The 46,506-nt window shown below is 61.7% G+C and carries 37 protein-coding genes and 1 tRNA gene; 19 read left to right on the plus strand and 19 right to left on the minus strand.

Annotated features, from left to right (window positions below):
• Positions 1-278 precede the first annotated feature (278 nt).
• Positions 279-1,091: a hypothetical protein gene (locus Q0106_RS05865; RefSeq protein ID WP_152158166.1), complete on the plus strand. Its 813-nt coding sequence runs from the start codon at positions 279-281 to the stop codon at positions 1,089-1,091.
• A 5-nt stretch (positions 1,092-1,096) separates the two neighbouring features.
• Here Q0106_RS05865 and thpR read toward each other — a convergent pair whose 3' ends face one another.
• Positions 1,097-1,618, minus strand: coding sequence for an RNA 2',3'-cyclic phosphodiesterase (gene thpR / locus Q0106_RS05870; RefSeq protein WP_297610189.1), 522 nt, complete (start codon positions 1,616-1,618; stop codon positions 1,097-1,099).
• A 101-nt stretch (positions 1,619-1,719) separates the two neighbouring features.
• Positions 1,720-2,772, minus strand: a complete 1,053-nt coding sequence (locus Q0106_RS05875; RefSeq protein ID WP_297610191.1) for a quinone-dependent dihydroorotate dehydrogenase — start codon at positions 2,770-2,772, stop codon at positions 1,720-1,722.
• 267 nt (positions 2,773-3,039) lie between these two features.
• On the opposite strand from Q0106_RS05875, the gene Q0106_RS05880 reads away from it, so the two are divergent.
• Both Q0106_RS05880 and Q0106_RS05885 read left to right on the plus strand, forming a co-directional pair.
• Positions 3,040-3,116: transfer RNA gene (locus Q0106_RS05880), tRNA-Met, on the plus strand.
• Positions 3,117-3,322: 206 nt separating this feature from the next.
• On the plus strand, positions 3,323-5,344 hold the full coding sequence (locus tag Q0106_RS05885; RefSeq protein WP_297610194.1) for a (Fe-S)-binding protein: 2,022 nt from the start codon (positions 3,323-3,325) through the stop codon (positions 5,342-5,344).
• A gap of 166 nt (positions 5,345-5,510) precedes the next feature.
• On the opposite strand, the gene Q0106_RS05890 is transcribed toward Q0106_RS05885, so the two are convergent.
• Both Q0106_RS05890 and hrpA read right to left on the minus strand, forming a co-directional pair.
• The gene (locus Q0106_RS05890; protein ID WP_297610198.1) at positions 5,511-6,596 is read right to left on the minus strand and encodes a D-alanyl-D-alanine carboxypeptidase family protein; all 1,086 of its coding nucleotides are present in this window, start codon (positions 6,594-6,596) and stop codon (positions 5,511-5,513) included.
• Positions 6,597-6,831: 235 nt separating this feature from the next.
• On the minus strand, positions 6,832-11,274 hold the full coding sequence (gene hrpA / locus Q0106_RS05895; RefSeq protein WP_297610201.1) for an ATP-dependent RNA helicase HrpA: 4,443 nt from the start codon (positions 11,272-11,274) through the stop codon (positions 6,832-6,834).
• 267 nt (positions 11,275-11,541) lie between these two features.
• Here hrpA and Q0106_RS05900 point away from each other — a divergent pair, with 267 nt between their 5' ends.
• Positions 11,542-11,814 (plus strand): oxidative damage protection protein, encoded by a 273-nt coding sequence (locus Q0106_RS05900; protein WP_139688641.1) that lies wholly within the window; start codon positions 11,542-11,544, stop codon positions 11,812-11,814.
• A 95-nt stretch (positions 11,815-11,909) separates the two neighbouring features.
• On the opposite strand, the gene rpiA is transcribed toward Q0106_RS05900, so the two are convergent.
• The gene (rpiA, locus tag Q0106_RS05905) at positions 11,910-12,587 is read right to left on the minus strand and encodes a ribose-5-phosphate isomerase RpiA (RefSeq protein WP_297610204.1); all 678 of its coding nucleotides are present in this window, start codon (positions 12,585-12,587) and stop codon (positions 11,910-11,912) included.
• Between the two features lie 209 nt (positions 12,588-12,796).
• Here rpiA and Q0106_RS05910 point away from each other — a divergent pair, with 209 nt between their 5' ends.
• The 4 genes from Q0106_RS05910 to Q0106_RS05925 all read left to right on the plus strand — a co-directional run bounded on the left by Q0106_RS05910 (position 12,797) and on the right by Q0106_RS05925 (position 19,406).
• Positions 12,797-15,199, plus strand: coding sequence for a PAS domain S-box protein (locus Q0106_RS05910; RefSeq protein WP_297610207.1), 2,403 nt, complete (start codon positions 12,797-12,799; stop codon positions 15,197-15,199).
• A gap of 82 nt (positions 15,200-15,281) precedes the next feature.
• Positions 15,282-16,145, plus strand: a complete 864-nt coding sequence (locus Q0106_RS05915) for a response regulator (protein WP_297610209.1) — start codon at positions 15,282-15,284, stop codon at positions 16,143-16,145.
• A 236-nt stretch (positions 16,146-16,381) separates the two neighbouring features.
• Positions 16,382-17,260, plus strand: a complete 879-nt coding sequence (gene folD / locus Q0106_RS05920) for a bifunctional methylenetetrahydrofolate dehydrogenase/methenyltetrahydrofolate cyclohydrolase FolD (RefSeq protein WP_152158158.1) — start codon at positions 16,382-16,384, stop codon at positions 17,258-17,260.
• Between the two features lie 73 nt (positions 17,261-17,333).
• Positions 17,334-19,406 carry a M3 family metallopeptidase gene (locus Q0106_RS05925; protein WP_297610212.1) on the plus strand — a complete coding sequence of 691 codons (2,073 nt, stop codon included), beginning with the start codon at positions 17,334-17,336 and terminating at the stop codon, positions 19,404-19,406.
• Positions 19,407-19,521: 115 nt separating this feature from the next.
• Here the strand turns inward: Q0106_RS05925 and Q0106_RS05930 are convergent, their stop codons facing one another.
• The gene (locus Q0106_RS05930; RefSeq protein WP_297610216.1) at positions 19,522-20,526 is read right to left on the minus strand and encodes an ornithine carbamoyltransferase; all 1,005 of its coding nucleotides are present in this window, start codon (positions 20,524-20,526) and stop codon (positions 19,522-19,524) included.
• 294 nt (positions 20,527-20,820) lie between these two features.
• Complete coding sequence (locus Q0106_RS05935) at positions 20,821-21,150, minus strand: hypothetical protein (protein WP_297610219.1); 330 nt, start codon at positions 21,148-21,150, stop codon at positions 20,821-20,823.
• Between the two features lie 253 nt (positions 21,151-21,403).
• Between Q0106_RS05935 and xth the strand changes: the two genes are divergently transcribed.
• The 5 genes from xth to Q0106_RS05960 all read left to right on the plus strand — a co-directional run bounded on the left by xth (position 21,404) and on the right by Q0106_RS05960 (position 26,605).
• Complete coding sequence (gene xth, locus Q0106_RS05940; protein ID WP_297610222.1) at positions 21,404-22,210, plus strand: exodeoxyribonuclease III; 807 nt, start codon at positions 21,404-21,406, stop codon at positions 22,208-22,210.
• Positions 22,211-22,212: 2 nt separating this feature from the next.
• Positions 22,213-22,953, plus strand: a complete 741-nt coding sequence (locus Q0106_RS05945) for a transporter substrate-binding domain-containing protein (RefSeq protein ID WP_226963170.1) — start codon at positions 22,213-22,215, stop codon at positions 22,951-22,953.
• 351 nt (positions 22,954-23,304) lie between these two features.
• Positions 23,305-24,306: a tripartite tricarboxylate transporter substrate binding protein gene (locus Q0106_RS05950; RefSeq protein WP_297610226.1), complete on the plus strand. Its 1,002-nt coding sequence runs from the start codon at positions 23,305-23,307 to the stop codon at positions 24,304-24,306.
• A gap of 316 nt (positions 24,307-24,622) precedes the next feature.
• Complete coding sequence (locus tag Q0106_RS05955; RefSeq protein ID WP_297610229.1) at positions 24,623-25,084, plus strand: tripartite tricarboxylate transporter TctB family protein; 462 nt, start codon at positions 24,623-24,625, stop codon at positions 25,082-25,084.
• Between the two features lie 12 nt (positions 25,085-25,096).
• The gene (locus Q0106_RS05960; RefSeq protein WP_297610232.1) at positions 25,097-26,605 is read left to right on the plus strand and encodes a tripartite tricarboxylate transporter permease; all 1,509 of its coding nucleotides are present in this window, start codon (positions 25,097-25,099) and stop codon (positions 26,603-26,605) included.
• Positions 26,606-26,685: 80 nt separating this feature from the next.
• On the opposite strand, the gene Q0106_RS05965 is transcribed toward Q0106_RS05960, so the two are convergent.
• The 9 genes from Q0106_RS05965 to rph all read right to left on the minus strand — a co-directional run bounded on the left by Q0106_RS05965 (position 26,686) and on the right by rph (position 36,443).
• Positions 26,686-27,279: a hypothetical protein gene (locus tag Q0106_RS05965; RefSeq protein WP_297610235.1), complete on the minus strand. Its 594-nt coding sequence runs from the start codon at positions 27,277-27,279 to the stop codon at positions 26,686-26,688.
• Positions 27,272-28,345: an RNA methyltransferase gene (locus tag Q0106_RS05970; RefSeq protein ID WP_297610238.1), complete on the minus strand. Its 1,074-nt coding sequence runs from the start codon at positions 28,343-28,345 to the stop codon at positions 27,272-27,274. Before Q0106_RS05970 ends, Q0106_RS05965 begins: the two co-directional genes overlap by 8 nt.
• A 69-nt stretch (positions 28,346-28,414) precedes the next feature.
• On the minus strand, positions 28,415-29,056 hold the full coding sequence (locus tag Q0106_RS05975) for a hypothetical protein (protein WP_297610240.1): 642 nt from the start codon (positions 29,054-29,056) through the stop codon (positions 28,415-28,417).
• Positions 29,053-30,642: a nitrogen regulation protein NR(I) gene (ntrC, locus tag Q0106_RS05980; RefSeq protein WP_297610245.1), complete on the minus strand. Its 1,590-nt coding sequence runs from the start codon at positions 30,640-30,642 to the stop codon at positions 29,053-29,055. The genes Q0106_RS05975 and ntrC overlap by 4 nt, the downstream gene beginning before the upstream one ends.
• A gap of 90 nt (positions 30,643-30,732) precedes the next feature.
• On the minus strand, positions 30,733-31,896 hold the full coding sequence (gene glnL, locus Q0106_RS05985; RefSeq protein ID WP_297610248.1) for a nitrogen regulation protein NR(II): 1,164 nt from the start codon (positions 31,894-31,896) through the stop codon (positions 30,733-30,735).
• A gap of 192 nt (positions 31,897-32,088) precedes the next feature.
• Positions 32,089-33,501, minus strand: a complete 1,413-nt coding sequence (gene glnA, locus Q0106_RS05990) for a type I glutamate--ammonia ligase (RefSeq protein ID WP_297610251.1) — start codon at positions 33,499-33,501, stop codon at positions 32,089-32,091.
• A 298-nt stretch (positions 33,502-33,799) separates the two neighbouring features.
• The gene (gene hemW / locus Q0106_RS05995; RefSeq protein ID WP_297610255.1) at positions 33,800-34,984 is read right to left on the minus strand and encodes a radical SAM family heme chaperone HemW; all 1,185 of its coding nucleotides are present in this window, start codon (positions 34,982-34,984) and stop codon (positions 33,800-33,802) included.
• A gap of 37 nt (positions 34,985-35,021) precedes the next feature.
• Positions 35,022-35,657 (minus strand): RdgB/HAM1 family non-canonical purine NTP pyrophosphatase, encoded by a 636-nt coding sequence (rdgB, locus tag Q0106_RS06000; protein WP_297610258.1) that lies wholly within the window; start codon positions 35,655-35,657, stop codon positions 35,022-35,024.
• A gap of 36 nt (positions 35,658-35,693) precedes the next feature.
• Positions 35,694-36,443 carry a ribonuclease PH gene (rph, locus tag Q0106_RS06005; protein ID WP_297610261.1) on the minus strand — a complete coding sequence of 250 codons (750 nt, stop codon included), beginning with the start codon at positions 36,441-36,443 and terminating at the stop codon, positions 35,694-35,696.
• A gap of 254 nt (positions 36,444-36,697) precedes the next feature.
• On the opposite strand from rph, the gene Q0106_RS06010 reads away from it, so the two are divergent.
• The 4 genes from Q0106_RS06010 to Q0106_RS06025 all read left to right on the plus strand — a co-directional run bounded on the left by Q0106_RS06010 (position 36,698) and on the right by Q0106_RS06025 (position 41,190).
• A complete protein-coding gene (locus tag Q0106_RS06010) occupies positions 36,698-37,600 on the plus strand; it encodes a YicC/YloC family endoribonuclease (protein ID WP_297610264.1) in 903 nt (300 codons plus the stop codon).
• A gap of 24 nt (positions 37,601-37,624) precedes the next feature.
• A complete protein-coding gene (gene gmk, locus Q0106_RS06015) occupies positions 37,625-38,281 on the plus strand; it encodes a guanylate kinase (protein WP_297610267.1) in 657 nt (218 codons plus the stop codon).
• Positions 38,282-38,351: 70 nt separating this feature from the next.
• Positions 38,352-38,552, plus strand: a complete 201-nt coding sequence (gene rpoZ, locus Q0106_RS06020; protein WP_139688618.1) for a DNA-directed RNA polymerase subunit omega — start codon at positions 38,352-38,354, stop codon at positions 38,550-38,552.
• A 277-nt stretch (positions 38,553-38,829) separates the two neighbouring features.
• On the plus strand, positions 38,830-41,190 hold the full coding sequence (locus tag Q0106_RS06025) for a bifunctional (p)ppGpp synthetase/guanosine-3',5'-bis(diphosphate) 3'-pyrophosphohydrolase (RefSeq protein ID WP_297610270.1): 2,361 nt from the start codon (positions 38,830-38,832) through the stop codon (positions 41,188-41,190).
• Positions 41,191-41,309: 119 nt separating this feature from the next.
• Here the strand turns inward: Q0106_RS06025 and Q0106_RS06030 are convergent, their stop codons facing one another.
• Entirely contained in the window at positions 41,310-42,821 is a 1,512-nt protein-coding gene (locus Q0106_RS06030) for an FAD-dependent oxidoreductase (protein WP_297610274.1), read from the minus strand.
• A 122-nt stretch (positions 42,822-42,943) separates the two neighbouring features.
• Here Q0106_RS06030 and Q0106_RS06035 point away from each other — a divergent pair, with 122 nt between their 5' ends.
• A complete protein-coding gene (locus Q0106_RS06035; RefSeq protein WP_297610284.1) occupies positions 42,944-43,963 on the plus strand; it encodes an AraC family transcriptional regulator in 1,020 nt (339 codons plus the stop codon).
• A gap of 179 nt (positions 43,964-44,142) precedes the next feature.
• Here the strand turns inward: Q0106_RS06035 and greB are convergent, their stop codons facing one another.
• Positions 44,143-44,700: a transcription elongation factor GreB gene (gene greB, locus Q0106_RS06040; RefSeq protein ID WP_152159227.1), complete on the minus strand. Its 558-nt coding sequence runs from the start codon at positions 44,698-44,700 to the stop codon at positions 44,143-44,145.
• A 249-nt stretch (positions 44,701-44,949) separates the two neighbouring features.
• On the opposite strand from greB, the gene Q0106_RS06045 reads away from it, so the two are divergent.
• Positions 44,950-45,858 carry an NAD(P)H-dependent oxidoreductase gene (locus Q0106_RS06045; protein ID WP_297610279.1) on the plus strand — a complete coding sequence of 303 codons (909 nt, stop codon included), beginning with the start codon at positions 44,950-44,952 and terminating at the stop codon, positions 45,856-45,858.
• 422 nt (positions 45,859-46,280) lie between these two features.
• On the opposite strand, the gene Q0106_RS06050 is transcribed toward Q0106_RS06045, so the two are convergent.
• The coding region (locus tag Q0106_RS06050; RefSeq protein WP_297610281.1) for a hypothetical protein at positions 46,281-46,506 on the minus strand (226 nt) is incomplete at its 5' end.

Genomic DNA, 46,506 nt, shown 5'->3' on the forward strand with positions numbered 1-46,506 from the left:
CTGAAAATCAAAAGATTCCAGCTGAAATTAGAAATTAATGTGCGTCAGCCCTGAAAAATATTTTCGTTGCGGCGCATCACCTCCAATCAGGCGGACTACTCAGTAAATTTTTCTCTCCTCTGCCTGCAGCCCCATAGAATGAGAGCGGCTTAGGCGGAGTAGAACCGCTGCCGCCAGCGATCCGCAGAATAGGGCTGCATGCCATTTGTTTTGCGAACCGAAGGAAAGGGCCGTCCGATGCATTAGCATTCGGGCGGTTTCTAATAAGGGAGAGGTCAATGTACAAAGGACGCGGACACAATCTTCCGCGCTCAATAGCAGCACTGCGTACTGTCAAGCGCGCATTTGCCGCCTGCGCCGTCATGGCGATTGTGCTCGGCATCGTTGCCTCTCTTGATTCGCTGATCGCCGGCCTTCGGGCGCCCGAAGGCGAAATTGCTCTGGTTCCGGGCACCTCTGAAATGATTTCCGGCACGCTGCCGGATCAGAAAGCCTCGAACCTTCTTATCCGCATAACGCCGATCACGCCCTCCATCTCAGTCGAGTCCCTTCGCTTCTCGAGTTCCGCCATCCGTTCCGACATGCGGTGGCACGCTTCCATCAGCGCCAGCAAGGACGCCCGTCCCGGCGACTACAGCATCATCGCCGAAGACCCGGGAGAAGCTGACCGGCATTCGATGCGCCGCTGGACGCTGAAGCTTTACCCGTCATTGGACGAATATCGCGAACACTCCTATTCGCTCTTCATGCGCTTTTTCGGAACGGACTCCCTGCAGCTCGCTCTCCGTTCGTTCGCGGTATTCCTCGTGAGCAGCATTTCTCTTCTGCTTCTCGTTTATTTCGGCGGAAGAAGCCTTGCAAAACAGGGCTACTGCCGCGTCTACTACGCACGCACGGAAGGCAACGACACCATGCTCTACTGCATTGATTCGGAAAGCCTTCTCTCCGACCAGCATTCCTACCCCGTCTTCAGCGCTGCCGGGCAGCTCCTCGGTCTTGCGGATGTAACCGCCCGGGGAACGCGCCACTGCGTTCTGAAGCTCTATGCAGCCCAGGCCCGCGCCGGCTGCCTCGTGGCGGTGACGCCCTGATTCCTTTATTGGGAAGCAATCGGCCGATAGCAGACGGCTCCCCGCTCGTTCCGGTAAGACTCAAAAAGTCGTGCCTGGAGAACACCGGGCTGAAGGCCCGTCATTCTCGGCAATTGGGGAAGCGACTGAGGTTCTGGTCCTCTCCAGTCTCTCGCGAGCGTAATGTGCGCACGGAAGGGCTTCGCGTCAAAAGGAATATCGAGCCGCTTCAGGACTTCGCGCACCTCGAGGCTCATTTTTTCGAGTTCATTCTTTTCCCTGAGTCCTGCCCAGAGAATGCCGCTTCGGAAAACGCCGGTGCCGGCAAGATCCATCGAGAGCGCATGAGGCGGCAAAGTGAGGAGTTCTGATGCGATGCGCCCGGCAGCTGCTTCATCGGCTTCGCCGATGAAGGCAAGCGTCAGGTGCAGATTTTCGCGGCGGCTGAAGCGCCCGGCCTTCAGATAGCTTCTTCTCAACTTTTCCATGTAAGCCCAGAGCTCGCGTTCGACTCTTCCGGGCAGATTGAGCGCAACAAAAAGCCGCATTGTGCAGTTCTCCCTGGTTTCATAACAAAAAAAGGCGCTCCAGGACACTCTTCAATGCCTGGAACGCCTCCTTCCGACGACAAGCGCTGAAAGCGCTTCAATCACCCGTTCTGCTTCCTGCGCCAGGCGGCAATCGCCTCAACGCTGTCCGCAGCCAGCTTCGGGCCGTTGTAGATGAAGCCCGTAAAGAGCTGAACCAGCTTGGCGCCGGCTTCCATCTTTTCGACGGCATCCGAACCCGTCATGACGCCGCCCGAGGCGATGATCGGAATTTCGCCCTTGACGTGTTCGGCGACGAGGCGGACGACGGCAGTGGAGCGCTCGCGGAGCGGAGCGCCCGAAAGGCCGCCTGTTTCCTCGGCGTGAAGGAGACCCTCAACGCCCTTGCGGTTGATGGTCGTGTTCGTGCAGATCACGCCGTCGATGCCTTTTTCAATCAGCGTGTCGACGCAGCGCAGAATGTCGTCGTTCTCAAGATCGGGAGCAAGCTTGACTGCGATCGGAACGTGCTTGCCGTTGCGCGCTGCCTTCAGTTCCTCGCGCTTGGCGACAATGCCCGAAACAAGGTGTTCGAGTTCGCCGGCGCCCTGGAGCTGACGAAGGTTCTTCGTATTGGGTGAGGAAATGTTGATGGCGATGTAGTCCGCAGCATCGTAGACCTTGTCGAGGCACTTCTCGTAGTCGGAGAGCGCATTCTCGATCGGCGTCACGGCGTTCTTGCCGATATTGATGCCGAGGATGCCGCCGCGCAGACGGAAGGCATCCGCAGAACGAAGGTTCTGCAGAACCTTGTCCACGCCTTCATTATTGAAGCCCATGCGGTTGATGACGCCGCCCGCAGGAATCAGGCGGAAAAGACGGGGCTTGGGATTGCCCGGCTGAGCAAGCGGCGTGATCGTGCCGATCTCAACGTGGCCGAAGCCGAGGCCGCCGAAGGCAGAAACGCGTTCGCCGTCCTTATCCATGCCGGCCGCGAGGCCAATCGTATTCGGGAAACGCAGTCCCATCACTTCAATGGGATCATCATCGGGCATGTGCGTCACGAGATTCGTGAGACCGAGCTGGACCGCCCAGTCTAGGTTCGCCATGATGACGTGATGAGCCGTCTCGGGGTTCATCGAAAAGAGAATGCGCCGGGCAATGTTGTAGAGCATGACTTCAGGCTTAAAGTAAGCGTACGAAAGCTTCAGCTCCCTCCTGAGGGGCAGAAGCAGGGAAAATCGACTAATTATAACGATCTAGTTTTTCTTCTTTCTGAAGGCCTCCTGATCGTGATGATGATGCGGACAATCCCGGAGGTTCAAATCCGCCCCCCGCAACCAGGAACTGCGGATGCACAATTTATTTTTCTGCAGCTCTTGACAAACTGGAATTTATTCTGCATAATTTCAATCTCTGCTTCTGAAGCAGACCGGATTTACCGCGGGGTGGAGCAGTCCGGTAGCTCGTCGGGCTCATAACCCGAAGGTCGGAGGTTCAAATCCTTCCCCCGCAACCAAAATTGAAACCCGTACCACTGATATGGTGGTGCGGGTTTTCTTTTGTCTGCTCGTTGAGTGCCTGAAATCTCTCCCTGGAAAAAATATCAGGGTTTTCCCTTTTAGTTCTTCACGCGCATCTCAACAAAGCCCGTTAAAGTGACGTTTTTATCCGGCCTCGACTCTGATTAGTGAGACCGGCCCGCATTTTCGACCAAGAAGAAGAATGACCGCTCCTATGCCCGCGGACTTTCCCATCCGCCCTGCTTTCTGGAACGTCCCGCTCTGGGGCGAAATCGGCGTCTACCTCCTCGCCGCCGTCACCATCGCACTCTGCGCCTGGGGCATCTGCCTCAATGTCAAACGCTGGCAGAAGTCCCGCAGCGACAAGCTCGCCGCCGACCCTGCGCGCAGGGATCGACTCCTCAGCGAAGTCGCCCTCCAGTCGCGCATACGCGAAACCAAGGCGGGCCGCATGCATGCCATTCTGGTTCTCGGCTTCTTCGTGCTCTTCCTCGGCACGGCCACTGCCACGCTTGACTGGGACGTCGGCCACTATGTCTTCGGAACGCAGTTTCTGAAGGGAAACATCTACCTCTTCTATAAGCTCGCGCTCGACATCGCCGGTCTAGCGGTTCTTCTTGCCATCGGCTTCGGCGTCTACCGCCGCTGGTATACGCCCTCGGACCTTCCCCGCGACGCGCGCTTTGTCTGCGCCTACTCAAGCCTCGCCTTCATCATTCTCTCGGGATACGTGATCGAAGGGCTTCGCCTTGCCGTGCAGCAGCCTCAGTGGATGAATTTTTCTCCTGTCGGCGCGCTTCTCGCGAAGCTCTTCCTTTCAACAGGCGCCGGCACTCCGGCGCTTGAATCCGCGCACATCATTCTGTGGGTGGTGCACGGGCTCGCCGCGCTCGCCTTCATTGCGACGATCCCCTTTACTTTCTATGCGCATCTCTACAGAACCCCCATGGGGATCGCAGTCAGGAAGCCCGGCCCCAACGGCGCCCTCAAAAAGATCGACAACATTGAAGAGCAGGAAACCTTCGGGCTTTCCTCCGTCGCGCAGCTTCGCTGGACGGACCGCGCGGCGCTCGACGCCTGCGTGGAATGCGGCCGATGCAATGATGTCTGCCCGGCCGTTCGCGCCGGGACGCCCCTCAAGCCCCGCACGATCGTGATGAAGCTCCGCGACCGCGTGAAGGAGGGCGAATCCGACGGTAAGAAGCTCGTGGGCGACATCGTCACGCACGAGGAGCTCTTCTCCTGCACGACCTGCGGCGCCTGCGCCCGCGCCTGTCCGGCTGAAATTCAGACGCCGGATCTCATCGTCGAGATGCGCCGTCATCTCGCGCTTGAGGCCGGCGAATTCCCGGAGGGCGCCGCCGCTGCGCTTGAAAATACCGCGAGCGTCGGGAATCCCTGGGGGCTCGACCCCTATGAGCGGATGGACTGGGCGAAGGACCTTGACGTGCCGGTGGCTCAGGAAGGCGAACGCTACGACGTGCTCTATTGGGTCGGATGCGCCGCGAGCTACGACCGCAGGGCGCGCCGCATTGCAAGGAGCATGGTGAAGATCCTGCGTGCAGCGGGCGTCAACTTCGCCGTCCTCGCTGAAGAGCGCTGCCACGCAGAGTTCGCTCGCCGACTGGGCGAGGAATATCTCTATCAGACGGCCGCGCAGGAAAACATTGAAAACCTTTCGCACTACACGTTTGAAAGGATTCTTACCGCCTGCCCGCACTGCTTCAATACGCTCGGGAACGAATACCCGGAATTCGAGGGCGGAAAGTTCACCGTCATTGATCATCCGACCTTCATTCGGGAACTCATGACGTCCGGGCGGCTCAGGCTCGAAGGGGGCGTAACGGATGAACTCACCGTCTGGCACGATCCCTGCTACCTGGCGCGCCAGAACCATATTGTCGAAGCGCCCCGCGCGGTGCTCGGAGCCCTGCGGCCCAACAAGACCTTCCCGCAGGAAGCCGGAGAAAAAACCTTCTGCTGCGGCGCGGGCGGCGGCCAGATGTGGACTGATCAGCAGAACGGCAAGAAGCGCATCAACGTGATCCGCCTTGAAGCGCTCCGGGAGACCGGCGCCAAATCCGTCGCCACGGCCTGCCCGCACTGCCTCACGATGCTCGAGAGCGCCCGCGCCGTGAGCGGAAAGGACGCCGAGGACGTGCGCATTGCCGATATTGCCGAAATTGTGGCGGGCGCCATTCCGGACGAAGCGAAAAGCGCCTGAGTCCGGGGGACGTCCCTGACAATTTGACAGCCTTCAGGCCCGCTTAGGCCTCCTCTACGGAGCCGGCGGGCCTTGCTTTTGCCGCTTTCATGGAGCGGTCCTCAAAAAGAAAGCCCCCGCACTTTTTCCATGCAGAGGCTTTGCATCGTGAATTGCTGATCTGAGGTCAGAAGATCACCCAGGGGGCAACGGCGGCGAATTCCTGACTGAACTGATTTTCCGCCGCGACATAGTCGCGCATCGTGCGCATGTCATTGGCGCGCCTTGCGTTGCTCGGCGAATCGAGCACCACCATCACGAGGCGCCGTTCGCCCACGTCGCTCTGAACCACCATGCAGCGGCCGGCAGCGGTCGTGAAGCCCGTCTTCTGAATGCCGATCTTCCAGGAGGGGTCGCCGATGAGGCGGTTCGTTGTCGCGAGACGGACGCTCCTCTTCCCGGCTGTGATCCGCGCCACGGGCTGCGTCGAGGCATCCCGGATTTCCTGATACTGATAGACGGCGGCGACGAGCTTGCCGAGATCGCGCGCAGTCGAATGGTTGCGGTTGTCGAGCCCTGTCGGATCCGCAAAGACGGAGTCCGACATGCCGAGCTCCGCCGCGCGCTCATTCATCCTGGCTACGAAAGCGCGCTTCCCGCCGGGGTAAGTGCGGGCGAGCGCATGCGCGGCGCGGTTGTCGCTCGACATGAGCGCGGCCTTGAGGAGCGCTTCGCGGGTAATCCGCATGCCGTTCGCCATCTTGGAGCGGGCGGTCGAGCGGACGTAGTCCTCGCGTGTGATGCGCACCTTTTCATCGAGATTGAGGTCGCTCTCGGCAATCACGAGCGCAGTCATGAGCTTCGTGACGGAGGCGATGGGAAGCGGTACGTCGGCGTTCTTCACGACGAGCTCTTCGCCCGTATCCTGATCCATCACATAAGCAACGGAACTGCCGAGCATCAGGGGATCCTCGGTTTTTCTCAGGCCCGCGAGCGTGGCCTGCGAAGGCGACATGCCGGCGCGGCGAACCTTCGCACGCCTCACGGGACGCTTTTTCTGAATGGCAACCTTCTTCGCTGAGGCTTTCTGGCGATTGACGGAGGTCTTCTTCGCCGTTGCCTTTTTAGGCGCCGCCTTGGCGGGCTTTGCCGACTTTGCGGCAGTCTTCACCGCCTGAGTGTTCGACGCGGCCGCCTGAGCCGGAAGCGCCGTGCCGGCAGCGTAGGCTGCGGCAGCTGCCGCAAAAATCAGATGCTTGAAGGAAAAACGCATGTCCCGATGCCCATCGATCCGCGCGACGGGAAGCTCGAACCGAAAAGAGGAAAAAAGAGCACGTTCTTTGCGCACTCTTTTCTGCAAATGAGTCTAATTGACGAATCCCATCATTTTCCCGCGCATCAGCGGCTTCCGACAAGACCGGAGAAACGAGAGAAACAGTCTGCTTACATTTTGCCGGGAGCGGCAGGCGGCGTCCTCCATACCGGAAGACGCCGTTTTCAGCCATCGGTCAAAGTCTTGCAATCGACTGCCAGATGCGCTCAAGGCGCTTGACGCTTACCGGCATCGGCGTCCTCAGCTGCTGCGCGAAGAGCGAAACGCGAAGCTCCTCGAGCATCCAGCGGAATTCCTCGAGATGCTCGTCGGGCTGGCCGCGCCGTGCGGCAACCGCCCGCTGCCACGGCAGAGCGAGCCGCTCGATCTGAGCCTGCCGCGAGGCGTCTCTCTCCGGATCGTCGCTGAAGTGCTCGAGCCTGTAGACGATGGCCTTCAGGTACCGCGGATAGTGCATGAGCTGACTGAGAGGCGCGGACAGGAGGAAATGCGGCGGGAAGAGCCCCTCGAGCTCGCGGGTCACGTCTTCGCAGAGGGACTTTTCCTGCGACATGCGCTTCAATTTAAGCGGAATCGTCCCGGCGATGGTTGCGACCTCCGTGAGAAGTCTTGAAACCTCGCCCGCAACGAGGGAAAGACGCCCGCGGGCATCCTCGCGCCTTGCCTGGAAGGATTGTTCGTCCGTGGGAAGCGGATCCGCCATTGCGGTCGCCTCAAGCACGCAGTCGACAACATCGTTTTCGAGGTCGTCGAAATTCTCAAAGTTCTTCGCGAGCCCCGGAACCACCGACGCCTGCATCTGCACGCGCCCGAGGTCTCTGAGGCTCCTTTCAACGAACTTCACCTGTTCGCGGAGCGTGAGGCGAAAGAGCTTTCTCAAGCCCTTTCTGTGCGCCTTCTGAGCTTCGAGCGGATCGTCGAAGACTTCGATCGCGCAGGCGTCGCCCTCGTCGACGAGCGCCGGATGTCCGATAAGGGTTTCGCCCCGGCGCTGAATTTCCATGAGTTCCGGGAGTTCCCCGAAGGTCCAGTTCGTGATCTGGTCCGCAAGGTCCTTCGCGACCGCGGCATCCTGCTGCGCCACGTTCCTGAAGGTTTCCTGCGCTTCAGCGCCGAGTTCGGCGCGAAGCTGCGAGAGGTTTCTCCCCATCGCGAGCTGCCGGCCGTGCTCGTCGATCACCTTGAAGTTGAGAATCAGATGAGCGGGAAGCTGCTCGACCTTGAAGTCGGAAGGCTGACAGGGAACGCCCGTTTCGGAGCGCACGTCGTCGGCGAGCACCTCAAGGAACCCGCGCGGCTGAGGCGCGCCGCCGCCCGAGCGCGTGAGGAACCCCGCGGCATAGTCCGCAAGCGGCACGCAGTTGCGGCGGATCTTCTGCGGGAGGCTTTTCAAGAGCACCTGCGCCTTTTCCTTCACCATGCCGGGGACGAGCCATTCCGCGCGCACGGGATCGAGCTGATTGAGCGCGAAGAGCGGCACCGTCATCGTGATGCCGTCGCGGGGGCTTCCGGGTTCAAACTGGTAGGAAAGCGTCATGTCGATCCCTGCCATGCGGATCGACTTCGGGAACCATTCGTTCGTGACGCCCTCGGCGCCGTGGCGCATGAGTTCGTCCTTCGTGAGTTCGAGCGCCTTAGGGTTCTTCTTCCTCTCCTCAGCGAGCCACTTTTCGAGCGTTTTGAGCGAACACACGCCCTCCGGGAGCTCCCTGTCGTAGAAGCTGAAGATGAGCTCGTCGTCGACGAGCACGTCCGGACGCCGGGTCTTGTGTTCGAGCTCCTCAATCTCGCGAACGAGCCGCTGATTGTGCTGGAAGAAGGGGAGCTTCGCATCGAGCTCGCCCGCAACGAGCGCCTCGCGGATGAAGAGTTCGCGCGCGAGCTTCGGATCGTGGGGCGCGAAGGATACGCGCCTTTGCTGGTAAATCGTGAGGCCGTAAAGGGTTCCCCGCTCCATTGCCACCACTTCGCCGCGGCGCTTTTCCCAGTGCGGTTCGCTCCAGGCGCGGCGAATGAGGCCGCCCGCGGCGGCTTCAATCCATTCGGCGTCGATGTCGGCAACGCAGCGCGCATAGAGCTTCGTGGTTTCGATGATCTGGCCCGCAAGCACCCAGCGGCCCGCCTTCTTAGCGCGCACCGAGCCCGGCCAGATCCAGAACTTGATCCCGCGGGCGCCCGCATAGGGAGGCGCGCGGAAGTCGCTTTCGACGGTTTTGGAGCCGATGTTGCCGAGAAGTCCGGTAAGAAGAGACCGGTGCACTTCCTCGTACGTGGCGGGAGCCGTATTCATGCGCCAGCCGAGGTCGGAGACGAGCATCCTCAACTGCCCCTCGACCTCGCGCCATTCGCGAAGGCGTCTCGGCGACAGAAACCGCCGCTTCATTTCCTGATCGAACTTCCGGTTGCTTTCCTTTTCGGAACGGGCTTTTTCGACAAAGTCCCAGACCTTCACGAAGGAAAGGAAGTCGGAGCGTTCATCGGCGAGCTTCTTATGCGCCTCGTCGGCCGCCTGCTGCTGGTCGACCGGGCGTTCGCGGGGATCCTGCACGGAAAGTCCCGACGTAATGATGAGAAGCTCCCGGAGGGCATTCTTTTCCGAGCCGGCCAAGAGCATGCGCCCGAGCTTCGGGTCGACCGGAAGGCGCGCAAGCGACTGCCCCACCCCGGTGAGTTCCCCCGCGTCCGTGATGGCGCCGAGTTCCTGAAGAATCGCGTAGCCGTCGGCAATCGCCTTCGGGGGCGGCGCCTGCACGAAGGGAAATTCGCGGATGTCGCCGAGATGCAGCGAAATCGCGCGCAGGATCACGGCAGCGAGGTTCGAGCGCATGATTTCCGGATCCGTAAAGGCCGGACGCCGGTTGAAGTCGTTTTCGTCGTAGAGCCGGATGCAGATGCCCTCAGCCACGCGGCCGCAGCGGCCAGCGCGCTGATTGGCGGAAGCCTGGCTCACGGGTTCGACGAGAAGCTGCTCGACCTTCGAGCGGTAGGAATAGCGCTTCACGCGCGCAAGCCCCGTATCGACGACGTAGCGGATGCCGGGCACCGTCACGGAGGTTTCGGCGACATTCGTTGCCAGGATGATTCGCCTCAGGCCGCCCGAGGGCTTGAAGACCCGGTCCTGCTCGGAAGCGGACAGGCGCGCGTAGAGCGGCAGGATGTCCGCCTTCCCGACGCGCGTTTTTCTCAGCCAGTCGGCGGCGTCACGGATTTCGCGCTCGCCCGGGAGGAACACCAGAATGTCGCCCCGGCCCGCGATCTCGAGTTCAGTCACGGCGTCGTCGATCGCCGAGAGGATCTGATCGTCGTCCTCGTCCGGATCCTCGATCGGCCGGTAGCGGATTTCCACCGGATAGGTGCGCCCGGAAATCGTGAGCACAGGCGCGTCCTTCCCGTCCTTGGCGAAGTGCCTGGCAAAGCGCTCGGCATCGATCGTCGCCGACGTTACGATCACCTTGAGGTCGGGGCGCTTCGGCAGAAGGCGCTTCAGGTATCCGAGAAGGAAGTCGATATTGATCGAGCGCTCGTGCGCTTCGTCGATGATGATGGTGTCGTAGGCGCGCAAGAGCGGATCCCCCTGCGTTTCCGCGAGGAGTATGCCGTCCGTCATGAGCTTGATCGTGGCGCCCGGAGCCGTATGGTCCGTAAAGCGCACCTTGAAGCCCACGACGTCGCCGGGTTCGGTTTTGAGTTCCTCGGCAATGCGCCGGGCAATCGAGCTCGCGGCAATGCGGCGCGGCTGCGTGTGCCCGATCCGCCCCGTCTGGCCGCGGCCGGCCATGAGGCAGATTTTCGGAAGCTGGGTTGTTTTGCCCGAACCCGTTTCGCCGCAGACGATGATCACCTGGTTTTCTTCAATTGCCCTGATGATCTCTGGCGCCCGCTCGGATACCGGGAGACCCGGCATGAGTTCGAAGGGCGGAATGGGGTTCCTGCGTTCGGCAAAGGTGAGCTTCTCCCGTCCGCGGGAGCGCCCCTCCGTCTTTCGGACCGCGCCCTGAGCGCTTCTCTGTTGGGGACGCGCGTCGTTCCGGGGCCGGGAACCCTTGCCGGGACGCGCCTCAGGGCGCCCCGCGCCGGGGCGCTTCGATTCTGAAGAAGCCCTGCGTTCGGGCGCACGGGCACCGCTTCGATCCGGATTCGGACGCGCTTCCCTCGCAGACTTCGCGCCTGCGGGAGCAGTCTGATTCTTCGGAGCCTCCCGGACTTCAGCCTTTTCCTGAGTCGTCTTCCGATCCTTTGCCGAAGCGCGGCTTCCCGCCTCGCGGAAGACCGCCCCCGAAGCCGCGGCCGCATCGGCGAGCATGGAGCCGAAGGCGCCCTTAGGCGCCGCAAACTTCTGCGGCTCCTTCGGGGGCAGAGGCTTCGCGACGGGCCTGGGGAGAGGCTTCGCCGCGGGGGCTGCCGGCTTTGCCGGCGCCTTCGGGAGAGAACCAGGGGCGGACTTCGCAGGAGACTTTGCCGCAGGAATGCCGGCGCGCTTCAGGCGCCGCTCCTCAAGGCGCGCGGCTTCCTCGGCCGCACGCTTTTCGGCTTCCTTGCGGCGCGTTTCCTCGAGCGCCTGATCCACATCTGCGCGCACCTTCTGGAAGGCCGCGAAAAGAGCACGGTTGTCCGCCATGAGAATCCTGAAAATTCGAAGTGTCTCCGAAGGATTGCCTTCGGCAAAGAGACTGCATTATAGGAATGCAGGAGAGAGAGGATCAGCCGCCGCGCGCCGGTGAAGCAATCGTGTAGACTCATTTGTTCGGGGCTGCGCCTTCCCGGGAATGCTTTTCCCCCGGGGAAAAATCCGGCGCAGACGCCCAGTGCCTTTTATCTGAGTACGCGCCGGCCATTCATGAGCGCCGGCGCAGCATCCTCTCGAAAACTTTAGGGAGATCTTTCAATGGCCCGTATGGTCCACTGCGTGAAGCTCGGCAAGGAAGCCGAAGGTCTTGACTATCCGCCGTTCCCCGGCGAACTCGGCAAGCGCATCTGGCTCAATGTGAGCAAGGAAGCCTGGGGCGAGTGGACGCGCCTGCAGACGATGATGGTGAATGAGTATCAGCTCAATCTCGCCGACCTCTCGGCAAGAAAGCACCTGATGAGCCAGTGCGAGCGCTACTTCTTCGGCGACGGCAAGACGGGCGATCTTCCCAACTACACGCCGAAGGCCTGATCCCGAGGACTCAGGCCCGAGCTCCGCGAAAAATTGCAAAGCCTCCCGGAAGAGCATCCGCTTCGGGGAGGCTTTTCATTCTGGAAGAAGCCTTATCAGGCCTTCCTGAAGGTCTTCACGCCTTCGGGCGTGCCGAGAAGGAGGACGTCGGCGCCGCGGTGCGCGAAGAGCCCCACCGTCACGACGCCGGGCCAGCTGTTGATCTCATCCTCGAGCGCCTTCGGGTCCGTGATGGAGAGACCCGACGCATCGAGAATGCTGCAGCCGTTGTCGGTCACGAAGTCGCGCAGCTTCACGCTGGCGCCGAGCGCCTCAAGACGGCGCCTGATCGCGCCTGCGGCCATGGGGATCACTTCAACGGGGAGCGGGAAGCGCCCGAGGACGTCCACCTTTTTCGAGGCGTCGGCGATGCAGACGAACTTCCCCGAAATCGAGGCGACGATCTTTTCGCGCGTGAGCGCGCCGCCGCCGCCCTTGATCATTGAAAAGCCCGGATCGATTTCATCGGCGCCGTCGATGTAGACCCCGATCGATTCGACCTCGTTCATGTCGAGCACCTTGAAGCCGAGCGCCTCGAGGCGCTTCGTCGAACGCTCGGAGCTCGAAACGCAGGCCGGAATCCGGTCGCGGATTTCCGGGAGCTGATCAATCAGCTGGTCGACCGTCGAGCCCGTGCCGACGCCGAGGATTTCTCCCGGCACGATGTAGTCGAGCGCAGCGCGCGCGACCTGGCGCTTCAGTTCGGTCTGGCTCATGGGCTGTTTTTCCGTCATGTGGGTTCGTCCTGAAAGAAGGGAAAAAAGGGGAAAAGCGCGAAGAAAAGGACCTGAGCTGAGGGCCTCATGCGGGCTCCTCTCTGCGGGAATCCCGAAGACTTCGCGAAAATTCTGATCTTTTCCCATTCTAAAAGAGAGGCTTTCGGCCTGAGGCTTCTAAAATGCAGTCGTCACCCATTTGAGCATCGAAAAAGAGGGCATTCACCATGTCCACGCAACGCCCGGACCCGCTGATTACAGACGCCTTCAAGAACCTCAACGCTTCGGACAGGCTCCCCGCCATCACGCAGCGCGCGCTCTGGGCTTCCTGGGCGGCGCTCTTTCTCGTGGCGGCCTTTCTTCTCGGCATCTCCTGGCTCGTGATCGGCGCGGACCGCGAGGCGGAAACGATCCGCCTCAAGCAGTCGACCGACCTCGTCATTCAGTCGCTCGAGGCCCGCATTACCGGCACGGCGGAAATTCTGCAGAAGCTCTCGATGCGCCTCATGCATTCGCCCGAAGGCAACTATTCGCTCGCCTCGGCCGACCTCTCCGCCTCGACCCTCATGGCGGACCGCCGGGAAGTGATTGAGATTGCGCTTGTCTCCCGCGAGGGCGACGTGATTCACGGCTGGCGCTCGGTGTCGCTTCAGACCCAGGCGATCTTCAATTCCGCTTCCGACGTGCGGGACGTTCCGACCCTGCGCGCCATCAAGGAGGTGCTCCTCGAGGACCGGTCCGCGAGCACGACCTTCTATTCGTCGGAGTCGTCCGACCGGGTCTTCATCAATCTTGTGGTGCCGACCCCCACGCGCTCGCACGTCCTCGTTGCCCGCCTCGACCTCTCGTGGCTTCTATCGACTGCCAAGCAGCGGCTTTCCTCGTCGCGCTACCAGTTCCAGTTCCTCCTCAACGACCGGCCGGTGCCGGCAGCGGGAAGCCAGCGCTCGACGATCGCCTCCTCGTCCCTCGTCGCGCCCATTCACTACCGCGCGCCCATCACGTTCCTTCATCACGCCAAGGGCGCGAGCATGATGATCGAGGCGCGAAGCTACGAGCACGCGCTCTTTGCAACAAACCGCGTGCAGTACTTTGCAGTTGCGGGACTTGCCGTGATGCTTCTTCTCGCGGTTGCGATCGTCTTTTACTACCAGCGCCAGCAGCACCGCTCGCACCGGCTCCTCGCGACCGAATATTCGCTTCGCCGCGCGATGTCCGAATCCGCCGTGGTGGGCCTCCGCGTCGCGGACCTCTCGGGAAAGATCCTCTACGTCAACGAAACCTTCCCGAGAATCGTGGGCTACCCCGCGCAGGATCTCCTCGGGCGCGAGCCTCCCTACCCCTACTGGATCGAAAACCTGATGCCCCACATTGAGGCCGCGCTCTCGCATGCGGACTCGTCGGCTCAGACGCTTCGCTTTCAGGCAAAGAAGAAGAACGGCGACCTCTTCTGGGCCGAACTGAGGCTTTCGCCCATTCTCGACGAAACCGGACGCGCCTTCGGCACGATCGGCGCGCTCTTTGACGTGACGCCTCTCGTCACCGCCCGGCAGCGCGTCGAGGACGCGAACGAGCGCTTCACGCGCGTGGTGGAATCGATGGCGAGCGCCATTGCGGTTCTCTCCGAACCCGACCGCGGCACGCTCTTCTTTGCAAACCGCTCCTACCGGACGCTCTTCAACGACCTTCCCTACGGGGGCGCGCGGCTTCTGAAGCGCTTCGAGGCAACGCCCCCGTCCGTTCAGAGCGAAGGGATCTTCGACGAGGAATCTGGCCGCTGGTTCGACGTGAGGCTCCAGCCCATCGTCTGGACGCGCTCCGAACCCGCCGTCATGATGATCGCCACCGACATTACCGAGCGGCGCGAGCTTGAGCTCGCCCGCGAGGCGCAGTTAAGGCGCGCCGAGTCGACCCACCGCCTCGTGACGATGGGCGAGATGGCGAGTTCGCTCGCGCACGAGCTCAACCAGCCCCTTGCCGCCATCGCCAACTACGCCAATGCCGCCGCCACGATGCTCGCCGCCGGAACGCTCTCAAAGGAGCGCGAGGCGCAGAGCTTCTCGCGCATTGAAAATCAGGCCCAGCGCGCGGGCCGCATCATTCAGCGCATCCGCGGATTCGCGAAGAAGACGGATGCGAAGCTCGAGCCCGTGGCCGTGCAGACCGTCATTCAGGAAACGCTCGAACTCGCCAACATTCAGGCGAGGAAATTGGAGAGCTCGATCGAACTCCATGTGCCGGAGAACCTCCCGCTCATGATGGGCGACGGCGTGATGCTCGAGCAGCTCCTCCTCAATTTGCTCAAGAACGGCATGGAGGCCTGCGCCGGGGCGAACCTGCCGCCTGAGCGCCGCGTGATGCGGCTTTATGCGGAAATCGACCCGCAGGACGCCTCGCGCATCCGCTTCTCGATCGTCGACCACGGTCCCGGCATTCCCGAAGAGCTCCGCTCGAAGCTCTTCGACGCCTTCTATTCCACGAAGAGCGAGGGCATGGGAATGGGACTCAACATCTGCCGCTCGATTGCGGAGCTCCACGGCGGGGAGCTCATCGTGAAGACGACCCCCGGAGGGGGCTCAACCTTCTCCTTCACGGTTCCCGTCATCGGAGCGCAAGCAGCAAAGGCATAACGAATTCAAAGGTCTTTTTTCCGGGTTTCGCCGCATGCGAACTTGGCTAAAATAGACTTTCCCGAAAGGAGACAACCAGAAAATGCTATCCAGCTACGACTACACCAACGAGCTTTCCGGAGAAAACAAGAACGGGCTCGTCTACGTAATCGATGACGACGCAGATGTTCGTGAATCGATCAAATGGCTTCTTGAGTCCACGAACTACCGCGTTGAGGACTATGAAAGCGGAGAAACCTTCATTGCCCAGTTCAATGAAAACGTTCCCTCCGTCATTCTTTGCGACCTGAGAATGCCCGGCATGTCGGGCTCCGACGTGCAGGATCATCTGCTTCGCCGTCGCATCGACGCTCCTTTCATCTTCATCACCGGCCACGGCGACGTGCCCCAGGCTGTGCAGGCCTTCAAGAAGGGCGCCATGGACTTCATCCAGAAGCCCTTCCAGCAGCCTCAGCTTCAGAAGCTCGTCGAACGCGCCATGAAGACCGCCAAGGAGCTCTTCCAGCGCCGCCAGACGCTCGCGCAGAACCGCACGCTGATCGAAAAGCTCACGCCGCGCGAACAGCAGGTGCTCGAGCGCATCGTGAACGGCCGCCTCAACAAGCAGATCGCCGACGACCTCGGCATTTCCATTAAGACGGTGGAAGCGCACCGCGCCTCGATCATGGACAAGACGGGCTCCGGCACCGTTGCCGACCTGATGCGCGTCGTCGTCAAGTCCGAGCTCTATCCGAAGATTTCGTCGACCCTTGCCGAAGCGGTGGCCGCCCTCCCGAGCCGACTCGCCGAAACGGGGCTTCCGCATACGGAAAAAAATGCCGAACACATGCGCCGCCTTGATACGGAGCTGCGTGAAGCGGAAGCCGAACGCCAGCGCCGCGAGGAAGAGGCGACGGTGACGGGCATCAACAGCTCCATCGGCGGACCGTCGAGCGGACTGCTCTAAGCGCAATTTCCCGCTTTTTGAGCGACCCGAAGGCGCCTTCCCGGATATTCCGCGAGGGCGCTTTTCTTTTACCTGCGACGCCTCTCTCTGCGCTTCATCAAAGCGTTATCCCTATTTCCGCCATAAGGAGAAAGTGGAGAAGCGCATTTCCGGGCAATAATGACTTCTCCCGGACGCAGGACGACTCCGCGTTCCCCCGGCCCGACACATCACTCTTAAATAAGAGGAGAGAAGAATTGACAGCACAGATTATTGACGGCAAGGCGCTTGCCCGCGAAATTGAAGCGCGCGCAAGGAAGAGAAGCGAGGAACTCGCCGCGCTGCCCGGAGGACGCCGCCCCGGACTTGCCGTCGTGCTCGTGGGCGAAGACCCGGCGAGCTGCGTCTACGTGCGCAACAAAACCCGCGCCTGCGAACGGGCGGGCGTCTCCTCCCATGAGTACCGTCTTCCTGCCGACACCGATCAGAAGGCGCTCCTTGATCTCATCGGCCGATTGAACGCGGACCCCGCCGTCGACGGGATTCTCGTGCAGCTTCCGCTCCCGAAGCAGATCCGAGCGAGCGCCGTGATTGAAGCGATTGATCCCGGCAAGGACGTCGACGGCTTTCACATGCTCTCCGCGGGCGCGCTTCTCGTCGGGCGCCGCGACGAGGGCTTCCGCCCCTGCACGCCCGCGGGCGTCATGAAGATGCTCGAATCCGTGGGCGTCAACCCCGAGGGGCTCGAGGCGGTCGTGGTCGGCCGCTCCAACATTGTCGGAAAGCCCCAGGCCCTCATGCTCCTTGAGGACCATGCCACCGTCACGGTCGCGCACAGCAGAACGCCCAACCTCGCTGAAATCACCCGCCGCGCCGACATTCTCGTCGCCGCCGCCGGCCGCGCCCGGATGATCACGGGCGACATGGTGAAGCCCGGCGCCGTCGTGATCGACGTCGGCATGAACCGCGATGAGGATGGAAAGCTCTGCGGCGACGTCGACGAAAAGAGCGTCGCAGAGGTTGCCCGCGCCCTTTCGCCCGTTCCGGGCGGGGTCGGCCCCATGACGATCGCCATGCTGATCTCGAACACGGTGCTTGCGGCCGAACGGCATCTCGGCCAAGGCGATACACTCTGATTCCCTGATCCACAAGGGGCCGTTCCGTTAAAGAACGGCCCTTTCTCTCCCCTATACCTACTGCTTCTTCAGAATGACGACTGCACCTCAGGAAGCGGAGAACCCGCTTCTCAACATTACTGACCTCATCGATTACGCCGCTGTCCGCCCCGAACACGTGATGCCGGCAGTGAAAAAGCTTGCCGCGGATCTTGAAAAGGCGCTTTCCCGCGTTACCGCACCCGAAACGCCCGCGACCTGGGACGCGGTTGTCGTGCCGCTGGAAGAAGCCTCGCTCGCCTTTTCCCGCTCCTGGGGAGCAATCGGGCACCTCCAGAGCGTCGTCGATACGCCGGCGCTTCGCGACGCCTTCAATGAGGCGCTCCCGCTCGCGACGGATCTCTATCTGCGGATCTCCCAGGACGAGGCGCTCTATAAAAAGTATCTCGGGATCGAAAAGAGCGACGCTTTTGAAGCGCTTTCGCCCGTGCGTCAGCGGATCATCCGCCGCGAAATCCGCGACTTCGAGCTCTCGGGCGCCGCGCTCCCCAAAGATAAGCGCGAGCGCGTGAAGGCGATCGGCCAGGAACTCTCGCAGCTCTCGCAGAAATTCAGCGAGAACCTCCTTGACGCCACGAACGCCTTCGAGCTCATCCTCCCGGACGAAAGCCGCCTTGCGGGCGTTCCCGCCGAGACGCTCGCGCTCTACCGCGCGAGCGCGAAGGCGGCGGGCAAAACGGGCCTGAGGCTCACGCTCCAGTTCCCCTCCTACCTCCCCGCCATGAAGTACTGCGCCGACCGCGGCATCCGCGAGGCGCTCTACTACGCCTTCTCGACCCGTGCGGCGGAATTCGACGACGGAAAGTACGACAACACGCCGATCATCAGACGCATTCTGGAACTGCGCCGCGAAGAGGCCGAACTCCTCGGATTCAAGAATTTCGGGGAACTCTCGCTCGCCACGAAGATGGCGAAGGACCCCGCGGAAGTGCTCGCGTTCCTGAGGGACCTCGCGAAGCGCTCGCGCCCGCGCGCGCTCGAGGATGCGGGCGAAGTCGACGACTTTGCGAAGAAGACCCTCGGCATCGACGAGGTCGAGCCCTGGGACCGCCCCTATGCGGCCGAAAAACTCCGCGAAGCCCGCTACAGCTATTCGGACGCCGAAGTGAAGCGCTACTTCACGCAGAATGCCGTCTTCGCCGGGCTCTTCCGCATGGTGGAGACGCTCTTCGGCATCGAAATCGAAGAGAAGCGCGCCTCCGTCTGGCATCCGGACGTCAAGTACTTCGAAGTGAAGCGCTCCGGGCAGCTCATTGCCGCCTTCTACGCGGACCTCTACGCCCGCGAGGGGAAGCGCTCCGGCGCCTGGATGGACGGCGAGCGCACGAGGCGGCGCCTTCCCGACGGGAAGCTCGTCACGCCCGTTGCCTACCTCGTCACCAACTTTGCCGCGCCGGTTGAAGGCAGAGAGGCGACGATGACGCACGACGAGGTGACGACGCTCTTTCATGAATTCGGCCACACGCTCCACCACATTCTCACGGCCCAGGAAGAGGCGCAGGTTTCCGGCATCAACGGCGTCGAATGGGATGCCGTTGAGCTTCCGAGCCAGTTCCTCGAGAATTTCGCCTGGGAGCACGATGTGGTGAAGGCGATTTCGCGCCATGCCGATACGGGCGAATCGCTTCCCGACGAACTCTTTAAGAAGATGATTGCCGCGAAGAACTTCGAAGCCGGCGCCTTCTGCGTGCGCCAGGTCGAATTTGCGCTCTTCGACATGCTCCTTCATGCGGAATTTAACCCGAAGACGGATTCGGTTCCGGCGCTGCTCGACCAGGTCCGCAGGGAGGTCGCCGTGGTGTTTCCCCCGAAGTGGAACCGCTTCCCGCAGAGCTTCGCCCACATTTTCGCGGGCGGCTATGCCGCGGGCTACTACAGCTACAAGTGGGCGGAAGTGCTCTCGGCCGACTGCTTCAGCGCCTTCGAAGAGGAAGGCGTCCTCAACCCGAAGACGGGCCGGCGGTTCCTCACCGAAATTCTCGAGCGGGGATCGAGCCGCGACGCCATCGAGAACTTCGTTGCCTTCCGCGGCAGGAAGCCCGAACTCGACGCCCTCCTGAGGCTCTCGGGCATCGTTGAGGCGCCTCAGGCCTCTAAGAAGGATTAAAGCCTCCTCAGAGACGACTCCAGCAAAACGCCCGCAGTTCTCCGAAGGGAATTGCGGGCGTTCTTGTTTGGATGGCGCTCAGGCTGAGAAGCCTGAGGCGCTTTCACAAAACTTTTTAGGCGAGGGTCGCCACCATCAGCGCCTTGATGGTGTGCATGCGGTTGCCGGCCTGCTCGAAGACGATCGAGGCGGGCGATTCAAAGACATCTTCCGTGACCTCGACGCCGTCCTTCAGTTCCGGATGCTGCGCGATCACCTTGGCGCCCACCTTCGTTTCGGCGTTGTGGTAGGCCGGGAGGCAGTGCATGAAGCGCACGTTGGGGTTCCCCGAAGCGGCCATGAGTTCGGCATTCACCTGGTAGGGCTTCAGGAGCTTGATGCGTTCGGCCCAGACTTCAGCGGGCTCGCCCATCGACACCCAGATGTCGGTGTGGATGAAGTCGGCGCCCTTCACGGCCTCGACGGGATCCTCGGTAATCGTGATGCGCGCGCCCGACTTTTCAGCCATTTCGGTAACAAGCGCAATCAGCTCTTCGGAAGGCCAGCAGGCCTTCGGCGCGCCGATGCGGACGTCCATGCCCATCTTGGCGCCGACCATGAGGAGGGAATTGCCCATGTTGAAGCGCGCGTCGCCCATGTAGGCAAACGAAATGTCCTTCCAGGCCTTGCCGCTCGCTTCCTTCATCGTCATGAGGTCGCAGAGCATCTGCGTCGGGTGCCACTGATCGGTAAGGCCGTTGTAGACGGGAACGCCCGCATAGTCGCGGAGCTCTTCGACCACCTGCTGCGAGAAGCCGCGGTATTCGATCGCGTCGTACATCTGGCCGAGCACGCGGGCGGTGTCCTTGATGCTTTCCTTGTGGCCGATCTGCGAGGACGAGGGATCAAAGAAGGTCGTGCCGGCACCCTGGTCGTGAGCGGCAACCTCAAAGGCGCTGCGCGTGCGGGTGGAGGTCTTTTCAAAGACGAGCGCAATGTTCTTGCCGACAAGTCGGCGCGCTTCCGTCCCCATGCGCTTGGCCTTCTTGAGGTCGATGGCGAGATCAATGAGATAGTCGATCTCGGCAGGCGTGTGGTGAACGAGACTGAGAAGGCTGCGGCCGCGAAGATTCATCGGCATGGAATGCTCCAGGAATAGAAGGGTGTATGAGAAATTCGATCTCAGCTTGGCGCGTCCCCGGAAGCATTCAGGATGCCCGGGGCCGCAAGCTCGGGTGCATTTCATTCTAGGAGGAGGCAGGGGCCTCTTTCTAGTGCTTTCTACCTAGACTGCGTGATGCGCCCGAAGACCATAACATATTGTTTTTATTATGTTTCTTATTGTCGACCAATGGCACATGATGACAAGAACCAAGGCGCAAAAAGACAAATGAATGCCTTCATACGGTTGAAGAAGGCGTTCATTGTTGGGAGGCTACTCTTCGGGCTTCTCGAGAGGCGCCTCTTTTCTCGCCGCGGCTTCCTTCATGCGGATGCCTTCCTCGAGAATGCGCCGCGTCCATGCCGAGCCGCCCGCGTCGTGCCAGAACTGAAGCTGTTCGGCAGTCAGGCGCGCCGAGCAACGCAGATACCCTTTTTCCTCCCTTTCGACGCGCTTCTTCGCGTCGCCGGGGCGAAGATCAATCGGAGTCCCGGGCACGCGCTTCGATTGCGCCTTCCTGAGGAGCCTGAGCGCGGATTTGGTTTTGGCCGCTGCTTTGGAAGTCGTTTTTCCGGCGGCTTTTGCTGAATCTTTTTTTCCCATGATCGAAATTCGGTCTTCTATTCGGTTCGTTCGGAAACGCTTCGGGGTGAGGAGCCGGGGCTCGCGCCCGTTCATGAGGGGAGCGCGGGGCGCCTTTCCCAATGATAGGCCGAGAGGCGCATTATCCCAAAGTACGGAAGACTACCGATTGCAAAGCGAAATAGAAACGCGGCCCGATGCTTCTTCCCAAAGGAATCCGCTGTGGCAAACTATGGCGCCTGAATGGTTTCCGTCTGAAAGGTTTCCCTCCGCCATGCCTCAGCTTCGTCTTGCCTCCTGGAATGTCAATTCGCTCAAGGTCCGCCTGCCGCAGGTGCTTGAGTGGCTCGAGCTCTCCCGAACCGACGCGCTCGTCCTTCAGGAAACCAAGCTCACCGACGACCTTTTCCCCGCGGAAGCCTTCCGCGAGGCGGGCTTCGACGCGGTCTTCACGGGTCAGAAGACCTACAACGGCGTGGCGCTCGTCACGAGGAAGAGCACCGTGAGCGGCCTGGAAGCGGTCGAACTCAATATTCCGGGCTACCCCGACGACCAGAAGCGGTTCGTGAGCGCGCTTCTTGCTCCCGCCGCCGGAGGCGACCCCATCCGCTTCTGCGGCGCCTACTTCCCGAACGGACAGGAAATCGGCACGAGCAAGTATCTCTACAAGCTCGACTGGATCTCCACGCTCTCGAGGCACCTCAGAAAGCTCCTCGAGGCGTCGCCGCGCCTCATTCTCGGCGGCGACTTCAACATCGCCCCCGCGGAAGCCGACACGTGGAACCCCGCCTACTGGGAAGGGAAGATTCTCTGTTCGCCCGCAGAGCGCAGCGCCTTGAAGCGCCTCGAGGCGCTCGGACTTCGCGACAGCTTCCGGCTCTTCAGCCAGCCCGCGGAAACCTTCTCCTGGTGGGATTACCGTCAGAGCGGATTTGAAAAGAATCACGGCCTCAGGATCGACCTCATGCTCGTCTCCGACGCCCTCGTTCCCCTCGTGAAGGAAGCCGCCATCGACGCCCGTCCGAGAGGCAACGCCCAGCCCTCCGACCACGCTCCCGCCACTCTTCTTCTTGAGTACTGATCGTGATCAGCGCGAAACCCCGGCTCAGAATCGGCATCCCCGGCGACTACCTCCCCTTCGGCATCATCGACGAAGGCTCTCAGGCGGGCTTTGCCGGACACGACATCGACCTCATGGAGGGACTCTGCCGCGAGGCGGGCCTCGCGCCGCAGTTCATCCTGACGAGCTGGCCCGCACTCTTTGAGGAACTCTCCGCCGGGCGCTTCGACGTCGCCGCGGGCGGCGTCTCCTGGCTCCCGGAGCGCGCGAGGCGCTTTGACGACCTGCCGCGCTACGCGCCCTTTGCAAAGGTCGCGCTCATCCGCAAGGCCGATGAAAAGCGCTTTCTCGTCCCGGAAGACCTCAATCAGCCCTCGGTCCGCGTGATCAAGAATCCGGGCGGCACGAATGAGGCGTTCGTCAATGCGCACCTCACGCGCGCCTCGGTCGCGACCGTCGCCGACAATGCCTCGATTCCGGCGCGCATTGCGTCCGAAGTGGGCGACGTCATGATTACCGACACCTTCGAAGCGCGCTGGTATTCAGCAAGAGACGTGCGCCTCACGCTCGCCTTCGGCGGGAAGGGCCTCACGCCCGAAAGCTGGAAGACCATTCTCGTTCGCCGCGGCGTCAGAAAGCCCCAGCTTCCCGGCCGGGAAGGCCTGCCCGGGGAGCTCCTCATCACGTCGCTTCTCTCCGCCTGGGGGCGGCTTGACCGCGCGGGGTTCCTCACGGAGCTCTCCCGCAAGTGGCTCGGGAGCTGAGCTCCGGCTCCTCGCTCCCGGTTCCTGACAGGAAAAAGTTTTTTCTTCGCCCGCTGCCCGCATCCCTGCGGTTTCTCAAAATGCCTGCCCGGGAATCATCCGCGCGGACGTCGTCAGACGCTTTTCCGCCTTTCGAGCCATTTTCTTAGGTTCCTCTCCCTAGTCGAAATGAGATTCGGCAAAAACGCCGCAAGTCACCGCTTCCGGGCATGCGCGCACCGTTCCCGGGCGTGCTCTAATTCATGTCTCGAGCTTCTCTTTGCAAATTGAATTGCAAAGGAAGCGCCATAAATTTCAAAGTCTTTGTTCAAATCAAAGACTTTTTTTGCATCAAAGAAAGGAGCATCCCTTATGCAGCGTCGCACTGTACTGGGTGCCATCGGAGCGGTGGCACTCTCGAGCGCCTCTTATTTCCCGATGAATGCCTGCGCCGCGGCGCTCAAGGGTGAGGGCGGCAACCCCATCCGCATCGTGGTTCCCTACCCGCCGGGAGGTCCGCTCGACGTTTCCGCGCGCGCCATTGCCGACGCCGTGACGCCCGTTCTCGGCACCGTCGTTGTTGAAAACCGCCCCGGCGCGGGCGGCAACGTCGGCATGAGCTACGTGAGCCATGCGCGTCCCGACGGCCATACGCTCGTGATGGGCGCGGTCGCGACGCTCGCCATCAACCCGTCGCTCTTCAAGAAGCTCCCCTACGATCCGGTAAAGGACTTCAAGCCCGTGACGCTCGTCGCCACCGCGGCGAACGTGCTCGTCATCACGCCGGAGTTCTCGCAGAAGACGGGCGTGAAGTCGGTGAAGGACCTGATCGAGTATGCGAAGAAGAACCCGGGCAAGCTCAACTACGCCTCGGGCGGCAACGGGTCCGCGGGCCACATGGCGGGCGAGTTCCTGAAGCGCCAGTGCGGCATCGACATGGTCCACATTCCGTTCGCGGGCGCTTCTCCGGCGCTCCTCTCGGTGATTTCGGGCCAGACCGACCTCATCTTCGACAACCTCGCCTCGGCTGCGGCCAACATCAAGGCCGGGAAGCTCATGGCGCTTGCCGTGACGACGAAGACCCGCACGCCGCTCCTGCCCGATGCGCCCACGATGGAGGAAGCGGGCGTCCCCGACTTCGACATCTACACCTGGTTCGGCCTCATGGTGCCGGGCGGCACGCCCGACGACGTCGTGAAGACCTTGAACGACGCGATCGTCCCGGTTCTCAGGGACCCGGCCACCGACAAGAAGTTCCGCGCCTTCGGCGCGCTTCCCGCCCCGACGACGCCTGCCGAATACCAGAGCCTCATCGACGAAGAGGCGAAGAAGTACAAGGTGCTCGTGGAGATCGCCGGCGCCCGCGTCGACTGACGCATCAGGAGGCGTCCGCAGTCTGATCGGGAGGCGCTTTCCTTAAAGACCTCCGGCGGCTGCGATGAGAGCGGTCCGTGCTTTTGCCGTTGATCGGCATGGGTTCGGGCCGCTTTCGCGTTTTCTCTTTTGAAGAAGGCGTTTTGCGGGGAAAAGCCTACTTATAATTCCTCGATTTTTCCCGGAACGCCCCCTGAAAAAACACCGCCGGTGCTTCAGGGGCATGCCCCGGACGCCTTCAGGCATTCAACAACGAAATTTCTTTTTCCGTCCCATCGGGCCCTATCCCTCGGCGAGGCCCGGGACACGAATCAACATGCTCAAGAACCAGAAGGATTTCGCAGCAGGGCTCTTCTACATCGCGATCGGCATCTTCGGCGCGACGAGCCTCGGAGACAACGAAATCGGCACGCTCGCGCGAATGGGGCCGGGATACTTCCCGCTCATCATTTCAGTAGCCATCATCCTCACGGGCCTCGTCATCGTCGTGAAGTCGCTCGTCGCGACGCCTGCCTCTGATCAGGACACCCGCATCGACTTCGGGAAGCCGTTTTCCGCGCTCCTTATTCTCGGGAGCGCCGCCTTTTATGCGGCAACGCTCCTCACGCTCGGGTTCGTCCTCTCAATCGGCCTCATGGTGGTCATCTCCTCCCTCGCCCACCCGCTCTTCAGGCTGCGCGACGCCCTGATTTCCGCGGTGCTTCTCACCACGCTCTCGGCGCTCCTCTTCATCGGCGGCCTCGGGCTCATCGTGCCGCTCTGGCCGACATTCCTCTAAGGAGAGTACGGGATGGATCTCCTCAATAATCTTCTCATCGGCTTTCAGAGCGCCGTTACGCTCACGAACCTTCTTTACTGCTTCGTGGGCGTGTCGCTCGGCACCCTCGTGGGCGTCCTCCCCGGCATGGGACCCGTCGCCACGGTGGCGATGCTCCTTCCGATCACCTACGCGCTCGACCCCTCGTCCGCGCTCATCATGCTCGCGGGCATCTATTACGGCGCGCAGTACGGCGGTTCGACCACGGCCATTCTCGTCAACATTCCGGGCGAAGCCTCCGCCGTCGTCACCTGTCTCGACGGCCACAAGCTCGCCAAGGTCGGGCGCGCCGGGGCGGCTCTCGGCGTGGCTGCATTCGGCAGCTTCATTGCCGGGTGCTTCGCGACCGTTCTGATCGCCGCCTTTGCGGAACCCCTTACGCTCGTCGCCTTTGAATTCGGTCCGCGCGAATACTTCAGCCTCATGGTGCTCGGCCTCGTGGGCGCGGTGGTGCTCGCCTCCGGGTCGCTTCTGAAGGCGATCGGCATGATCTTCATCGGCATTCTCCTCGGCTGCGTCGGCATGGACGTGAATTCCGGGGCGCTCCGCTACGTCTTCGGCATTGACGAACTGATGGACGGGCTCGACTTCGTCGCGCTCTCGATGGGCGTCTACGGCTTTGCGGAGATCATCCGCAATCTTGATGCCGCCGGGAGCCGCGAGGCGGTGCCCGCTGCCGTCGGGAAAGTCCTTCCGAGCGCAAAGGACCTGAAGGATAGTGCGGGCGCCATTTCGCGCGGCACGATCCTAGGCTCCCTCCTCGGCATTCTCCCGGGCGGCGGCGCGCTTCTCTCCTCCTTTGCGTCCTATACGCTTGAAAAGAAGCTTGCCGGCAAAAACGCCAGGCCGCCCTTCGGCGAAGGCAACATCCGCGGCGTGGCGGGTCCGGAATCGGCCAACAATGCGGGCGCGCAGACGAGCTTCATTCCGATGCTCACGCTCGGCATTCCCTCGAACGCCGTGATGGCGCTCATGATCGGCGCCCTGATGTTGCACGACATTGCCCCGGGCCCGCAGGTCATGACAACGAATCCCTCGCTCTTCTGGGGCCTCATCGTCTCCATGTGGATCGGGAACGTCTTCCTTGTGATCCTCAATATTCCGTTGATCGGCCTCTGGGTGAAGCTCCTGCGCGTGCCCTACCGGCTCCTCTACCCGGCGATTCTCGTTTTCTGCGCGATCGGCGTTTATTCGATCAACAACAACCCCTTCGACATCTGGATCACGATCGGCTTCGGCATCTTCGGCTGGATCGTCAACAAGCTCGGCTGCGAGTGCGCGCCGCTCATTCTCGGCTTCATCCTCGGGCCGATGCTTGAGGAAAACATGCGCCGCGCGCTCCTTCTTTCCCGCGGCGACCTGACGACCTTCGTGACGGGACCGATCTCCGGGTCGCTCCTTGCCGTCTCGGCCGTTCTTCTTCTCCTCGTGATTCTTCCCTCCGTGCGCTCCGGCCGCGAAAAGGCGTTCGTCGAGGATTAATCTCCGGCTTTCCCTGAAGGCAAAAAGAAACCCCGCCAGTGGAGCTTTTCTTCCGGCGGGGTTCTTTTTTTCTCGTTTTTCTAGCTTCGCTTCGCAAGCCTCAGACGCTCGACCCAGAGGCCCGAGGATTCAAGATCGGACGCCGATGCGCCTGCCGGCGTCTTTTTCCCCTCCGACCAGAGCCCGGAGGCTAAAAGATCCTCCTCCCGCAGAACCGGGAGATTGACGCCCGCATGGGTGCCGGCGCCTGCGACCTCCGCCGGGATCATTTCCGGACGGATCGTGGGGAAGGCGCACTCCCAGGCTTCGAGCGGCACGAGAACGCCGCCCTCGCGGCCGATGATGACCGGAAGCGCCGTCTTTTCCTCGTCGCTTCCCCGGGTTTCAGGCGCGAGGAGCACGAGCACCTCCGCCGCCCAGAGACGCTTTGCCCGCAGGCGGTCCCTCAGCGCGAAGAAGGGCCAGAGAACGAACATGACCCAGAAGGGCGCGGTGAGGATCGCCGCAATGGCGATCCAGGAGCCCGAGAGCGTCCCCCGGAAGGAAACGGCGGCGCCGAAGACTGCCCAGATCCACCAGAGGAGCCAGAAGCGCCGTCTGCGTCTTTCAGGAATCGGCGTTTGAACGGCAAGCTCCGTGCGCTCGAGCGTCGTCTTTTCTTCCTTCTCAGTCATTTTGATTTTCTCCCCTCTCGCTTTTAAGCACCCTGGCGCGGAGCTGCCCGCAGCCGCCGTCCACATCCTGCGCCGCGGAATCGCGCAATGTTGCAATGACGCCCCTGCTCCTGAGGCGCCTCACGAGCTCGACGGCATGCGCGCGCTCGGGCCGCACCCAGGGCGAATCCTCCACGGCGTTCACGGGGATGAAGTTCACCATGGCGTATTTCCCCTGGAGAAGGTCGGCGAGCCGGTCGATTTCCTCGAAGGAGTCGTTGACGCCATGCATCAGGGTCCATTCATACTGAACGGGATAACCCGTCGTCCGCGCCCACTCCTCCGCCCGCCCGATGATGCGGGGGACGGCCATGCGCGCCCCCCTCGGAAGGAGCTCACGGCGCTTTTCATCGTTCGTCGTATGGAGCGACACCGCGAGCGCAGGCCGGACCGTTGAAGCGAAGAGCGCATCAAAGAGTCTCTCGTCGCCAACCGACGAGATCACCAGGTCCTTTTGTCCGAAGTCGCCCATCTGCGCGAGAAACTCCACCGCATGCAGGACGTTTTTGAGGTTGTGCGAGGGTTCTCCCATGCCCATGAAGACCACCTTCTTCGTCTCGGGCCGAAGTTCCCGGGCGATGGCGGCCTGGGCGACGATTTCAATGTCGGAGAGCTGCCGGATAAGACCGCATCTTCCCGTCATGCAGAAGACGCAGCCGACCGCGCACCCCATCTGCGTTGAGACGCAGACGCCCTGCCGGGGAAGAAGCACCGATTCAATCGTCTGGCCGTCGGAGAGCGTGAGAAGAAGCCTTTCGCTCTCCGGGTCCGCGCCCGGGTGGCGCGAGCGGATGACGGCGGCATTCCTCAAAGCCCCGCGGATCCCGGGAAGGGCTTCCGCGACCGCTTTTGGGAGCCTGAGCCTGCGGCTTTCCGCAGCTTCCTCCCATTTGATTCTTCCCATCCAGGCGCGGTACACCCGGCGCTCGTGCGCAGGCCCTGCCCCGAGCGCCGAGAGGCGCTCGTGCAGCTCTGCGAGCGAATGGAAAGTGTTAAGCGAATCGGGCGTTGGAGTCTGATCGGGCATGAAATAAAGGCGCTTCCCCGCTCGCGGGCGAAAAAATCCTGAAGAGCCCGGGATTTTAGTCGAATTCCTCTAGAGAAATTCCTCGCGCACGAAGAGCGTGCGCACGGCCCGTGCGGCCTCTTCGGGGAACCCCGGCCGCATGCTTCTGCGCGGAACCGGGAGTCCGATCATGAGCGTTTTTTCCCAGCGCTGCCCGAGGATGCGGAGCCGTTCGCCCGAGAGCCGGAAGGCGGGCTCGAGCGGCCGCCCGGCGGAAGCCCCAAGGAGCTCCCTCACTATCGGGTCGTTTGCCGCATCAAGAAGCTGGCTCGAGAGGAAGACTGCAATCAGCGGAGTGCGCTTCTCGAACTCGTCGCGAAGCCTTTCCGCTTCGGAAACGGCATCCCTCACGACATGCCCGTCGCGCGCGCGGCCGTCCCAGATTTCGGGCCAGGTGAAGATGGAAAAGCGCCTCGCCTGCGATTCAACCGGAAACCCCGCGGCGGAGAGCCAGCGGAGGGCTTCCGCAACCGCATAGCCGCGGTCGATGCGGGGCGCCGTAATGACGCCTCTCGGGCGCATGATTTTGTCGAGGAAGGCGCGGCGCGCCTCCCCTTCGGGAGGAAGCTCCGCGTCATCGAGTTCCGGCCCGAACCCGGGAGGCATCACGATGAGAACCCCGCGAGCGAGGTTTTCCGGCGCATCCGCCGTTCCCGGGGCATTGAGCTTCACTTCTCCTTTCCTCCGGGGAGGTCCTCTCCCGTGCGCCTGAGGGGCGGCAGACGCGCGGCGAGTTCATCGGCGAGTCCGAGCTCCTGAATCTTCCGCGTAAGCGTGTTTCTCCCGACGCCCAAACGCTCCGCGGCTTCAATGCGCCGGCCCCGGGTGACTTCCATGGCGCTTCGGATAAGCGCGCGCTCGAATTCGGCGGAAAGGGTCTGCCAGACGCCGGATTCGCCTTCCTGAAGGCGCTTTCTCGCGTCTTCAGCGAGGAGCCCCGTCCAGGTTTTTCGGCCTTCCGCCGCGGATTCAGCGGGCGCATGCGGCTCAATCCCCGCAAAGCGCGCTTCAGGGGCCTCGGACGCGCTTCGGATCTCAAGCGGCAGATCCTCGACGCGGATTTCCTTCGAGGGCGCCATGACGAGAAGCCACCGGCAGAGGTTTTCGAGCTGCCGTACGTTCCCTGGGAAGGGAAAGCGCTTCACGACCTCAAGGGCTTCCGGGGTGAGCACCTTTTCCTCAACGCCGAGTTCGCGCGCGCCGGTTCTCAGGAAATGCGCCGACAAGGGCGCAATATCTTCGACGCGGTCCCTCAGGGGCGGGAGCCGCAGGCGGATCACGTTGAGGCGGTGGTAGAGATCCTCGCGGAACTGTCCCGCCTTCACGCGCTCTTCCAGATTCTGATTGGTGGCGGCGATGACGCGGACATCGGCCTTGATGGGCTGGCGGCCGCCAACGCGGTAGAAGTAGCCGTTTGAGAGGACGCGCAGAAGCCTCGTCTGAAGCTCCATCGGCATGTCGCCGATTTCGTCGAGGAAGAGCGTCCCGCCCTTCGCCTGCTCGAAGCGCCCGAGGTGCGTGGCGGTAGCTCCCGTGAAGGCCCCTTTTTCGTGCCCGAAGAGCTCGCTCTCAAGAAGCTCCCTCGGAATCGCCGCCATGTTGATGGCGATGTAGGGTGCGCGGCTTCGCTTGCTGTGCTTCCAGATCGCGCGGGCGACAACTTCCTTGCCGGCGCCGGATTCGCCCGTGAGAAGCACCGTGACGTTGCTCTGCGAAAGCCGCCCGATGGCGCGGAAGACCTCCTGCATGGCAGGGGCCTGGCCGATGAGATCGGGAACCGCGGGCTGCGGCTCTTCAATCTTTTCCTCCGCTGCCGGGAGGGCCTCCGCCCGGTGCCTGGCATCCTCCATCGCGCGGCTGATGAGCTCAACCGCCTTCGCGACGTCGAAGGGCTTCGTCAGATATTCGAAGGCGCCGCCCTGAAAGGACGAGACCGCGCTGTCGAGATCCGAAAAGGCCGTCATGATGATGACGGGAAGATCGGGCGCAATTTCCTTCACGCGCGCGAGAAGGTCGACCCCCGAAAGGCCCGGCATGCGGATGTCGGAAACGAGCACGAGGGGGCGCTCGGATTTGGAGGCTTCAATGGCTTCGAGGGCCGCGAGCGCGTCCTGTCCGCGCTCGAATGTCCGGCAGCCGATGCCTTCGCGCGAGAGCGCGCGGTTGAGCACCCAGCGGATGGCGCGGTCGTCGTCGATCACCCACACAGGTTCGCTTCCGGCCGCTGCGGAAAGCTCGATTGGAGTGTCTTCAAGCATGAGAGATTCCTTGGTCCTTTCGCCCCGTCCGCGCTTCTCTGATGAAAGCTTCCTGGCAGAACCGGGCGTCAATGGTGTGCGTTCCTGAAATTATCTGGGCGCTGCTCCGCCTGCAGACCGGCCGCCCTTGCCGGATTCCTTCTGAAGTCCGAGGGGGAGCATCACCGTAAAGTCCGTCCTCCCCGGACGGCTTTCAACGTCAATGGATCCGCCCGCTTCCTCAACAAAGGCGCGCACGATGGAAAGCCCGAGCCCGGAGCCCTCGGCCCGCCCGGTAACGAGCGGAAAGAAGATGCGTTCGCGGATTTCGTCGGGAATCCCGGGGCCGTTGTCGACCACGTCGACCCGAAGCGCGAGCCGCACGCGCTTCCCGCCCAGCATCACGTCCCTCGCAATGCGCGTGACGAAGACGATCTCGGCCTTCCCCCGGGCGCGCTCGGAGGTCATCGCCTCCGCGGCGTTTCTCGCGAGGTTGAGGAATATCTGAATGAAGCGGCCGCGGTCGCCGACGACGGCGGGAGCGGAGATGTCGTAGTCGCGCTCGATCCTGAGGCCGCTCGTGAATTCGAGACCGATCAGGCTTCTCACGTGTTCGAGCACCTCGTGAATATTGACGGGCTCAAACGTGCGCGGCCGGCGGTAGGGCGCGAGGAGCCGGTCGACGAGGGACTGAAGCCTTGCGGCCTCTTCGAGAATCACGCTCGTGCATTCCCGGTCCTCGTCGCGCACGAGCTCGGCCTCGAGGAGCTGCGCCGCACCGCGGATGCCGCCCAGGGGATTCTTGATTTCGTGCCCGAGATTTCTGAGGAGTTCGCTGTTCGCCGCCCGCACGCTCGCTTCCATGGCGCTTCTTTCCGCCTGAAGCGCGTCCTCGAGTTCCGAGACTTCGAGAATGCATGCGGTATCGGCGGGGAGTCCCGCCGCGCGGACGTCGTCCGCGGCAATGGCGGAAAGAACAGCTCTCACGCGAAGCGGTTCCGCAAGTCCCCGGCGAAGCTCCGTCATGGACGAATAGGAAGGCGTCCCCGCGCTCTCCGCGAGCGGAAACCAGGACCCGGCCTCCTCGATGAATTCCGCGGCGGGCTCGCTTCTGAGGCCCCGTCTCGTGCGTCCGAGAAGGGTTTCAGCGGCCGAATTCACGGTGGTGATCCGTCCGGCACGATCGAGCGCCAGGACTGCCGTTGAAAGCGCGTCAAAGAGCGGGGCCGGATTGAGAGGCCCTTTCTGAAGCTCATGCGGAATCCTGGTCTTCATGCCTGCCGAAAGAAAAAAAAGAAAAATGAATTTTCCGCAGTGTCCGCCTGCGTGCGGACGGGCACTCCGGAAAAAGCAAAACGGGGAACGATGGCTCGATGCACCGTCCCCCGGGAGAGGTCCTCAGACTGCGGCGGGGAAAGCCCCGCCGTCTGAAAGCCCATTCGGATGCCTGAGAAGGCTCGAGTCCGATCAGTGCGAGTAGTAGAGATCGAAGTCGAGCGCCGTAACGGCCATCTCGGCCTTGAGCACATCCTTCCTCTTTTCGGCGATGTAGGCGTCGATCAGATCGTCCGAGAAGACGCCGCCGCGGGTAAGGAACTCGCGGTCCGCGTCGAGGGCGTTCAAGGCAGCCTCAAGATTCGGCGCGACGGTCGGGATCTTGGCGTTTTCCTCGGGCGGCAGATCGTAGAGGTTCTTGTCGGCCGCTTCGCCCGGATGGATCTTGTTCTGGATGCCGTCAAGGCCGGCCATCAGGAGCGCGGAGAAGCCGAGGTAGGAGTTGCAGAGCGGATCGGGGAAGCGCACTTCGATGCGGCGGGCCTTCGGGCTGTTGACGAACGGAATGCGGATCGAGGCCGAGCGGTTCCTGGCGGAATAGGCGAGCTTCACCGGAGCTTCAAAGCCCGGAACAAGGCGCTTGTAGGAGTTGATGCCGGGGTTCGTGATGGCGTTGAGAGCGCGGGCGTGCTTGATGACGCCGCCGATGTAGTAGAGCGCCATTTCGGAGAGGCCGGCGTAGCCGTTCCCCGAGAAGAGATTCTGGCCGTCCTTCCAGATCGACTGGTGAACGTGCATGCCCGAACCATTGTCGCCCTCAACGGGCTTCGGCATGAAGGTCGCGGTCTTGCCGTAGGCGGCGGCGACGTTCCACACCGTGTACTTGAGGATCTGCGTCCAGTCGGCGCGTTCCACGAGGGTCGAGAAGCGCGTGCCGATTTCGCACTGGCCGGCGCCGCCCACTTCGTGGTGGTGAATTTCAACCGGAACGCCCTGCTGCTCGAGGAGCGTGCACATTTCAGCGCGCAGGTCGGCCATCGAATCAACCGGGGAGACCGGGAAGTAGCCGCCCTTCATGCGGTTTCTGTGGCCGAGGTTGCCGCCTTCCATGTCGAGGCCGCTCGACCAGGGCGCTTCTTCGGAACCGATCTTGAAGAAGGAGGAGCCGGGACGGTGATCCCACTGGATCGAATCAAAGACGAAGAATTCAGGTTCCGGACCAAAGTAGGCCGTGTCGCCGATGCCGGTCGACTTCAGATAGGCTTCGGCGCGGCGGGCGAGCGAGCGCGGGTCGCGGTCGTAGCCCTTGCCGGTCGTCGGCTCAAGCACGTCGCAGTTGAGCACGAGCGTGTTGGCTTCGCGGAAGGGGTCCATGCGGGCGGTGTTGGGGTCCGGCTGCAGGAGCATGTCGGAAGATTCAATGCCGCGCCAGCCGACGAAGGACGAGCCGTCAAAAGGCTGGCCGAGTTCAAACGTGTCCTCGTCGATCTTATCGGCCGGAATCGTCAGGTGCATTTCCTTGCCGAGCAGATCGGTGACGCGAAGGTCCACGAACTTGCAGTCGTTGTCCTTAATCATCTGCAGCACATCAGCAGCGGACGTCATACCTCTTCTCCTAAAAGTATCGTGCGGCCGGTTGAAGTTGCGGACCGCGTCAAAAAAGAAATCGGGAAAGAGACCGGCGGATCAGCCCCGCGCATTCGCCAGCGCTTCGGCTCTCCGAATCTCCTCGGTTTGTCTATGAAGCAAAAGGCGTGCCAAAGTGGAATTTCCTAGCAAAAACCCTGAATTCAGAAAATCCCGCCCTCAGGATGCCGGGAACAGCCCGGGCAGGCGCATTCATCACGCCGGACGCACCCGGAATTATGCTCCAGCAGACCGCACGACGCACCAAATACGTGCATTAAAGAAAGGCTTCCTGCACGTCGGAAAGGAAGTTGAGCCCGAGGCGCGTCGTCCGGATGCGGCCGGGATCGTCTGCAATGAGGCCCCGGGCGCGGAGATCCCGAAGCGCGGGAAGAATCGCCCCGAGCGGGATCCCCGTGCGCTCCGAAAAGGTGCATTCGGGAACGCCTTCGATAAGTCTCAGGGCATTAAGCATGAATTCGAAGGGGAGGTCTTCGGGAGAGACCCGGTGAACATCTTCTGCGGCGCTCCTTCCCGCTTCGAGCGCCTCAAGATACCGGCGCGGATTCATGAAGCGCATCTCGCGGCGGATGCCTTCCCGGGCGGTGACCTTCCCGTGCGCTCCAGCGCCCGCGGCGAGGTAGTCGCCGAAGGTCCAGTAGTTCAGATTGTGCCGGCAGCGGCGGCCCGGCTTCGCGTAGCCCGAAACCTCGTAGCGCCCGAACCCTTTTCCGGCCAGAAAATTTTCGACGAGGTCGCCCATTTCCGCCGTTTGGTCGGCGTCGGGGAGCTCCTCGGGAAGGTGCTTCGCAAACGCGGTCCCGGGCTCGATCGTGAGCTGGTAGCAGGAGAGATGCGCGGCGCCCGACTCAGCCGCCTCGTCGAGCTCTTCCCGGAGGCCCTCCATCGTCTCGCCGGGAAGCGCATACATGAGGTCGAGATTGAAGTTCTCGAACACCTCCCGGGCACACCGGATCGCCTCGCGCGCCTCCCTCACGCTGTGAATGCGCCCGAGGCGCTTCAAGCGGTCGTCCGAAAAGCTCTGGATCCCGATGGAAAGGCGGTTGACGCCCGCAGCGCGGAACGCTTCGAATTTTCCCGCTTCTAGGGTCCCCGGATTCGCCTCCATCGTGATCTCGGCATCGCTTGCGAGCGAAAAGCGCGCGCGCACGCCGTCAAGGAGCCGCTTCATGGCGCTCCCCGACATGAGGCTCGGCGTCCCGCCCCCGATGAAGACCGACTGAATCTCCCGCTCCCCGGCATCGGGGAGCCACGACTCAAGATCCTTCAGGAGCGCGTCGACGTAGGCGCCTTCGATCGCCTCAAGCGCGCCGGGTTCCTTCGGCGCGCCGTGCGAATTGAAGTCGCAGTAGGGGCACTTTCTCACGCACCAGGGCCAGTGGAGGTAGATCGAGAGCGGAATGGCGGCGGGATTAAGCGCAGCCGGAGAGGAATCGGTCATGTCGGAATCGGTTGAGAGCTGCGAAAAGTCAGGCGCTTCAGGCTTTTTGAGGCTTCCAGCCCCAGCGCTCCTCAAGGAGCTTTGCCATGCGTCTCAAGGCCTCGCCCCGGTGGCTCTGCGCGTTCTTTTCTTCCTGAGAGAGTTCCGCGGCAGTGCGCTTTTCCTGAGGCAGATAAAAGTACGGGTCGTAGCCGAAGCCGCCCGTGCCTGCGGGCGCCTCCGCGATCTCGCCCTGCCAGAAGCCTTCGGCGATGAGGGGCTCCGGGTCATCGGCGGAACGGACGGCCGCGAGCACGCAGGTGTAGTGAGCTCTGCGGTCGGACTTTCCCGCCATCTTTTCAATGAGAAGGCGGTTGTTGGCCGCATCGTCCCCGTCCTCGCCCGCAAAGCGCGCGGAGAAGACGCCGGGGGCGCCCCCGAGCGCATCGACGCAGAGGCCCGAATCATCGGCCATGGCAGGGAGCCCCGTTTCCTTTGCGGCATGGCGTGCCTTGGCAAGGCAGTTTTCAATAAACGTGCCGTAGGGCTCGTCGCAGGAGCGGACGCCATACTCCTTCTGCCCGGCAACGCGGACGCCGAGCGGCGCGAACATCGCCTGGAATTCGCGGATTTTCCCGGCATTGCCGGAGGCAAGAACGAGAACGGGGGCGGCGGTTTCAGTATTCTGGGTCATAAGGGAAAACTCCGGAAAATGGGACTTCGGGAATCGTCAGAGGGGCTTGACAAGCGCCTCGCGCTGGAGTTCCGCGAGACGGGCATTTCCCTTCTTCGCGAGCGCGAGAAGCTTCATGAGGTCGTCGTCCGTAAAGGGCGCGCCTTCGGCCGTGCCCTGGATTTCAACGAAGCCTCCGAGGCTCGTCATCACCACATTCATGTCGGTGTCGGAATTGCTGTCCTCGATGTAGTTGAAGTCGAGAACGGGTTCGCCCTCCCACATGCCGACGGAAACGGCGGAGACCTGCGCGATGATCGGGTCTTCCTCGATCAGCTTCTCGCGAAGCATCCTGTTGACCGCGTCGCGAAGCGCCACCCAGGCGCCCGTGATCGAGGCGCAGCGGGTGCCGCCGTCGGCCTGGAGCACGTCGCAGTCGATCTGAATCGTGAATTCGCCGAGCTTTCTGCGGTCGACCACGGCGCGAAGGCTCCGGCCGATGAGGCGCTGAATCTCCTGCGTGCGGCCCGTCTGCTTGCCCTTTGCGGCCTCGCGGTCCGTCCGCGTTCCGGTGGCGCGCGGGAGCATTCCGTATTCCGCCGTCACCCAGCCTTCGCCCTTGCCCCGCAGAAAGGGCGGCACGCCCGGGGTCACGCTCGCCGTGCAGAGGACGCGCGTGCCGCCGGCTTCCATGAGAACGCTCCCCTCGGCATATTTTGTAAAGCCCCGGGTAATCGAAACCGGACGAAGCTCGTCGGGGGCGCGCCCGTCAGGACGCGAGGAAAGAGAGGCAGCAGACTGAGACATATTGAAGATGCTCCAACAGAAAAAAGGAATTCTCTCAGGGAAAGGATGCTACTAGCACTTCTCTCTCCGTGCTTTCCTCGATGAATGCGCTTCCCGCGGGCCCTGAAGGCTCTAAAATGCCGCAATCTTCAAATTTATCCCGAAGCTTGGGCCGGGTTCCGGCCGCAGAAGGTTCTTCCTAAAGACCCGAACCGGCCTCTTCTCTTGACACCCCAGGCTTCGCTCATACATAACGGATACAAAGGATTTTTCTGATGCCTTCAGTCGCAAGCATGACGGGATACGCCGCCCTTGACGGCAAGACCCTCGCGGGCACCGTCACTGCGGAATGCCGTTCGGTCAATTCCCGCTTTCTCGATCTGACGCTGCGCCTTGACGATGCGCTGCGCTTTACCGAACCCGCCGTTCGCGAGCGTCTCCAGAAGCGCCTCACGCGCGGGAAGGTGGAGCTAAGGCTCAACCTCACGGCGGACGCATCCGCGCTTCCGGCTTCCGTGAACGAAGAGGCGTTGAGGCGCGTTCTTGCGCTTCAGGAAACCATTCTCAAACTCGACCCGCAGGCTCAGGAGCTTTCCGTCGCTGAAATCCTCGAACTCCCCGGGATTGCCGCCGCCGAAACCCCCGACCGCGACAAGCTCCTCCGGGAAGTGCTCGCGATCGTCGACCGCACGCTCGACGAATTCATCGCGGCGCGCGAACGCGAGGGCGCGGCCCTCGCGCAGGTCCTCTCGGGCTACTGCGACAAGATGTCGGCAGTGGTGAAGGACGTGCGGGGCGCCATGCCGCAGATCATCTCGCAGCTTGAGGGGCGCCTTACCGAGCGCCTCACGGATGCGCTCGCCGACGCCCTGAAGGAAAAGAGCACCCTCACGAAGGAAGAGGTCACCGACCGCATCCGCCAGGAAGTGACGATGTACGCGATCAAGATGGACGTCGACGAAGAGATGAACCGTCTCGACACGCACCTTGCCGAGGTGAAGCGCCTTCTCGCTTCAGAGGGCGCCGTCGGCAGAAAGCTCGACTTCATGGCCCAGGAGATGAACCGCGAGGCCAACACTCTCGGCTCCAAGGCCGCGGCAATTGAAATGACGCAGGCTTCGCTCGCCCTCAAGATCACGATCGACCAGATGCGCGAACAGATTCAGAATCTCGAATAAACGCCTTCGAAGGACATTTCGACCATGAACGACGCACTCCCGCAGCAGAATTCCGCTCCCCGTCATCCCGGACGGCTCTTTCTCGTCACGGCGCCCTCCGGCGCCGGGAAGTCCTCGCTGGTGAATGCGCTCCTCAAGCGCCAGCCCACCATCAAGCTCTCGATCTCCTCGACCACGCGCGATCCGCGCCCGGGCGAAGTGAACGGCCGCGAATACCACTTCATCACGGAAACGATGTTCCTCGAGATGAAGAACCGCGGCGAATTCCTTGAAACCGCGCTCGTGCACGGCAACTACTACGGCACGAACCGCACCTGGATCGAAGGCCAGATGGCGCAGGGGAACGACGTGCTCCTCGAGATCGACTGGCAGGGCGCGCGCCAGGTCCGCTCGAAGTTCGCGGGCACGGTCGGAATCTTCATCCTTCCGCCCTCCATTGAGGCGCTTGAATGGCGACTCCACCATCGCGGTACGGACTCCGACCAGACGATCACCCGCCGCCTGATGGGCGCGGGCGCCGAGATCGCGCATGCCCCGGAATTCGAGTACGTTATAATCAATGAAGATTTCGATACGGCCCTCAGCCAGCTTGAGGCCATTGTGACGGCGAGCCGACTGACCTATGCTCAGCAGGCAATCCGCCATCATGATCAGTTCGCGAACCTCGGCGTTCCGGTCTGATCCCCTGGGCTTCGCTGCTGTCAGGGCCTTTTTGCCCCTTTTTCCGATCATTCATCCTACTGGAACTTAAATGGCACGCATTACCGTTGAAGATTGCCTGAAGAAGATTCCCAACCGCTTCCAGATGGTTCTGGTTGCGGCCTACCGTGCTCGCCAGATCTCCCAGGGCTACGCCCCGAAGATCGATGCGAAGGACAAGCCCGCTGTCATCGCTCTGCGCGAGGTTGCCGACGGACTGGTCGGCACGGACATGCTCAAGCATGTGCAGTAATTCAGGGCTCCGAAAGGACGCCTGACCGCGACGGCCGGACCGCCATCCTTCTCCTGCGATTGCACAGGGAGTGACGGCGCCGGCCGTTCTTGTTTTCAATTCCGTTCAACCCATCAATCTCCGCCCGGAAGTTCCCTGCCGCCTGACCTTTCTCTCACAGGCGTCGAATGGCCCGAAAGAGCCGCCCCGGAACCCCCGGCCGGAAAAGCGGCGCTTCCAATGCTGCAATCGTCCCCGATTCGGCAGAGCACGCATCAAGAAGAAGAGGAAGTTCGCCATGGCCCTCGACAACGCGCCCACCTTCCCGGAAGACATGTACGCCACCCGCGAAGAAGGTGCCGTACCCCTACCGACAGCTCCGAGGAAGCCGATTTCGCCCTTCGGGTTCGCCAAGCACGCCGTCCGTTCGCCCCTGCCCGCGCCCGTCATTCCGGCGAAGCTCCCCGATGCCGACCTTCCGCTCTTCACGCCCCAGGCGCCTGTCGGCGTCGTGACCGCCCAGGCGCTCGTCGATACGTGCCGCCTCTACCTCCCGCAGGCAGAGGTCGAGAAAATCCGCGAAGCCTACCGCTACGCCGACAATGCCCACCTCGGTCAGTTCCGCAAATCGGGCGAACCCTACATCACGCATCCGATCGCGGTCGCCTCGATCCTCGCCTCCTGGCGCATGGATGCCGAGACGATTGAGGCGGGCCTCATGCACGACGTGCTCGAAGACACGGGAACGAGCAAGCGCGAGATGGCCGAGAAGTTCGGGATTGAAGTCGCGGACCTGGTCGACGGCGTCTCCAAGCTCGATAAGCTGAAGTTCTCTTCGAACGCGGTCGCCCAGGCCGAAAGCTTCCGGAAGATGCTCCTCGCCATGTCGCGCGACGTCCGCGTCATTCTCGTGAAGCTCGCCGACCGCCTCCACAACATGCGCACGCTCGGCGTCATGCGGCCGGAGAAGCGCGCCCGCATCGGCCGAGAGACCCTTGAAATCTATGTTCCGATCGCGCACCGGCTCGGCCTCAACAACGTTTTCCGCGAGCTTCAGGAACTCTCGTTCGCGAACCGCTATCCGCTTCGCTACAAGGTTCTTTACGAAAACGTCCTCAAGACCCGCAAAAACCGCCGCGAATTCCTTGAGAAGGTTTTGAACGACGCCAAAACCGCGCTCGCCAAGGCGGGCATTCCCTGCCGAATACTCGGGCGCGACAAGACGATCTACGGCATCTACAACAAGATGCGCGAGAAGCACCAGTCCTTCTCCGACGCGCTCGACATCTACGGCTTCCGCGTCGTCGTGAGAACGCGCGGGGACTGCTACCTGGCGCTCGGCGCCCTTCATCAGCGCTGGAAGCCCGTCAATACCCGCTTCAAGGACTTTATTGCCATTCCGAAGTCGAACGGCTACCAGTCGATCCACACCACCGTGATCGGCCCGGACGGAACGCCCGTTGAATTTCAGCTCCGCACCGAGGAAATGCACAGGATCGACGAGGACGGCATTCTCGTTCACTGGCTCTACGCCTCGAGCGACGACACGTCGGACCTCCAGTCGCGCACGGCCGCGTGGCTGCAGAACCTCCTCGAAATTCAGCAGACGAGTACCGACAGCACGGAATTCCTTGAAAACATCAAGGTCGACCTCTTCCCCAACCAGATTTACGTCTTTACGCCGAAGGGAAAGATCATTTCGCTCCCGAAAGGATCCACCGCAATCGACTTCGCCTACGAAATTCATACCGACGTCGGGAACCACACCGAAGCGGTGCGCATCAATGGCGAGCCGAAGCCCCTTACGGACGCGCTCAGAAACGGCGACCTCGTTCAGATCATCACGTCGCCCGACGCGCACCCCAACCCGCAGTGGCTCGAAAGCGTCCATTCGGGGCGCGCGCGCGCCGAGATCCGCCAGTACCTGAGGAGCTGCCAGTTCGATGAATCGACGCGTCTGGGGAGACTTGCCCTTGAAGCCGTGGCCGAAGAGCAGAAGATCGACCTCATGGCGATTCCGACCTCGATCGAGCAGAAGCTCGTGAAGGAATTCGGGGCCGAGAGCCTCGCGTCGCTCTACGCCATGATCGGGCTCGGAAAGGCCCTTCCGGCAGCGGTGCTCCATCGCCTTCGCATGCTGATGCGCGAAGAGAACCTCGAGAGCGCAAATGCCGAACTCCCCGCCGTCATCGTGAACGGCAACGAAGGCGTCGCGCAGCACCTTGCCGTCTGCTGCCACCCGATTCCCGGCGACGACATCACGGGCTACAACCGCCCCGGCCTCGGACTCACGGTTCACCGCGAGGACTGCCCGCACGCCGTCCGCGGCAAGCAGGCCGATCCCAACCGCTGGATGCATCTCGAATGGGGAACGCCCAAGCCCGGATCCCACTTCGCGGTGCCGCTTGAAGTGCGCGTCAAGGACTCGCACGCCGGCCTTGCGGCCGTTGCGGCCGCTGTCGCGGAAGCGAATTCGAGCATCACGGCGGTAACGCTCGAGGAGCGCGGCGACGAGCACATCGTGCACGTGACGGTGCTCGTGCGCGACCGCAACCACCTCATCCACGTCACCCGCACGATCCGCCAGACCGACGTCGTGCTCAAGGTGAAGCGCGTCTTTGAGGAAGGAACGCCCACCCGCAAGAAGATTTCCGTCTGAGGCACGGACTATAGACGCAACGAATCAAAAAACGCCTACCGGCCTAAATCCACCGGGAGGCGTTTTTTCTGTCAAGTCCCGGAGCTGTTCTAAGGAACATGCACCGGGACTTTTAACGCTTACGCTTCAGTGGCAGCCACTTTTCCGGCAAACTTGCCGAACGTGAGGCTGCTGCCTACCGAACCGCCGCCGATGTAGCAGGAGCCGTGAATGCCGCCGACGATTTCTCCGGCCGCATAGAGTCCCTTGATGGGATTGCCGTACACGTCAAGCACATGCAGTCGCGGGTCGATTCGCACGCCGCCCATCGTGAGCGACACAAGCGGACGGCAGATGAAGCCCCAGTATGGGCCGGTTCTGAAGTCGCCCTTGATGTACTTTCTATCGAATTCCTTATCCCTGCCTGCGTCAACATAGCTGTTATATGCCCTCACCGTAGCGGCAACGGCGTCCGCGGGAAGTCCCATCTGTACGGCAAGGTCTTCGATCGTATCGGCCTTCTTCACGAACAGCTTGCGATCCCGGAGCTCTTCCTCAAAACGCTCGCGACCCCAGCCTATCACCTGGATGTCGTCGTGCGCCATGAAATCCTTCAGCTGCGCGTCCGTCGCGATCTGGAAGACCTTTTTGAAGCCCAGCTGCGCCATGGCAAGCGCCACATCGGTGTACTCGGCTTCATCCCTGATGAATCTTCTGCCGTCTTCGCCGAGCGTGATCGTCCCGTACTGCCCCATCTTGTGGCCGTGCCAGATCAGGGCGCGGCGCTTCTTTTCATCTGTGGGCAACCCATACGCAACGAGCGTTGCCTGATCAAGATGCGTCGTATCCCCGCCGATCCTGCGGACCATCTTCAAACCCTCGCCGACGCTGCAGACAGCCGCAGTCGAGAGGATTCCCCTGAAGGAAAGCAGATTGTCGTCAAGCATGGCGGTATTCGCGGCAAACCCGCCCGTGCACATGATGATTCGGTCGGCGCGAATCGCAAGCGGCTTGCCTTTCGTTTCTGCCTTCAGACCGAGAACCTGACTTCCGTCAGGCGTCGTGACCAGCTCCAGCGCCTTCGTGTTCATGCGGTATTCGACGCCGAGCTTCCTGCCTTCTTCGTAGAGAATCTTGACGTAGCGGGACCCGGAGTTGGTATCCACGTAATACTGGCGGTTGACGCGGAAGGCCGTCGAAACCACCGGTATCAGCTTGACGCCGCGATCCGTCATCCAGTCAAGCGCTGCAGGCGCTTCGCGAGCAAGAACTTCAACGAGTTCGCGCCGGCCGGTGCCGCGGCCGCCCTTGAGATACTCTTCAACGAATTCCGCCTTGCCGTTCTCATCCTTAATGCCGGCTGCGGCCTGGGCCTTCGTTCCCGACCCGACAACCATGCCGGCAGAGAACGATGATGCATTGAGGAAGGGCGTCGCATTCTTGTCGATGAGAAGGACTCGCTCAGCACCGTTTTCCTTTGCGGAAACTGCTGCGAACAAGCCGGCGACGCCGGCGCCCACCACCAGGATGTCCGTCTCGACATCCCACTTGTCCGGGACAACAGCAGAAGCGCGCGCGGCGCCTGCAGCGGCAATGACGGCGACAGCCCCGCCCGCAGCCTTGATGAAATTGCGGCGATTAAGTTCAGCCATGACCAACTCTCCTTTGAATGAAGGGGCAGCTTCACAGGTGAATTCCGAGCCGCCCCGCTGTTGCGATCAACTCTAGAGAGCCGGGTTTCAGAGGCTTGACGGGGAGTGCAGGCGACTTGACGATGCGTGCGGCAAGCTTTCCGGGAAAGCGCATCTTGACAAGGTTCAGCACGCGTTGGACAATCGTCAATACTTTGAAAATCCTTGAAATTATGTCGAAAGCCCTTTCGTTTGACCGCTACTCGCAGCAAGTCCGAAGCTTTTTCGATCTCCCGATCAACTTTGAGGCTTCGCACGGCAAAGCTGCCATGTTCAACGGCAAAGCACAGGTGCGCAAACTGCCCGCCATGACGGTCGGGCGCTTCTCCGGCGAATCGCATTCAGCGAAGCATCCGACCCGCTGCACCGGCGAGGCTGTTTTGGCGCTCAACCTGATTCTTCGGGGAGAAGGCTATTTTGAGGAAGGCCGTTCATTCGGGCGGCTGAAGCCGCTCGATTTCGCCATCACAGAGAGCGCAAGCGGCGCCAACTGGCGGTTTACAGACGACTTTGATGAGTTTGTGCTGCGGATCCCACTCGCCTCGCTCCCGAGAAGCGCCAGGCACGTTGACAAGATACGAGGCCGCGTTTTGCCGCCGGGCATGCATTCACGGCTTTTAACGCGTTTTCTCGCGGAAGCGGCTCAGCTTCCCGATGCAGTCGTACCTTCGGCGCTGAGCGGCGTCGAATCAGCCGTCATTGGGCTTCTTGACGGCGCTTTGCTGGAAGCCGCAGGCGGTTTTGCTCCGGAAGCGCTTTCGAAGGATGCGCTTCTCAGCGTGATTCTCGACGACATGCGGGCTGCAATGGGAAATCCCAACTTATCTCCAGTGGAAATCGCTTCCAGGCACCAAATCTCTGTTCGCTTCCTGCATCAGCTTTTTGCCGACACAGACCAAACCTGCATGGAAGCGCTGCGGGAAATGCGCTTAACGAGAGCGAGAGAGCTCCTTGAGCAGAGCCGCCTTTCCGTAACAGACGTCGCCATGGAGGTCGGCTTTTCCCGACTTGAAACCTTCTCCCGGCATTTCAAACAACGCTTTGGGCTTTCACCTGCAAGCTTTCGTCAGGCATTGCCCGGACTTCGCCAAGAATCCTGGTGATTCGCTGCTTCGAGGAGAATCCGGAAGCTCCTCTAACAGCGGGCAGACATAGTCTCCCCAATACAGCAGGAGGTCTGCGGCCCTCTGCAGGCGGAATCGCCCAAATCCTGAACAAGGACTTTTAGTATTGGCTCACGGGAGTTTGAGAAGAAATCCCGTGAGGCCTTTTTTCAGCAAAATCATGGAATCGGCTGATCGTTCGTGTAGGTAACTTCCAGGATCTCGAGCGTGTCGACCCCAGCCGGGTGCGTGCTCGTTGCCGGCGTCGGAAGCTTCACTTCGTCGCCTTCATGGTGCTTCAGGAGCACGCGGGCAATGGGGCTGATCCAGCTCACGTCGCCGTGCTCGGCATCGGCCTCATCGATCCCGACGATGCGGATCTTGCGCTCCTCGCCTCTCTGGTTGGCATAGAGCACCGTGGCGCCGAAGAAAACCTGATCAGTTTCGGGGTGCGCTGCCGGGTCTACCACCTCTGCGGATTCGATGCGCTTATTGAGGAAACGAATCCGGCGGTCGATCTCGCGAAGACGCTTCTTGCCGTAGAGATAGTCGCCGTTTTCCGAACGGTCGCCGTTGCTTGCCGCCCAGGAGACGACGTTCACCACCTCAGGGCGCTCAACGTTGACGAGGTGCTCGCGTTCATCAAGGAGGCGCCTGTAGCAGGCAGGCGTCATGTAGTTCTTCGTATTGGGCGGGAGTCCGGGGAGCTTCACCTCGTCGTCATCATCTTCGGCCATGAATCGGGTCCTTCCTGAATTCGTTTCTGTGGAAAAGCTAATCCTACGCGCGTTGAAGCGCTTCGGGCAGAACTCAAAGCAGAATATCGCGAGCCGCGCCATCAGGAATGTCCTTACTTTCGCAATACCTGCCTCTCTATAAAATGGATTTCCTGCAGCCGGCTGATTACCTAGCACCCACCGGGCGATGAATTCCGGACAAAAGGGCAGCGCCAACCGCGTCTGCTGAACACACATCTGGAGAAACAGATGCATTGCAAACTCTCTCGCATTGCCCTTATTGCCGCGGCGATGCTTGCTTCCACTGCGTCATTTGGAGCCGACGCGGTTTCTTCCGCTTCCGTCAAGCCCGCCCAGGAGCCCGCTGTGGTTCTTGAAGGTCAGAAGACCATGGCCGCCAAGGGCGGCGATGCGCTTCCCGCCAACGTGGACGCAGTGACCTCTGCTTCCGTCGTGCCGCAGAAATACCGGCAGACGGACTACAAGCCCAGCGGCTTTACGGAGGCACAAGGCAAAAAACGTGCGCTATTCATTCTTGACGACCCGCGCCACGAATCCGTGACCTACGACCTCTGCGTCACCGCGATGAAGTTCTTTGAAGAAAGGGGCTTTGAGGTTGAGCTTCGCGATCTGATCGCGCAGAAATTCAACCCGCTCATCACGTCGCGCGAGGAGTTCTATCACGCGAAGGACGGCTTCGGGCCCACCCCGAAGGACGTTCTCGTCGAGCAGGCGTTCGTCAAGAAGGCCGACCACATCATCTTCGTCCAGCCCAACTGGCAGGACAGCGATCCGATGTTCACGAAGGGCTACAAGCTTCGCGTCTTCTCAAAGGGCTTTTCCTACGACGACGGCCCCAAGGGCCGCGTGGGACTGCTTCCGGGCAAGACCTTCTACACCATCATGAACGCAGGCTGGCTCGGCATGGGCCAGGGCCAGAGCGGGGACTCCCTCAACAAGAATCCTCAGGAATGGGAAACCTGGATGTTCGCGATGCGCGTGGTTGACGACGATGCCGCCGTCGGCAAGGACATGAAGAATCTCGGACGCTTCGTCAACGACCGCACGCCCGGAAATCTCGATCCGGACTACGGCACGAAGATCGAAGCCTTGAGAAACGTCCTGAGGTCCCGTCTCGCACGCGACTTCAATCTCTGACCTTCTTCACGGTCCTGATTGAAAAGCCAACGCCCGCAGCCGGGGGATTCCTGAGAATCCTTATCTGCGGGCGTTCTTTTGCTCCGGATAGGCTGGACCCTGCAGATCCGCTTTCAGCTCTCCGATCTTTCTTAAAACCGCGTCCCTCCCGGCAATATGCATCCAGCCTCACCACTCGACGATGCACGGCTACGCCAAGAAAAAGCCCCTCAGGATTTCTGCCTGAAGGGCTTGCTGACTAAAAGCCGATTAATGCGGATGCTTTGGAGGAAGATCGCGCAAAAGGTAAAACCCAAGCGCCGCGAGCGCGCAACCGAAGAGTATGTAGAGGATCCATGCCACCGACATTATGAGCGCTCCAGATAGTAAGTTATTAACAAGGCAACACTTTAGTTTACAAATGGTGCTATAGACAGCTCGGGTCAGGCCGCCTGTGCATAGAGGGTACTCTCATTCGTAAAACAGGCACGAATAGGGGTTTTCTCGCTTTTGAAGGTGGCGGTGATCTCCTTCGCGTGTTCGAGCGTTTCTTCGTGACTTTTCGGCCCTTTCAGCCGCAGATTCGTTTTGAGCTGACGATTCAGGAACTCATCCCTGAACTTCCCATCAAAAGTTACACTCGCTCCTAAGATGCCTGCAGAAACGTCA

Source organism: uncultured Sutterella sp., from assembly GCF_937923675.1.
Taxonomy (GTDB): Bacteria; Pseudomonadota; Gammaproteobacteria; order Burkholderiales; family Burkholderiaceae_F; genus Sutterella.

What these genes read in the sequence shown, in the direction of transcription:
- Q0106_RS05865 (WP_152158166.1), top strand. Translation starts at nt 279, where the DNA reads ATGTACAAAGGACGCGGACACAATCTTCCGCGCTCAATAGCAGCACTG.
- thpR (WP_297610189.1), bottom strand. Translation starts at nt 1,618, where the DNA reads ATGCGGCTTTTTGTTGCGCTCAATCTGCCCGGAAGAGTCGAACGCGAG.
- Q0106_RS05875 (WP_297610191.1), bottom strand. Translation starts at nt 2,772, where the DNA reads ATGCTCTACAACATTGCCCGGCGCATTCTCTTTTCGATGAACCCCGAG.
- Q0106_RS05885 (WP_297610194.1), top strand. Translation starts at nt 3,323, where the DNA reads ATGACCGCTCCTATGCCCGCGGACTTTCCCATCCGCCCTGCTTTCTGG.
- Q0106_RS05890 (WP_297610198.1), bottom strand. Translation starts at nt 6,596, where the DNA reads ATGCGTTTTTCCTTCAAGCATCTGATTTTTGCGGCAGCTGCCGCAGCC.
- hrpA (WP_297610201.1), bottom strand. Translation starts at nt 11,274, where the DNA reads ATGGCGGACAACCGTGCTCTTTTCGCGGCCTTCCAGAAGGTGCGCGCA.
- Q0106_RS05900 (WP_139688641.1), top strand. Translation starts at nt 11,542, where the DNA reads ATGGCCCGTATGGTCCACTGCGTGAAGCTCGGCAAGGAAGCCGAAGGT.
- rpiA (WP_297610204.1), bottom strand. Translation starts at nt 12,587, where the DNA reads ATGACGGAAAAACAGCCCATGAGCCAGACCGAACTGAAGCGCCAGGTC.
- Q0106_RS05910 (WP_297610207.1), top strand. Translation starts at nt 12,797, where the DNA reads ATGTCCACGCAACGCCCGGACCCGCTGATTACAGACGCCTTCAAGAAC.
- Q0106_RS05915 (WP_297610209.1), top strand. Translation starts at nt 15,282, where the DNA reads ATGCTATCCAGCTACGACTACACCAACGAGCTTTCCGGAGAAAACAAG.
- Q0106_RS05925 (WP_297610212.1), top strand. Translation starts at nt 17,334, where the DNA reads ATGACGACTGCACCTCAGGAAGCGGAGAACCCGCTTCTCAACATTACT.
- Q0106_RS05930 (WP_297610216.1), bottom strand. Translation starts at nt 20,526, where the DNA reads ATGCCGATGAATCTTCGCGGCCGCAGCCTTCTCAGTCTCGTTCACCAC.
- Q0106_RS05935 (WP_297610219.1), bottom strand. Translation starts at nt 21,150, where the DNA reads ATGGGAAAAAAAGATTCAGCAAAAGCCGCCGGAAAAACGACTTCCAAA.
- xth (WP_297610222.1), top strand. Translation starts at nt 21,404, where the DNA reads ATGCCTCAGCTTCGTCTTGCCTCCTGGAATGTCAATTCGCTCAAGGTC.
- Q0106_RS05950 (WP_297610226.1), top strand. Translation starts at nt 23,305, where the DNA reads ATGCAGCGTCGCACTGTACTGGGTGCCATCGGAGCGGTGGCACTCTCG.
- Q0106_RS05955 (WP_297610229.1), top strand. Translation starts at nt 24,623, where the DNA reads ATGCTCAAGAACCAGAAGGATTTCGCAGCAGGGCTCTTCTACATCGCG.
- Q0106_RS05960 (WP_297610232.1), top strand. Translation starts at nt 25,097, where the DNA reads ATGGATCTCCTCAATAATCTTCTCATCGGCTTTCAGAGCGCCGTTACG.
- Q0106_RS05965 (WP_297610235.1), bottom strand. Translation starts at nt 27,279, where the DNA reads ATGACTGAGAAGGAAGAAAAGACGACGCTCGAGCGCACGGAGCTTGCC.
- Q0106_RS05970 (WP_297610238.1), bottom strand. Translation starts at nt 28,345, where the DNA reads ATGCCCGATCAGACTCCAACGCCCGATTCGCTTAACACTTTCCATTCG.
- ntrC (WP_297610245.1), bottom strand. Translation starts at nt 30,642, where the DNA reads ATGCTTGAAGACACTCCAATCGAGCTTTCCGCAGCGGCCGGAAGCGAA.
- glnL (WP_297610248.1), bottom strand. Translation starts at nt 31,896, where the DNA reads ATGAAGACCAGGATTCCGCATGAGCTTCAGAAAGGGCCTCTCAATCCG.
- glnA (WP_297610251.1), bottom strand. Translation starts at nt 33,501, where the DNA reads ATGACGTCCGCTGCTGATGTGCTGCAGATGATTAAGGACAACGACTGC.
- hemW (WP_297610255.1), bottom strand. Translation starts at nt 34,984, where the DNA reads ATGACCGATTCCTCTCCGGCTGCGCTTAATCCCGCCGCCATTCCGCTC.
- rdgB (WP_297610258.1), bottom strand. Translation starts at nt 35,657, where the DNA reads ATGACCCAGAATACTGAAACCGCCGCCCCCGTTCTCGTTCTTGCCTCC.
- rph (WP_297610261.1), bottom strand. Translation starts at nt 36,443, where the DNA reads ATGTCTCAGTCTGCTGCCTCTCTTTCCTCGCGTCCTGACGGGCGCGCC.
- Q0106_RS06010 (WP_297610264.1), top strand. Translation starts at nt 36,698, where the DNA reads ATGCCTTCAGTCGCAAGCATGACGGGATACGCCGCCCTTGACGGCAAG.
- gmk (WP_297610267.1), top strand. Translation starts at nt 37,625, where the DNA reads ATGAACGACGCACTCCCGCAGCAGAATTCCGCTCCCCGTCATCCCGGA.
- rpoZ (WP_139688618.1), top strand. Translation starts at nt 38,352, where the DNA reads ATGGCACGCATTACCGTTGAAGATTGCCTGAAGAAGATTCCCAACCGC.
- Q0106_RS06025 (WP_297610270.1), top strand. Translation starts at nt 38,830, where the DNA reads ATGGCCCTCGACAACGCGCCCACCTTCCCGGAAGACATGTACGCCACC.
- Q0106_RS06030 (WP_297610274.1), bottom strand. Translation starts at nt 42,821, where the DNA reads ATGGCTGAACTTAATCGCCGCAATTTCATCAAGGCTGCGGGCGGGGCT.
- Q0106_RS06035 (WP_297610284.1), top strand. Translation starts at nt 42,944, where the DNA reads ATGCGTGCGGCAAGCTTTCCGGGAAAGCGCATCTTGACAAGGTTCAGC.
- greB (WP_152159227.1), bottom strand. Translation starts at nt 44,700, where the DNA reads ATGGCCGAAGATGATGACGACGAGGTGAAGCTCCCCGGACTCCCGCCC.
- Q0106_RS06045 (WP_297610279.1), top strand. Translation starts at nt 44,950, where the DNA reads ATGCATTGCAAACTCTCTCGCATTGCCCTTATTGCCGCGGCGATGCTT.